Source organism: Marinomonas piezotolerans, assembly GCF_003362755.1.
Taxonomy (GTDB): domain Bacteria; phylum Pseudomonadota; class Gammaproteobacteria; order Pseudomonadales; family Marinomonadaceae; genus Marinomonas; species Marinomonas piezotolerans.
The window spans coordinates 1-57,671 of the sequence record NZ_QKRA01000009.1; the positions used below are offsets into that span (position 1 = coordinate 1).

The following is a 57,671-nucleotide window of genomic DNA, read 5'->3' on the forward strand; positions in this document are numbered from 1 at the left end:
ATTTAGTTCCCCCGTGAACAGCTCGATGCTATTCAGTAGAAACTCATATCTGAATATAGAGCGTTTTAGTTTGTCACCATTGAAGCATGTATGGTGTGGGATTAAAAGAAGGTATGTAACGTTTGCCACAGGATGGATCACAAATGGTGTCCCATGGCTGTGGGTCCATAATCTCGATCATGGCGTCGATAATATGACGCGGGGTACGGAATTGACCGTTAATGCCTGCGGTGGTGAGCTTGCTGAGCAGGTATTCGTAGATGTCGCCCTTTACATCGCTTTGGTTAAGCGGCAGCGAGTCCACCATTTCCAGCGCGGCGACCAGCACCGACTCGTTTTTGATCTCTAGATCGGCGTCTTGCATATATTCACTGATATGACCTAGGGCTTGTTGTGCTGTGCCTTCAGGCGCCAGCCCCCCCTGCTCATCCGAGATCTGACCTAGCTTAGCAAAGTACGGGTACACCTCTTCTTTTAGATGCGTATGCAAGGCTTTGCCCGACATGTTTTTAAAGTTTTTCCAGCGCAGTAGCTGGCCTTCCTTAGTGTCCGGAAACAGGCGCGTAAAAGGGCGACCGGTACGGTTGGCTTTGCGTTCTGCTGCTTCTTCCTGTTCATCCAGCATCCGTGCAAACAATAGGTAACTGATCTGTTCGATCACGGTCAGCGGGTTGGTGATGCCCCCTGTCCAGAATTTTTCCCACAGTTTGTCGATGTCGTTACGGATTGGTCCGGTTAGCATAAGGTCTCTCTTATTAGCTCTTTAAGTCTTTAAAGGATGCTGTGCACATCACAGCATCTAAGTTATTCATTTTTTAACCGCTTCGCTTAACTTAGCGAAGCGTTCGGTGCGTCTTGTTTTAAAAAGGGTTTAAGTACGGATACTAGATCGTCCACATCGCTTTCTTTAAACACGCCATCGATGCCATTAGGATTCACACTGGTAAACGGAGCCTCGTACAATTTAGCAAGATCAATAAAACCATAATTGGCAATATAGGTTTTAAGTAAGTCCATAAAGCGCACTTGTTGTGAAGTCAGGTTTGGATGGCGGTGGACAAAATCGGTAAAGTGCTCACTGACTTTTTCCGGCTCTAACCCTACCAGCTCTTGCAGCGTGATATGCAGTTGATCGGCGGTGCGTCCATAGAATTCATTTAGTGTGTCTAGGCTAACCGTGGGGTGCGAGGTTAGGATCGTCGACGTTAGATTCTTTAAATCGTCTTCTGACACAGCTTCGTGCGCTTTGATTTTTTGTAAAACCGTGTTGCTTGTGATCATGCTATCTAAAAGCTCTTTGGCACGACGGCGATAGATACTGAATTCGTCTTTGGTATACAGCTTATGCTCGCGTACTTCGGTTTTTAGCTCACCATCTTGGGTGCGGGTTTTGAGTGGGTCGCGCCCAGCACTGGTGTCCGTTTGGCGGTATTTCATAATGCCGCGTAGCTGTGTACGTGCCTGTTCTAGCTTTTCTACACTGGGTGCGTTCCAAAACTCAGCGCTATTCAGCTCATCTAAGATGGCTTGCTTTTGACGTACCGCTTGGATATTGACTGCCAATGTAGCGACTTGCTCTATCAAGGTAGCGCGCCCATCTTCGAAATTGGAAGATTGCTCGATGAACCCCGTTTTAATCGCTGCCATTAAACGGTCTAGCTGAGTGGCATGTTTGTCTTCTAGAGGGCGTGCCGCCATTAATGGTGCAATCGTATCCAGTAATTCATGCTGAGTGGTGGCATCAAAGGTCTGGAGGCGATCCGTCTCTTGAAGGGTTTTCACTTTGCGTAGTACTTTGCGCACCGCAACACTGTCTTCGGGCAGAGCATTGATATCGGCTTTAATAAGCTCGATGGCGGTGTCAAAACCTTCACGATGGTGGTGCTTAAGAGCTTGCGCTGCCATATTGACGCGAGTTTCAAAACAGGTCTGCAACAGTGGTTTACCACCCACATCTTTGGCTTCCTTGTATTCTTGTTCAAAGAACTCAAAGTTGCCGTAGTGATCAAAGATCAAGAACTCTTTTTTATCCTGACCGGGGCCAAATAGATCAGGGCACAGCCGCGTACCACGGCCGATCATCTGCCAGAATTTGACGTAAGATTTGACGGTTTTAGCAAACACGAGGTTGACCACTTCGGGCACGTCGATTCCGGTGTCCATCATGTCTACCGAAATGGCAATACGAAAATCGTTGTCGCCTTTTTTGAACTCTTTGATCAGGCTTTCTACATGAGACACTTTGTTGTGAATCACTTTACAGACTTTGTTGCCGTACTGTGGGTACAACTTACAAAACAGCTTTTCTAGATGGTCAGCGTGCTTTTGGTTATTGGCAAAGACGATGGTTTTACCCACCAAAGAGTTGGTTTCGTCCTTGATGCCATGATTCATTAAGTTCTCAAGAACTTCTTGATCGGTCTTTTCACTGAAGATTTTACGACCAATATCTTTGCCTTCGTAGCTGGCATTTTGTGCCATATCGACACCGAGATCGTCTTCCAGCTGGCGTTTCTGCTCATCGCTTAAATCCGTGTAGTGAATACCTTGGCGTAAGAAGTCTGTGGTGACGTCTTTCACCTTAAAGTCGACTAAGTATGGCGGTTCATGCTCGATCGCTTCTTTTAGGCCAAACTCAAAGGTCGGATCGGTGGTTTCACAGCCAAACATATCAAAGGTATTGCGGCTGATAAACTTCACGGGGGTGGCGGTTAAGCCTACTTGCAATGCATCAAAGTAGTCGAAAATATCGCGGTAACGGTTGTAAATACTACGGTGACTTTCATCGGCGATAATTAGATCAAAGAAACCTACATCCAGCTGACTAAAACGATTCATCATGCCGGGATAGGTTGAAACATAAATACGCGCGCTTGCATCGATCTGGTTACTTTCGCCAATCTCACAGCGAGGCTCACTCGGTAAGTTGGTTTTAAAGGCATCATTGGCTTGCGTGCGTAACTCTTTGCGGTCACATAAAAACAGGACTCGCTTCGCCCACCCTGCGTTAAGCATTAAGTCAGCTAGTGCAATCGCAACACGGGTTTTACCTGTTCCTGTGGCTTGAATAATTAGCGCTTTACGGCGTTGCTCTTGAAATGTCTTCGCCACAGCTTTGATGGCGTTAATCTGATACAGGCGATCCGCAATTTTTAAGTTAGGGTTGTTTTGCTCAAGCTGCTGATCACGATACCTACGCTGATACAGCAGATAATTCAGGCTGTCTTGACTGTAAAAGCCATACACCACACGCGGTGAGTTATATTGAGCATCGTCCCAAATAAAGGTTTCGTAGCCATTGCTATAGAAAATCACTGGGCGTTGGCCAAAGGCTTGCTCTAAGCTGTCGGCGTACAAGCGCGCTTGCTCTCGGCCGGCTTGGTCGGATTCGGTGCTGGTGCGTTTGGCTTCTACCACAGCAAGCGGTTTGCCATCGCTGCCCCATAGCACATAGTCAGCACGGCCTTTGCCTGTTTTATTATCCTCAAAATCAAGATTCACTTCGATGCCAACGCTCTCTTTGTCGGTGACATCCCAACCGGCTTGCGCCAACATTGCATCAATTAAACGCGCACGAGTTGTCTCTTCGTTCCATTGCAGGCTGTCTGCAACCGCATCACTTTCTTGCTTACGCTTTTGTTGATCAGGAAAAGCAGGTGCATCAAGATATTTGAGGTTTTTGGTGCGTTCTTTTTCTAACGCAGCGAAATGCTCGTCAGCCAATTGTTTCTGCTTTTCTAGCTCTGCTTTAAGGGCTTTAAGCTCGCTTTGCGTTACTTGCTGTTGTTGCGTTGTATCCTGAATATCCACAAACTCAGGCAAATTGGCTGGTATCAGTTTGGCGTATTTCACTGCCATATAGCGGGCGAGTTCATAAGCATACCCTAGACATACCATAGCATCACGCTTGCTGCCCTTACCTCCGTGGGCAGCATCATTACCCTTAATACGCAAAAAGTGTAGGTTATCGAGTAAGCGTTTTGATAAACAGTGAACAAAGACTGAAGACTTGAGTAATTCACTAAATGACGGCTCACCAAGCCTTGGTAAACGCTCCTCGGCATAGATGGTTTTCGTTAACTCTTCACCAAAAGCGCGGAGACGGATTAAGGCACTACCAGGATCAACGTATAATAACGTCTCGGCAAGACCACCAAGACTGGCTAGATCGTCGTATTGCGGGCGAAGAAACTCAAAGTTTTGTGATTTCATAAATAATATTTTATCCATACCAATGTATTAGCGAACGTCATGCCAAGTTTGTTAGACGTCGTTTTTTACATTGTGTTTATCAATCCAATTGTTCAGTGTTTGGTAGTTTTTAAGGCCTAAAAGTTCAGCGGCACGGGACTTATTGCCCTTGGCTGCTGATAGTGCTTTAGGCACATAATGAGCGACCAACTCTGAAATAATATTTTGAATATCAATACCTTGAGAGATTTCCCTATCTAGCAAGCCATTTTGTTTTTGTGGGCGATGGAAAAACGCTTGCTGCATTTCTTCACCACTGATGAGTTCATCACTACTCCATAGTGATGCTCGTAATATCGTAGAGCGTAATTCACGAATATTGCCAGGCCAGCGATGCAATAGGATAAGATTTTTCGCATCCACAGAAAGTTTTTTATCTTCGAGCGCTTTATCTTGTTTTGCTAGGCCTGCGAGCAGTTTTTCAGCAAGGTGTAATAGATCACCTTCGCGGCTTCGTAGCGGCGGCAAAGTTAGCACGCCAACCGCAATGCGATAGAACAAGTCTTCCCGAAAGTCCCCATTGGCGATGTCTTCGATAAGATTTCGATGGGTAGCGGTAATGATCCGGACATCAACCGATTCTTCTTTTTGAGAACCAACTGGCGTGACCAAACCCTCTTGAATTGCGCGAAGCAAACGCACTTGAGCGGCGGGCGTTAATTCACCAAACTCATCCAAGAATAGTGTACCGCCATCGGCTTGCTGAAAAACACCAGCTCTATCTGAGGCTGCCCCCGTAAACGCGCCTTTTTTATGACCAAAAAGCGTTGTATCGATTAGTTCCGACGGTATCGCGCCACAGTTCAACGCGATAAAGGGCTTATTATCGCGTTTACTTGCGTTATGTATGGCTCTGGCAAATAGCTCTTTACCTGTCCCTGTTTCACCTTGGATTAAGACAGGTACTTCACGCTCAGCCAAGATCTGCGCCTGTTTCTTAAGGCGCAACATATTCGGGTCTTGGGTGATAATGTCGTCAAACGCCGCATGAACAGGTGCTTGATCATTGATCAGACTCGCTAAATGCTGATCATCTACTGATACCGCACTCGGAATGTACTCGGCAGCAATATTGAACGGAATCTCGACCTGTTCAACCCCTTGCTCTCGGCTGGATTGATAAAAGGTTACTGGGTACTTGGTTTTACCCAGTAAGATCCAGACCGCTTGCATGGCTGGGGTACCTGGTGATAGTAGAACTGATAGGTTGGCTTTATCAGAATAAAGCCGCTGAAGTTGGCGATCAGCCACTTGGTAAATACTAGAAAAGTCGATCGGAGAATGAAGCGATTCCTGATAGGCTTCAATGGATAGCGAGTAGGCCCCCAAACACTCAATTAACCAAGCCTTGAACTCACGTAATTCAGACTCGGTGTAAGCCCCAATTAGAACCACTTTATCAAAAGTGAATGCTTGTAATGTCGTAAGGATAGGCCCCTGATTGGAAGTCCCAATGGTCTCAAGGTCACGCCTGCCTATCCATGTTACTAAAACTGCTTCCATACAAACCACTCACCATCTCACTCTTACAATTTATATAAATTGTTTAAATACAGAATCTACCATAGGCAGGGATAGTAAGGAATCCGTAAAGCTATTACCGTTAAGGCGCTTGCTCATTTAGGCCTTCAACACCTCCCGCTTTCTTTGCAACGATAGAAGAAATAAAGCGTGACTTAGCTGAGGCAACGAAAGTTCGCCCATTTTAATCGTCGCACTTTTCACCTCACGACAAAGCCACTGAATTGTCTTGTGCTTTCTTGTGCTGATCTCATCAGAATATTCGATACGTATTCCTAGAATCCCAAGGTTCTCAGCCCAAGCTTCAGCATTTGAAATGTTAATCCTAAAAGAGTGTGTGCTTGCATCCCAGTCTGCCCCCCAAATATCCAGAAGCACTTCTAAATCTTGAGGGCGAGAATTCTTAAGAGCCAACAAAGACTCCAAGAGCCTAATGAAACTCTCAAACTTGAAATAACCCCTAGTTTCTTTTGACCGATAATCTATTGGCAGTGTTGAAGCATTTGATAGCGACAAAATATTGTAAGCTCGGTATATCGAAAAATCTTCAGCCATCAACTTCTGATAAGCTAACGAAATATCTTTAACATCCAACTCATCAAGATCAAAGCGATCCAGCTCTGGCAGTAGGTTGAGATCCAGTTCTGAACTGCCTAACAGCTTCTGCCTATTACTTAAGAACTCCAAGTACCGAAGCCCCTTCTCTAAAGCGACAATATCTTCGATTTGTCTGGCGACATTAGTATTTTTCCACTCTGAAAGACGGTGTATTGGTCTAGACATGGCATTATATTTTTCAAGTAATGGAAACTTGTCGTTAAGCAGTTTCGAAACGGCAATTTGTACCGCTGAGCAGGCCCCACGAGTCTTCATTACTCTTAGATTAAGCAAAGAAATACCCGTAACATGGGCAATTGCCTTATCAAAACCGGAAGATGTTTTTGCGGACCGCTCCAATAAGCACCAATGCCAGTAATGAGTTAGATGCAAGTAATGGGCTATGGTGGTAGATGCTTTACTATGTCCTACCATTTGAGCGATAGCTGGAAGCAAGGAACTATCCGGAGAAGCTGGCGCAAGTAAAGCTCTTTTGATTCTCTGCTTAAATTCATCCACGTTGCCGTTTGGCAAATATAATTTAACGGCCATGGCTATAGGGTCATTCTGATCGTTATATATGACAATAGCAGTAACAATGAAATTGATCGCTGAATGGCGACAGTCATGCAGCCTAATCTTTGGGTCGCCAGTTGTTACTCTTAACGCCTCAACCACGCGGTTGAAGAGCTTATCCGTAGAGCGAATGCGATCACTTCTATATTGAGAGAAAAATAACGGTGTATTCTTCCCGTGCTTAGAAGCCTTCGATACGACTTTTTTTAACAAACCGAACTCTTCGGAACTTAACAACAGGTCAATCGGAATTCGTCTGTTACCGGATATCGACTTTACCGTTCCAAGAGAACTGGTCCTAACGAGGCACAACTGATCGTCAAAAGAGAAATCACTTACTCTTAACCTCCGAACTTCTCCTCTTCTAAGCGCCATCTTGTAGCAAAGAGTTAAAATAGATAGACACGCCATCCTATCCTCTTCAGCCATATTCGGATCGTTCGCAATGAGCTCTTTAGCCAGAGTATATTCATGCGGTGTCACAAGGTTAGGGCTATGCTCTGCTGAAGACTGCTCGACATTCAAATCACGCCAATCAATATCTTCCATATAGAAATAGGAGCTACAAACTTGATGAAAACTTTGAAGTGCAGATAACCGTAGAGCCTTAGAGTCGGTATTACCACTGTCAATGACTTGCTGATAAAGATCCAACAACTCTTCAGAATCTAGTGCTTGTAGCGATTTAGATCCTAAAATATTAATAAGAGGCCTTCCCACTCTTGAGAAGTAAGTCTGAATACTACTTAGCCTGAGTCCCGTACTTCCACTAGATCGTCCTTTCCTCTTTGACCAGTGATAAAGCCAAGTCAGTATCAGTACCACTAGCTCTGGAAGTCGACTAGACATCTCAACAAGTTCATGAAAATTTTTACTTTGATTGCATTCGAGTAGCTTTAGCCAAAATGACTCGACAGTTTTAAAAGAATTTATCTTTGATTGGTTGCAAAATCTGATGAAATCATTTCCAAATTCCGCTAATGGAAAATTATCATAAGCCTCTATCGAAAGGTGAGTTTTAGCAATCGCCTCCATTGACAATTGGTCGAACTCATCAGCCGTTACCGGAAAGTAACTATTCGGGTACATCATTCTCGCCAGCTTAATCGCGCTCAATTGCTTTGATTCGATCTTTCCGCTTCTCAGTGCATATTGAACACCCAACTCTCCTTCTCTCGGCGCATTTTTCACCAACTTCACGAGATTTACCATTATATTCTTTGAAGCATCGGCTATCGCTTCAAGTACTACAGATAGCTTCGTCACTTCCTTTAGGCAGGCTGACAAATGAACATAAGCTTTTTGCTTTGAGACTTTTAACCAATGGGCTATACGTCTTTCAACGTCGCGAAAATTCAGAGTTACATCTGTCTTACTAAATCGCGTTAAAAGAAGAGCCAAAAATAAAGAGCTCCTCCCACCGATAATGACTGTTTTTTTCGCAACATTAGCTGTAATTATGCCCTCAGCACAGGCAATACCTTTGAAGGTGATCGTTTGTGTGGGATCACCAAGTGCTCGAATAATTTCAGCTTCATCATCCAATATGAGGGAGCACGCGAGAATTAATTCAATATCTTCTACATAAATTTCATTTATACAGTATAGCGCCCTTTCTGCTGCCATATTTAGGGCACGCTCAACTAGATTAAAACGTCGAATAGACAGTGATGTATCAAACGGATAAATCGTATCGATCGCTTGAGGACTCAGAATCTTATAATCAAGGAGCTGCTGAATTTGCTCCTTTGACAATGGGTTACTAATGTCCAAATTCTCAATATGATCAGCCAAGAATTTAAGTGCATAGTTGAACTGCTTAGGGTCATGCGCAAAGCGTTCTTGCAATACATCGTAAACACTTCGTGACTCACCATCCAAGCAGTTTCGACACGCTTCTTGAACATGTTCCTTGATAGCATTTTTTTCTTTTTCCCCGGCCACCTTCTTAGATAATAGCGTGTTCTCTGGCCACTTAAGTTTGGACTTTTTGGGAAACTCATTTACAGGAATAATTGAAGACTTTCTTGCTTTACGCAAAACTTTAAAGCCCAGCTCCACTAATAATTCATCAAAAACTGTTCGATGCTCTTTTTCCTCATTTCCCTCAAATGGCATTAAAGAGGAGATATTAAACGGATGCGTTTCTGTTGCACTGTGCCCCATTTGCCTCAGCAGATACTTCACACCTTTATGATGTGCCAACAACATTTGAAAAGAAAACTGGCGCATAGAATTCTGAGGCAAGGTCCAATCATCGCCAAGAAAATACGCTATTTGAGCTGTTGATGAAGGCGTAAGGTCACCGCTATCTTCCCAAAAACCAAGAAAAGGCTCGTCCCCATTGAGACTGATTGAGTTCAAGAGCTTCTTTTTAATTGGGGCTTTCAAATTTAAGTTTTGAGAAATACTAGCAATCCAGGTGATTGCACTCTCTAATTGAAAACGTAACAGGCTTGGAATAGGCAACAATCGAGACGCTGATTCTCCGGCATGGAGCTTATCCGCGACCAATACATGTGAAAAGTTGTCGGTAAGCATAGACAGCTCAACAAATGAGCTAGAAAGCCGACGATGAGACGTACAAAAAAAGAACATCGTCAATGTATATCCACAAAGACTATTGTAAGCACGCCTAACAGCTTCGACATCCTTACAAGATTTCACTCCCTTTAAGGAGTCTTCGAGCATCCCGACCTTTTCTTTAAGCCTTTGTGCGAATAGACCTGAATCAATAGCTAATTGACTTCCAATAAAATTTTCGGCTTGGGGAGTTTCATATTCGCGTAACCTAAAACCAACTTTGGATATAACAGCATTATAAATTTCGACTATAGATCTGACATCTCGCGCCATGTAGTAATGACAGATTGGTCCAATGAACTCTGTATTTGCAAACATTAGTGATGCAAGATGTTGGCCGTGATCATCAGCCACCTCTCCGTATAGAAAGTACCTCAAAGCTCTCAATGTAATTTTGCGGCGTAACCCACCTCCGTCTCTTATTTGTCGCCTTGGGATACGCGTTAATTCATTAAACTGATCTGTGTTTTTGACGTCGATAAGATCAAAAAGCCTACCACTCTCAGAATCTTTAAAGGCATTACGAAGCGCAAAAAGGAGCTCATCAGGGATAGCCAAAGACAGCCAAATTGAGTGCGGATGTAACCAAGATTCATCATTCGTTGTGGATGTATAGGCACCATCAACCACAGGAGCCTTTCTCCAAAAAAAACCATTGTGAAGATCTAATACACCATATGCATCATCAATATTCTTAAACGAATCAGTCTCTGTACTACTTGAAGACACATGAATCCCAAGAATTTCATAAGGGCGCCAGGTAGTGAAAATAGTCAGTATTATTAAGGACTTTGGAACATCGTTTGCCGCTGTTCTTAGCCAATCACACAAAGCAAGCTTCTCTGATCTCGAAAGCCTTGATGGGCAAAGCTTAACGCCACTTTGCTCTTTCGATTCGATAGATGAACGGCTATTTATCTCTCTTCGCCCAGCAAATAGTGGTTCGGTATCCAAAGGGTTGAGCGACTGCTGCTCTACCAGTAATGATTCAGAGTCATCTTCACATTCAACAGTCAGAGGAATTGTTATTAAAGCATTGTCACCTGCAGGTGGCGTTATAGGTGACTTTCTAGGACTGTAATGACGAGGAGCTGGGGGTGGCTGACTAAATTCAATCCCCAATAGATAACTCAAGCCTTTACTGACCCTTTTTTTCAGATAGGAATCAGGGATTCCGATTCCCACATCAGCTTGATGCTTAAACTTTAGGAAACTGTCAATAAATGTTTTGAAGCGACAATTAGGTATATTGGAAACAACATCACGCCTATGGCGAAGAACTACACCAATCTCATAGCAGGCATTGAACATCTCCGTTTTTAATTTAGCTCTTTCATTAATAGGCTTTCCGTTAAATTCCTCGGGTTCTATTGATAACAGACCAAATATCATAGATAACTGAAGATATTTAGCGCTGAGACAATTACTGTCGTATCTGTCACTAGTTTGGTCAAATAAAGACAACGCTAGACATGGGCTCTTACTCAGCTCGCGATTTAATTGCATCAAGCAATCTTCAAGGGTAACCGTACATTGGATGGAATTTACAGTTTCTTGCAAGTATTTCAAAAGGGAGCTATTTGGACCAGCAAAGGCGGTTTCATTATTGAGCAAAGACACAAGATTGACCAGTAAATGTCTTATTCCAAATAGTTGATACTGCTGGTGAACAGAATCACCCCAAATAAGCATCAATCGATCAATGAGTTCCTTATGGCTCAGCATCAGAGAATAGCCCTAAGAAAGTGTCATTTTTCGCAGCCTCTTCAATTTTAACCAAGCTATTTTTTCCATTATTTCTTCTTAAAAATTCAACGTTAAAAGAGCAATGATCTCTCTTTGGAGCATCAGGGTACCTATCAAAAAAATCATTAAATTCACTGACTTCATTGAATTGGACTGCAACCGGTGCCCCACCACTATTTCTTCGAAAGGTTATGCTTAAGGTTTCAATATCTATTCTTATGATCCTTGCGTTACTGATCTCACCTTCGACGGAATTAATTTCTGGAGTGTGAGCAGGAACAGCTTTAACGATCTCAAAAGTAAAAACATTCACTTTTTTTTGTTCATTCCCACTTTCTTCAGGCTGTCGTTTTGGCTCATTTTCTATATTCGATGACTTCTCATCTGGATTACCTTCAGGTTCAATTTCAACTCCGTTGTCAACTGACTCTGCAATGGTTTTTGGTGGGTCATTAATGAGTGTATCTATACTAAAAAAGGGGCTACTCAGATTACCAAATGTTTCGATAACCAACTTCTCATTTTCAATGGCCATGCCTTTTATGGCTTTCAAAGAGGTTCGAACAGTTTGAATTTGCTTAGACTCCAAATGATCGTAAAAGCCAGCTGAGCTCGAATGAATTATGGAACTAGACGTATCTAGGGCTTTTATAAAGTAAGTAAACCAGTCCAAAACATCCTCAGAGATGTCAGAACCAAGTAAGGTTTCTTCCATGACGTAGAGGATATCAACGGAACCGCCAGACATTTCGCTTTGATCATACTCAAATTTGAAGTTATTTATATTTAAACTTACGCCCTTCGAGCGCTTTAATGAACCTTCTTTCAAGGCTCGTTTTGTAAACCGTTCAAAGCCCTCTACTAATATTCTGACTTGTTGTTGAATGATTGAATCAGAGGATCCACTGTATCTTTCCACAACACGATGCCCTACGATCACAGGCATAACCCTAGGCTCTAAATTCGATAGCACAGCAAGCTTTACATCCGTCACATCCAATAGTCTGTCCCCTCAACACAAATAGCATGGATAAATAAACAGTACTCTCAATTCCACACAGTGTATTCAATGTAATTAGTTGTCAATAAATCACCTGATCACATAGTGATGCTTGAAGATAATTTTTGACAGCGCACCGAGGAGAACACGAATAGTAAAAAAGTCAGCTTTATGGGGGTTATGGTCACAATTAAAATAGAAGCAATCAGCTTTAAACAGAAGTGAATTAGAAACAATTAGTCTATATTTTTCAGTGGGTTATGAGTAGAAAATCAGCCCATCAGTCACATCAATTAATGTATATTTGTATCCAAAATGGTCACACAAAACATGTGACAACATCCGACATTAAAAACTTAAGATACAAAAATGCCCTATGACTAAATTTCCTTAATTCATACCAGAATGTGCAAGCTAAAGAGGGAAAAACAGAGGGCTAAAAAAAACGCTAATGCAAGGCTTTTGGTCACAATTAGGTCACGGATTCGCCACATGAACTTTTAATGATAAAGCCAGGATAAATTTAGAGGTAATTAAGAAGTGATTAAATGATTGAAGAATTACTGACAAAAAACGCTAAGCATTACAAATCATGCAAAGGTTTCTAAGTCTTCTAACTAAGAAAAATTGTAATGTGGCAAGATCTATCTAGGATATTATAAAAGTACATATAAATCAGTATTTTATAAATGGTTGCGGGAGCCGGATTCGAACCAACGACCTTCGGGTTATGAGCCCGACGAGCTACCAGACTGCTCCATCCCGCGACATGTAACCTTTTGAAATACAAAGGTTAAATTTGAAATGTATTGAAGAAAACTGTGACCAATTCTCACGACTTTACGAATTGGTTGCGGGAGCCGGATTCGAACCAACGACCTTCGGGTTATGAGCCCGACGAGCTACCAGACTGCTCCATCCCGCGACAAATAAACTATTGATATAGTTAACAATTTTCTTAGTGAACTAACAACTTGAATGTGACCAAGTTGGTTGCGGGAGCCGGATTCGAACCAACGACCTTCGGGTTATGAGCCCGACGAGCTACCAGACTGCTCCATCCCGCGCCAGATTATGATCTATTATTTAGATCACTAACACTTTTGTTCACTTCATTGGTTGCGGGAGCCGGATTCGAACCAACGACCTTCGGGTTATGAGCCCGACGAGCTACCAGACTGCTCCATCCCGCGCCAACGAGGTGCGTATACTACGGACAGAAGTTAGGTTCGTCAACCCCTAAGTTGAAAATCTTGTTGTTCTAATTTTTCTGGGTAACCAAGTGCCTTGCAATAGTGACGCAAGCCCGAGAGAGATGATTGATGACGGCGACAATAGTACGAGACCATATTTCTCGCATCTTGACTCATTGAGAACCAGTTGCGAAGACAATTAAGATATTGGAGCTGTTGCATACTCTTAACAACCCACCCATTGAGCCCTTCTTTAATACCAAAATAATGCCCATCTGGAGAAATGAGCAGCACAGGCAAGCCAAAACCATTAGCCAACTCAATAATGCGACCTTCTTGGACATACTCAGCAGATACCACCAGCAGCCCGTAAAAATTTAATTGCTCTTGTGTCAGTTCGCTAAACTTGTCGACAGAAATTGCCAGCCCCCTACCATTTTCTGCAACAAGCTGACTTGATATCACACTAACAAACTGATCCTCTTCAAAATGCAGTACACCATTCGCACCAGCACTCGTAGAAGGCGCATAAAAATACTTTCCTTGATCAGGAGAACCCGCCCATACTCCATGCAAACCTAACCAATGAGTAAGCCGACCAATCGTAGTAGCACCTTTCGGATCTTCCAACCATACTGGTAGTTGATTAGTGTGCAGTTCGCATTTCAACGCAGGGATGAGTAACGTCCCTAAGGCGTTGGCCTTCGCTCCGAAAGTAATTAAGTGGTAAGGAGACTCTTCATGTAACAGTTCCAACACACCTCGCATGGAAGGCTTAATTCGATTTTCTTTTGGGGAGTGGTTAGCAGACAAGGCAACAATACGAAAACTTAACGAAAAACAATCAAGCTCATCCCTCAGCTCTTCAATGAACTGATTAAGCTTTTGATTATGATATCTAGAGTCCCAAAGAACCAGAACGTCAGCCATGTCGTATTTCACTCTGTGAACAGTGTTATTAGTTTATGCTACGCTCACGTCATGTCCATTTTTACAACGTAGCGTTTTGATCCACTTCGTAACTTTACGTTATTCAATGTAAACATTACATCACTCAAGAAGTTTTCCCACTTACCCTAAGGATGAATAAAATGTTTAGTAAATATCTGAATATAAACGATAAAACCAAAAAAGTAAGCCCCGAAGAGGCACTTCAAGGAAGAAATGAACCTTTATTCATTGATGAAAAACACATAATTACAAAAGATAACATGAAACGCTCAGCGGCCACAGCTGAAAAAGAGATATATGTCGCTATGGGATGCTTTTGGGGGACTGAGCGTAAATTCTGGAATACGCCCGGTGTTAAAGTAACAGCCGTGGGCTATGCGGGTGGCTATACCCCTAACCCAACCTATGAGGAAGTCTGTACAGGACAAACCGGACACACTGAAGTGGTAAAAGTGATCTTCAACACTGAAGAAATCACGTTAGACGGGATATTGAAGATATTCTGGGAAAACCACGATCCCACTCAAGGCATGCGCCAAGGCAATGATGTCGGGACACAATACCGTTCTGCTGTTTATACAGTGAGTGATGAGGACCGAGCAATAGTTGAAGCAAGTAAAGCCGCTTACCAACAGCAGTTATCCGCTTCCGGTTTTGGAGACATTACGACCGAAATAGCTCCCCTAGAGACCTTTTATTTCGCAGAAACCTATCACCAACAATATCTGCACAAAAATCCAAATGGTTATTGCGGTATTGGTGGAACAGGTGTGTCATGTCCTATTGGTCTTGATGCATAGTTCGGCTAAGCCCACCTCGTACTGGGCTTAGCCGTTTACACGGATAAACTTACTGAATATAGAGACTTAATCCACTGATGCGCTCAACCTTACGCTGCATGGCTTGTTCGAGCACATCTTGGTCTCCTGAAATAAGGGTAAAGTACTGCTTAGAACGGGTAATCCCCGTGTAAATCAGTTCTTTTGTTAGCACAGGTGAGCTTTGTCCGGGAATTAGCATGGCGGTATGCGTAAACTCTGAACCTTGAGATTTATGCACCGTCATTGCAAACACCGTTTCAACGCTTTGTAAACGACTTGGCAACACCCAGCGCACGCCGCCTTTACCATCACTAAAAATGACTCGTTGCTTAAGTTGACCATTAACCGGATAAAGCAGACTAACGCCGACGTCACCGTTCATCAAATCAACGCTGTAGTCATTTTGAGTCACCATTACTGGGCGGCCCAAATACCATAAGCCGGCAACAGATTTTAACTTCCCGCTGACTAGAAGAAGTTGTTCAATTTTACTGTTCATCGCTTCAAGCCCCCAATCACCTCGACGCATAGCGACAAGTAATTGAAAACTCATGTGCTTTTCAAGCACTTGTTTACCCCAATGATCAAATGCTTCTTTACCTTGGTTTATAGAAGGCATGGCCGCAACTAGGTCGAGAAAGTCACCGTAACCTTGCACCAGCAACTGACGTACAGCAGGGTCTATTACTGAGTGCGGCGATTGCTCTTGAGTCAGATACCTCAATGCTGGTGCATTGGGAGACTCACGCACGCTTTCTTGAAAGATCTCGCGCAACTCAGGCAGCTTAGGCCTGCCGTCCATACGCTCTTCGTTTACTAAGCTGGCTAACTGATGAATGACGCCACCTTCAATGAAGCGAAAACTACGACGAAGCATACAAACCGCTTGGTTAAGCTTGGAACCTCTGTCATCGATGTAGTGAGACGGGATACTCTGATGACAAATGTCAGCCACCCAATTAGCGGTAAACGACGTGTAGCGCCCTTGGGTTGCGCCACGACACAAATCTCCAAGTACATAGCCTGCTTCGACCGACGCTAATTGATCTTTATCTCCGAGAAGGATAACTCGGGTCTCAGGCTCAATCCCATTAAAAAGACTGGCCATCATCTCAATATCTATCATTGAGGCTTCGTCTACCACCACTACATCGGCAACCAACGGATTCGCCCTATTATGGGTGAATTGACGGGAATTAGGTTTGGGTCGCAGTAATCGATGCAGCGTTGTTACCTGAGTAGGGATAACTTGTTTAAGTGTATCGGGCTGGATGTGGCCTATTTCGGGCAACTCGATGCGCGCTAAGTTCGCGGCGATAGATTCATTAAGTCGTGCGGCAGCCTTACCCGTAGGAGCCGCCAGCCTAATCGCTAAAGGTGGCAAATCATTCTTTAGGCGCTGACCTTGCAAAAGAGCCAATAGCCGCAACACAGTGGTCGTTTTGCCTGTTCCAGGTCCACCTGTAATGATTGAAAAATGATTACTTGCCGCGATACCGCAAGCAACTTTTTGCCAATCGATCTCCTCGTCTAAATGCGATTCACCAAACAAAACCGCCAGCAACCCTCTAATATCATCTTCTGACACACTGGTTGCTCGGTTTAAGCGTTGAGTAATTCCCTGAATAATAGTCTGCTCAGCTTGCCAATAGCGACGTAGATATAACAACACTGCTTCGCCATACCTAACTAAGACAAACGGCGTTTGCTGATGCTCCAGTTCTTCTACATCGCCCGTTGCCACCACCGCACTCGCCTGAAGTGTGAGTACTAAACTCTCTAATGTACTAAGGTCATTCATACGCTCTAGATCACGTATTAAGGCATGCTTTATTTCATCATCTTCTACATCACTAAAGCTGGAGGCAGGGACCGCTAACCAATGCGAAAGATTGACACATACCTGACCTTGGGACGCAGCGTAACTGACCGCCATCAGCAATGGCCATAAATCTACACTCAGCTCAGCATCCTCTTCATACAGCCACTTTACCAACGCATAATCGACGTAGCGCACTAACCCAGTATCGGCCCATTGCTTGGCCAATTCCTTACTAAACATAAACCAGCTCCTGCTGATAAGCCTCAGACAACTCTCTGCCGGAGAACATCGCATCCAGTGTTTCAATCAGATGTTTAGGCGGCTTATCCATGATCAAACCTTGGGTCTGTGGATTCTCAAAACCCCTTAAGAAGTAATACACAGCGCCACCGATGTGGGTGTCATAATCATATTTAGGGATACGGTCTTTTAAGTGGCGATGAAGCGCAACCAAATACAGCACATACTGAAGGTCGTAACGCTTCTTGAGCAAAGCCTCCCTTAAATTATCAAAGCAGTAGTCGGCATCTTGGGTACCCAAACCGTTACTTTTCCAGTCGATGACATAGTACCTCCCGTCCACCTTTGCAATGAGGTCAATGAAACCTTTAAACATCCCCTGCAATTGCTGAAAATTCACTGCTGGACGCTCTAACCCACCCCACGTGTACTGCCGCACCAGACTATCAAGCCTTTGCGTATTCACTTTATTTGCCTCAAACATAAACTCCATCTCGACCGACATGTCGTTGACAGAGAGATCGCGAAAACGAAAATTCACCGAGGGCTGTTCAAGAAACCCACTCAAATGCCACCTTGTGTTTAGAAATGTTTGCAACCAATCAGACAGTTCCGGTGCAAAACCAGCCAGACCACGTTTTCGACAGCGCGCTTCCAGCATTTGCATTCTTAGCGCGTCATCCGCTTGCGCTGCCGCGAAGCCAACCAGTCGCTCACCGTCCGAGGTCAACGTCCTCTGCTCCGCGGCCCATTCAATGACACCATGTAAAAAAGTACCGATATGACTGCCACGTGGAAGTCGATGCATCAGCTTTTGGCTTTCAGCCCGTCGCGAATCACTTGCTTGATCAGCATCGTCGTCATAAATCTGCTCGTCGATAGGTAATTCCGACGGTGCATCCTGAGATACTGCCTCACCTTCTTTACCACCAAAACTAAGTGATGAATAACTACTTATCCACCAAGGATCGATGCCGAGATTATCCACGACTCGCGCTGCTCTATAATGACTATTTAGCTCTACTTGATAAGGCAACACGGACAGCTTAGGGGAAACCACAGCAAACATTTCAGAGATAGGTTGACCTTTTTCTGCCCTAGGATCTCCCGCCCCAAACACAAGCCGATGCGCTGCAGATGTCGACGTCTCACCATGATCATCATCGCTCTCCGTTACCCCGCCAATCGCTACCCACTGGGCGCAGATCGCTCTCGTCATCGCGACGTATATCTTACGAACATCTTCCGCCAGCCGTTCGAAATCTGCCGCTTCTAACTGCTCTGTGGTCGCGTTAAATGTCAGCGCTAAGTTTCCAGCCTCATCATGGTAATCAATTGGAAAATCAGTCGCTTTAACGGGACGCGCATAGTCTAGAAAAGGCAGCATGACGAGTGGATATTGTAAGCCCTTAGATTTATGGACAGTCACAACCTGAACTAGGTCTGCATCGCTTTCTAAACGCTGTTGCGTGCTCTCTTCACCGGATTTTTCAGCACTAATTCTCTGCTCTAAGTGATGTATCAGAGCCTGTTGCCCTTGTATCGTTTCAGAAGCTTGTTGCAGCAATTCGGAGATATGAAATAAATCGGTAACGGCACGTTCGCCGTTAGGCGCTTGTAGATAACGCTCGGGGACTTTTTGATCAGTAAAGAAACGGTGCAAAGTCGGCATGACACCGAATTCGTGCCAGTGGGTATGATAGTCTCGAAAGCATTCGATGAAGCTTTCCCAGTACACTTCGTCATGATTCAAGCGGTCTAGTTGCGCCAACGACAACCCCATCAAGCGGGACCCAAGCGCAACCCGTAGATGAAAACTATTAAAGGGTTCAGCCATCGCTCGCAACACGCGTAAAACATCCTCCGCGTCGTCGGTATCAAACACGTCGCTCGCGTCAGACAAATACACACTCGAGACATTCAGCTCAAACAAAGCGCGCCGAAGTTTACGGGCTTCGTTTCCCGAATTAACCAGTACTGCAAAGTCCTTAGGCTGAATCGCTCGCGCCCCATTACCCAAATTGATGGTCGCTTCGCCTGCTTGAGATAAATTCAAAAGGTGAGCAATTTCCGCCGCCGCGATTTTCGCTCGATCAGGTGTTTTAGGCGATGCTTCACCTTCTTGGTCATCTGAGACAGCTAAATCCCATAGAGCTTGTGATGCATGTCTTTGACCATTGATCAGCAGCTCAATCGTGTCTTTCTTACCAGCTTGAACAGACTGAAATGGTATTGGGTTCTGTGCAGCGGATCTAAATTGAAACGCGCCCTTGGGTTGTGCGCTTTCTGCATGCTCAAAAAAGCGGTTTACTCGCGTGACCAATTCCGGAGAAGAACGAAAGTTGTGAGTTAGTGTATATTGACGATCACCCGTGTCTTGTTTAGCAGACAGGTAAGTAAAAATATCCGCTCCACGAAATCGATAAATCGCTTGTTTCGGATCACCTATCATGAAAAATCCCGTATTCGGATACGGCTCAGCCACGTTATAGATGGTATTAAAAATACGATATTGAACGGGGTCGGTGTCTTGAAACTCGTCCACTAAGGCAACGGGGAATTGCTTACGAATGACGTCTGCTAGGCGCTCGCCACCTTCACTTTGCAAAGCCTGATCGAGTTTATTGAGCAAGTCATTTTGACTTAACACTCCGCGCTGATTCTTCTCATCTTCAACACGTTTGGCCACCCAATGAGCACTGTGGCTTATTAAAAATTCATCGGGAGTCGGCAAGGCATCAACGGCCCCTTGTAACTGCGCCAACACCTTGGCCGCCGCTCGGTCAATAGTGATATTTTGTTGATCAAACCAGTGACTCGTATCCAACAGAGCAATTTTCGCCAAACTCTTGGCCTTGAACAGTGGCGTCAGCAGAGACAAGCTTTCTGATTCAGCGCTTGTCCAATGCTCAAGTGTCTCAAATACTGTGGTTCGGTGTTTGCTATTCAAAGACGTCGCTTTATAAAGCTTATTTTTACTGGCGTCTTCATGCCCTTGAATTAACGTTGATAAAACACTCCTCACCTCTTCCTTCAGGTTTTTCAGCATTACCTGCCTATCACGCTCGATCTCCCGAAGCGCGTCGGTAAGATTAGTATCAACTGGCGCTATCGCGTGTGTTTGGTAAATCAGGTTATTCACGATCTTGAATAAATCATTTGGCGCACTGAATACCTTTAATACCTGCCTCAGTTCAGGTTCATCTAGTGTAAAAACCATTTCACGCCAATAATCTTCACATGCCTGAATAATGAGTGGCTTCTCATTTTCAAGTAACGTCTGCTGAAAGCTCAGTCCACTGTAAAAAGCATGCTCTGATAACACGCGGCTACACCATGAATGTATGGTGGACACGGCCGCTTCGTCCATCCACTCCGCTGCGACATCCAATCGCCTTGCAGCCGCTTTAAGATCATGCTCGGTATCAAAAGCTTCCTTGAGAGCCTGTAAATGCACATCGGCAGCAGACGAGTCAGTGCTATCTCGAAAACACTCTGCTGCTTCTACAAGCCGAGCACGGATACGGTCGCGCAATTCGCGTGTCGCGGCTTTAGTGAAGGTCACTACCAAGATATTTGGCGGAAGCAAATGATCTGTGAAACTATGCTCTGCGCCATGCTTTAGTACCAGCCGCAAATACAATAGGGCCAAGGTATAGGTTTTACCTGTGCCCGCACTCGCTTCGATCAAGGCTGATCCTGTTAGAGGAAACGTAAGCGGGTCTAATTGATGTGTTGTAAGACTCATGCTGAACGCTCCTTTGTTAAGCTCTGCACAATGGGTTCACATAGAAGTTTCACATTGGCTTCTAGCGCTTGGATTTGTTCCTCATTGAGAGGCTCCTGAATATGTAGCCGCGCATAATGGTTAGAGAAACCACCAAGATCTTTTTCAATATAGGCTTCAACTGCCCGTTCCAAATCCGGCTTTTTCACTCGTGAACTTTTGACAAAATACGCCTTGCCCGCGTTAATGCCGAAACACATCGGCTCATGCATCGCGTTCAGCCAAGCTTGAACTAGGGTCTGCAATGCTTTTAGCGCAATATCAGACGTGAACCCATAAAATCGCACATCACCATTCGGCGTCATCAATTGCGTATCAACCAAATCATGATGTACAACATTGGCAACTAAGTGACGCACCCACGCATTGACAAGATTACGCCATGTCATGGTAACGCTAACTTTGTTTTCAGTTAAAGCACGCTCGACGCCCTCATCTTCCGAGATAATGCTGTCTTTGTATGCGTTGGACGTTTGCAATACAAACTGGACAATCTGGCCATCCTTTTCTTTGTAGAGTCGATCTAAGTCGTCTTCGTAAGAAATGGCTTGCCCATCACTAATGTGAATAGACAGCTCGGCTTGCCGGACGATATCAGGTATTGGCTCCCGCTCGGCGATCGCTCGTTTCCAGCCGAAATACAACTGTTTGACATTGGTTGGGAAAAGCCGCTCTTTACGAATTTCAGAAAAAGCGCCGTCGTGAAGTTCACCTGCGGCAATGTGCTGTTGAAGTGCTTCTTCAACGTGCTCATCCCACTGCGATTGGGAAACACGTTGCCGCTTCGCGTATTGCAACACCTGATCATGCACTTGCCACTCTTCAAGACGATCGGAGCCAAAATTCTCTACCACTTTGGTTTCTTCAATCTCACTGGGCTTTCGGATATCAAGACGTTCACTGTACATGGCATCGATTGGTGAGCGATAAAAGGCCGATAATTTACGGGCATTGAGCGGAGCATCGGGTAGCCAAGCAGGCAGCCGCTGCGCTTGTTCCTCCTGAGCATCTATCTCAAGATAGGCGTTCTGCCACTCCGCTTGATAAGTGAAAACATTAGCCTGTTCTTCGAAGTAACGCTGACTGAACGGCTGCATCGGATAGTCTTGCGTCAAGGCGTCACTCAGCGCGTCATGATGCCAACATTTATCAAGGTAATCGCGTAACTGCCCGACCAATACCGACGGCGGTTGTTCGCTATTATCTTTGGCGCTACGACCTTGCCAACTGATCACGAGTTTGTCTCGCGCCGATAGTACAGCTTCTAAAAACAAATAACGCGCATCCTCACGACGAGACCTATCTCCTGGTCGGTAGTCTCCCACCATCAAATCGAAATCCATCGGTGTGCTGACTTGTGGGTAATCGCCATCATTCATGCCAATTAAGTAAACCTGTTTAAATGGGATCACTCGCATTGGCATTAACGTAGCAAAGTTGACGGACCCAGAGAGAAAACGTTGGCTCAATGCTGGTTCATCAAGTTGCCCCATAAACGTTTCTTGAACCACATCAATAGCGACACGCTCTTCATCGACTCCCGAAGCCACCACTTGCGCTTCAAGAAGCTCGATTTGCTCTTCAATACGGCTAATCACTCGTCGCTCACTGTCTTTTTCAGCGGTGAAAAAGGTATCCAATACCGACTGCAACGCGCTGCCCCACTCAACCAGTGTCTTTGGCTGAAGAAAAGACTGCCAGATAGAATGAACATCATCCACAAGACGATGCATCTGCCCTAAGATGCGCGCGTCTAAACCGCCGATCTCACCATACGGCAAGACGCCTTGCCAAATATCACCTTCACCAACGCTGTACCCTAACAGCATCCTTTTTAACCCAAAGAACCATGTATTTTGATCGGACGCGCTCTCTAAACCTAAGGATTGGCGTTGCTCTTTAGACAAACCCCAACGTATATTAGCGTGCTCAATCCAGCTTTTTAGCGTCGCGACATCGACCTCTTCAATGTCATAACTCGCTCGCAACGCAGGGATATCTAGCAATGACAAGAGATCCGTTGCCTCAAATCGAGACCGTGTAATGGCAAGTAATGATTCAAACGCTGCGACAATCGGGTGTTGTTGTCGCGCGCTTTGATCTGCGATATGAAAGGGTATGTAGCGTTTATCGGCGTGATCACCATAACGAGAGAATCGACCAAACACGGCCTCTATGTGGGGCACATAGACATTGATATCCGGAGCCATTATCAATATTTCCTTAGGCTCTAAGGTATCTCCTTTTTGTTTCGCAGATTCAAACTCGTTTAACAGCAAGTCATGCAATACTTCTATTTCGCGCTGTCTGCTGTGTGTTTCTACAAAGCGAATACTGTCGTCTTGATTAACGTCTATCCGCCGCCCTAACTCACGGCAGTCTTGTACGCTTCGTAACTGGAAAATGTCGTCTTGTAGTTGCTCTAAGAGGGTAGAAACACCAGGAGATTCAAATAAGTCCACCTTGCTGTCTACAAAAAACGCCTCATATTGATCAGGCTGATCTTTCTCATCCAGTGAATGAAGATAATCACGCCCGAGCTTCCCCCAAGATGCCAACAAAGGATTACCATATAAATGCGCTTCTTCGAGTGAAATATCTTTGACTGGGCGACCATCTCGTGCAGGACGGCGAGAGGTTGCTTGACGCAGAAGTTGTCGCCCTTCGATGAGGTCACCCCAGAAATATTCACTTGGGTTCATGGTAAACAGCAACACTTGAGTAAACGGTGAAATCGCTTGCAGCACTTCCAGCGTTTGATTAGGTAATGAAGAAATACCGAAGACAATCACGCGCCTAGGCAGCCCTTCCAACACACCGTTGGCACGACAGGTTTTCACAAACTCTTTATGAATTTCCGAGCGATTCACGATTTTTCGAGCATCGCCTGAAAACTGCGGATCTTGCTGAACATCTTGTACTAAATGCCGCCACAGCATGGGTTGCCATTTTTGCTCTTCAGGTACAGGTTTGGAGTGAGAGCTAGCGGCTTCATCACGCTTAGGCAGTATATCCATTCCCGCTTCCCATGCTTGCAGCCAGTCTGCGCGATAAACCTGATACTGATCATAGAGCTTAGCGATACGCTCAGCCAATATAAAACGTCGATGGGCTTGGCTCTTACCCGTTGCCATGAAATTGACCAACGAATCGTATTCGCCTTGGTTCAGTGACTCGATACTATTTAGCAACCGAAATAATCGCCACGTCATCGGCTTCATATCAAACGGAGATTGAGTATCTAGCTCCCAAAATGCTGCACGATAGGCTTCCCAAATAAATCGACCGGGCAATGCCACATCAATTGCCGCAGCGATACCACAGCCCCCTTCGAGTTCGTCTTGTGCGATGGCCTGCTGTAACCATTGCGCAATACCGTTACTTTGCACTAAGAATTTATCGGTCTCTAATGGCTCTAGTGGGTATCGTTTTAACCACGTTACTAACACATCTTTCAGCGATTCAAGGCGGTTTCCTTGAATGACCATCAATCCCGTCGGCCAATTGCTCACACCCTACTCCAATCAATCTTTTACTTTGCCCAATACTATATCAATGATGCGACATTTTCTGTCATGGAAGGACGCAATCCCAGAAAAAGAAAAGCCAGCAAAGGGGATAACCCTTTGCTGGCTTTGATCACCTTATACAGTGGCCTAGGTTAGCCATCCATATTGATGTTGTACTCTTGGTTATTGAAGATCACACTGATGGTGTCGTCCGCTGCCACCGCGCTGTCAGCTCCAAAGGTCGCGACTTCCTGTTCACTACCTTCTTCACCAATAGATAGGTGCTTAACGCCTTCTTCATCTTCAGTAAGCGATACATTGGCTTCCAAGAACGCTTTCACTGCATCTTGATCTTCCGAATTCGTATCAGACGGCAAGTCCAATAGATCCGAGATATCGAGTGCATCTTCAGAGGCATCGAAGTCCATGATGATGTCTTGAGTAAAGCCATCACTTAGATCGTTATCATTATCGAGGATAAAGATATCTTTCCCAGCTCCACCAACCAGTACATCAACCGATTCATCGTCGCCACCAAATAGGACATCATCTCCGACGTTCCCTAAGAGATTGTCTTCTCCGGACGTCCCAGATAGGAAGTCATCATTCGAAGAACCAACAATCGCTTCTTCATCCGACGTGCCCATCAACTCATCATTGACGCCATCGGTACTGATCGAAGCGGTTAAGTTAAATTCGCCAACTTCACCACCAGATGTACTGACGACGGTCAGATCACTGATTGATGTAGCGCCTTCAGATACTGTTACCGTATAAGATCCGTCTTCATTCTGGGTCAGATCTGCTCCAGCTTGCTGTAGTTTAGCACCAGCCGGCACACCATCGATAACCACACTGGAAACAGACTCATCCGTAGCAAGATTCGCAATACTCACAGCCACCGCATAGCCAGCTACCGCACCCGTAGTATTAAAGGCACTTGCATCACCGATAACATGGCCATCAGAGAACTTGATGTTCTCAAAACCACCAATATTCCATTTGATGCCATCCTCGTTATCAAGGTAATCCTGATAAGTGTAGCTTTCAAATACGATCGAATCCGTACCTTCACCACCTTGGAACCAGCTGTCGTCATCTATTTTTCCACTGATAACGACATAGTCGTTTCCACTTCCTGCATCGATCGACGCATCATCGACATTACCAGAAACAAATAGGCTGTCATTTCCGCTACCTAGGTTGATATGACCTCCATCTTTAAGCTTGCCAATGGTCGCCGTATCGTTTCCAGACCCCAGATCCAAGGTTGCTTGAACTTCATCTTTGATAAAGACTTTATCATTACCACTGCCTGTGGAAATGTAGCCCTCACTCTTCAGGTCATCATCGACGTGAACAGAATCATCACCATCTCCGGTTTGGAGACTTGCTTTAACATCATTGTCAATATAAACGCTGTCGTTGCCGCTTCCTGTACTAATATCGCCATTTTTGTGTAGATCATGACCAACGTATACGCTGTCATCACCGCTACCAGTTTGCAGGCTAGCTTTAACATCATTACTAATGTCAATCAGATCATCACTGCCATCAAATTGATGCCATTGATCATAGTTTTCAACATCATAGGTCGCATTGTCGACAACTTCTGCTTTTGATCCAAACCCATCCCAATTTCCAATGATGCCAGTCACTGAAACCGTCACACTTGCAGTGTCATTCGAGCCGCTTACGTTGAGAGTAGCTGTTGCAGTGTCTATGCCACCTTGGCCATCGCTAACGATATAATCAAACGATGCTTCACCGGTGTAGCCCGCATTTGGTACGAACACAACGTTACCATCCACATTGAGATACGCGTAGCCATTCTCAACGTTGTCAACTGACGTGATTGATAACGTATCACTGTCTGCATCCGTATCATTTGCTAACAAGACCTCCGCATCAATGACAACTGCCTGACCCGCTTCAGCGACAACGCCGTCGATCAAGTTGCTTGTCAATATAGAACTATCTAGTTTGAAGTACGTTTCGCCACCATCAGCACTCAACTCTGGCTGGAACACATAATCACCGCCCTGATCCCACCACAACATTTCAATGCTGTGATAGCCAGATTCTGTCACAACAAAGGAGTCATGTTCTGTAGATCTTGGGGATTGGTTATTAGCAACCGTCGCTACAGCATTACCATCTACACTGATTTGGTAACCGTCATCCGCATACACTTTGAAATTATATGTTCCCGCTTCTAAGTAAACGTATCCGGACAAACGAATACCGCCATCACTGGTCGTAACTGGATCATTACTTAATGTGCTCGCATCATCTCCTAAGAAGTCTTGGAGATGCGTCCCCTCACCAACATCACCACTACCTCTTTGATAATCAATGTCCGCCCCGATAAAGGTCGCATCCGCTTCTTTATCCGCAATCAATGATTTGAAGGTCTCCAAGTTACTGATTTGTTGGTTCAGGCCAAAGTATTCACCACTCAATCCGGCAAACGTTGGAATGTTATCGTCGGTCGCAACCGGCGCACTGTTCTCAGCATTTACAGTAATCGTTAGTTGGTTGTTCACCACATCGCCGTCGGCATCTCGCACTTGATAAGTGAAGATAGCTTCGTCTGATTGACCCGGTTCAATGCTCGTAGCGAATGCACTGCTAGGTGTAAATTCGTAGGTTCCATCAGAATTGATTACCAACGATCCATCATCAGTAGTAATCGTTTCAGCGACGATAACGCCACCGTCTGCACCCACATCAGAAGCCAATGTTACGTTGCCCATAACTGCTCCATAAGCGACGGATGACACTTCAACCTTAGCAGCAAGTGAAACGACGCTAGTCTCACCTTCTTCCGTAGACAAATTAGTTGCTATATTGCCAGCCTCATCGACAAAACCAGCCAAAGAAACGGTGTAAGTCGAGCCTTTCACAGTCACTTCTTCTGACGACAAGTTAGTTAAACGAACAATATCCGCACTCGGCTCACTGGAGTTAGACGTTGCGTCGTGCTCTAAATCCGCCGTTAGCGTTACTGCCACATCTTGCCCGGCAATGTTTACCGTCAATTCATAGGTCACCTTAGAGGTTTCAAGTGACTTATAGCTGCTGCTAATAGCAGTATTCACATGAGTGAACGTGCCTACGGTGAACGTATCGGACATTGACAAGGTAGATTGTGGGTCTGAATCAGCCAAGGTCAAAGAGGTCTTATTAGAAGATCCATCTTCATCAGTCCAAGTTACTTGGTCAATAAGGCTATCTTCATCCAGCTCGTTCTCGTGCGTCTGATTTGTTCCATCAGAATACACGTTGTTAGCAAAGCCACCTGCTATTCCTACTACAGAGAAACTTGACGCCGCAGTAGACGTAATGTCTACAGTGTCTGAAGTCGCTGCAGACTGAGGTGCATCGTCGACAACTGTCACTGAAACATTTTGAGTATCAGTAAGCGAGCCATCAGAGACTGTTACACCAAAGTCGAAGGATAGCGATGCGTCGTTAGACCCTGCGTGATCCACTGGCCCAAGCAAGGTAACTGTGTATTCACCCTGTCCTGCGTCAACGGATGTTAGCTCTACACGCACCACGGTCTCACCATCTGCTGTTCCAACTAGCGCACCATCGACAGTCGTCCACGTAATAGGCTCGCCACCTGATGTCATCGACGCTTGAGGAGCGACTAATGTCACATTCAAATCGGTGACAGACGTATCTACATCAGAGAACGTAAATGCACCCGTTACGACCGTGTCAGTGCCGCCGTTCACAAGCCCGTCTTCGTTTACCGATACATCACTATCACTCAATACCAACTCTGGTTTGTCGTTAACCGCTGCCACAGAAACAGTGGCCGTTGCGGACCCAACGTTACCAAATTCGTCCTGAATCTGATAAGTAATCTCAGCCTGACCGACAAAGTTAAGCGCTGGCGTAAATGTGATGGTTCCATCTTCATTAACCGTCACACTTCCTTTCGTTTCATCAACCGAGACGCTGCCAGATACCAATGTCGCACCCGCTTCGTCATTTGCTAATACGTCAATAACTAGCGGTTGCGCATCTTCGTCCATCGCAACTTGCTCACCTTCAGCGCTAGCAGTGGTGTCAAACGTGACATTATCACTGCTAGACTGCGTACCCGTTGAAAGCTTAGCGGACACCTCTAATTCGCTACCATTAGATGTATCAACATCAATCACGGCTGTAAGCGAACCATCGGCAATATGCTGCTCAGTGACAAGAACATTTAGCGAGCCGTCACCATCATCAGTCGAGATGGTTACCATATCTCCCGCTTGAGCGCCGAGAGGGAGATCCACTCGGATATTCAAGTTACCTTCCAATTCAGAACCGCTGACAATGCCATCGTTATTAGCATCTTCGGTAATTACGACAGTCGGCGTAAACAGCTGATCTAATGTATAAGTAACACCGTCAATTTTGACGTTCTCAACATCAATCAACAGCACCACATCACCCGTATCACCACGTGTGATTTGGAGGTTACCGTTTTCTTGAAGCACGAACGTTGCTTGAGAAGCATCGAAGTTCTGGAAGACAACCGTATCCGTACCGGCGCCGCCATCGATAGTTAGAGCATCATTGGTGTCATCGACACTCACGCGAATCTGATCATTACCAGATCCGGTAAGAACATAGTCATCGCCTTGTTCCGTAGCAATATTTGCCCATTCTCCATGCCAATAGTGAGCTGTGTTAGAGAACTCGCTTGTATTACCTGCCGTGTCTGTCTGAGTCACCTTGAAGAACTCGTTGTCATTCACTGGAACGTCCCCAAGGTTTGATACATCCAGTGACCACGTACCAGAAGATGAAACGGTTGTAGTCACTTCCGTTAACTCTTGGTACACATCTGTTGTTTGCGTGTCGTTTCCAGCGGTCGTAGAGTCAGGAAGAACCCAAAGCGTTATCAAAGCACCCGCCTCACCCGTACCATGCAGTGTCACGGTTGAGTAATCCGACGCACTGGAATCATCAGTGATATTAGTGATTACAGGTGGCGCGACTTGAGTGTCTTTCTCTACCGTCATTTGCTCTGACTGACCAGGGTTGCCACTCTCATCGACCACATCGACAACAACGGTCAAAGTGCCATCTCCTAGCTCAGAGACGTCAACCGACGCTTCAAAGTAATAATATCCACTACCATCGTCTTCAATATTGACGTTTTCAGTGATCGTAATTTCATCACCATTTTCATCTTGAATTGTGATACTGGTTACATCACCTCCTTGCTCAATCCAGCCGCCAACAATGACGTTACCTTGTTCATCAAAGTTAACTATCCCGTCGTAATTAGCTTCTTCAACGAATGCGTCCACATCAGCGAATAGGTCAACTTTATAAATCTCAGTATTACTACTAGAGAAGCTATTTCCAACCTCATCTGTACCAGTCACGGTGCCTGTTAAGAAAGGATTTGCTAGATTAGTCGCAGCTAATACTGAGCCTTCAACCGGTACACTGAACAAGTATCGACCAGAACTATCTTGATCAGTCGATACGGCAGCTTCTCCAATAGCTTGGCCTTCTAAATAAATCGTTACCGTGTCACCTGGCTGTGCTTCACCAGACACCCAGCCTGTAACGTTAACTATTACACCTTCAGCGGATTCAGAAGAGTTGATAATACTATCAGATGTGATTCTATCGACATCGATATTTGCGTATGCGGTGACATCTACTGAGTGCGTAGATGTCACTTTACTTTCGACTGTGTTGCCCGCGGCATCTTCCGAGCTCACGACCGCATCGAACGCCGTATCCGCTGCCAAGTCAGAACCCGCTACGTCAACAGACCATTCGCCGTTTGCATCAACCGTTGTTGTGTAGGTCTCGCCGTTGATTTCAAGAGTCACGGTATCGCCTTCTGCGATATCGCCACCTGTCGCCGTACCGGACACCGCAACTGTGCCTGCCGCTTCACTCGCGTTGATCACGTCATCAGATGTGATCGCATTCACTGTCACCGTACCAGCCGTCGCTTCTGTATCAACGGTATGAGTTGAAGAACCTGTACTTTCGACTGTGTTGCCCGCGGCATCTTCCGAGCTCACGACCGCATCGAACGCCGTATCCGCTGCCAAGTCAGAACCCGCTACGTCAACAGACCATTCGCCGTTTGCATCAACCGTTGTTGTGTAGGTCTCGCCGTTGATTTCAAGAGTCACGGTATCGCCTTCTGCGATATCGCCACCTGTCGCCGTACCGGACACCGCAACTGTGCCTGCCGCTTCACTCGCGTTGATCACGTCATCAGATGTGATCGCATTCACTGTCACCGTACCAGCCGTCGCTTCTGTATCAAGCACTGCGCTATCATAGCCTTTATCAGATTTATTACCGGCTATATCAGTAATACTTGCCTCGACAGTTAAAGTCTCACCTTCTTGTGGTACATCAACAGTAACCAGCACTTCACCCGCAGTGATATGTGCTGCAGTAAGTTCAATTTCTGCCCCATTTACAGTTAACGTATCACCTTCTACCGCATTAGTGTCAGTTAAAGAGATAGTTACATTAATTAGAGCATCAAGTTCGGACGCACTAATTAAACCGTCATTATTATAATCTTCACTAATCGTTACTCCTGGGGCATTAGGAGCAGTGATATCGAAAATTTGAGCAGTTGCATTAGCAGACTCAAAATCTACATTCTCGTAGTTACCGCCAAATACATCTGTAACTGTAGCAGTAATACTTCCTGCAAGAATTTCATCCGAACCAAAATCAACCACCAAGGTGCCAGTCGTTTCGCCTGCCGCGATCACGATGTCGCCCTGATCCGTGGTGATGGTCACTTCGGTTTCGGCCGCATTCGACAAGGTCGCTGTGAAGGTCACGCTCGCCGCGTCTTCGTTCACATCGCTGGTTGTCAACGTCACCGTCGTTGTGTCGATCGTATCTGTGATTTGTGCCGTCGCGGTCGCTGAGCTGAAGTCCACGGCTTCGAAGTTGCCGCCGTCCACTGCACTCACGGTCGCTGTGATGCTTGAAGCATCCACGTACACGTCGCTGTCTTGCGTATCAACCACCAAGGTGCCAGTCGTTTCGCCTGCCGCGATCACGATGTCGCCCTGATCCGTGGTGATGGTCACTTCGGTTTCGGCCGCATTCGACAAGGTCGCTGTGAAGGTCACGCTCGCCGCGTCTTCGTTCACATCGCTGGTTGTCAACGTCACCGTCGTTGTGTCGATCGTAAGGTCCACAGAGTGTGTTGAAGAACCGACACTTTTGACAGTGTTACCCACTGAATCTTTCGAACTAACAACCGCATCAAACGCCGTATCCGCTGCGAGATCAGACCCCGCCACATCAACAGACCACTCATCGTTTGCGTCGACGGTTGTTGTGTAGATCTTGCCATTGATTTCAAGGGCAACTTGATCGCCAGACTTGATGTCACCACCTGTGGCTGTACCAGTCACGGTCACTGTACCTGCAGCTTCCGCAGCACTTATCTCATCATCAGGCGTAATCGCATCAATCGTGACGGTACCTGCTGTCGCTACAAGATCAACAGTATGAGTTGAATTAGCAGATGCAAAATAAGGATTTCCTGCATTATCAGTACCCGAAACTGAAGCGACAAAAGATGTATCAGCCGCTAAATCAGCCCCCAATACATCTACAGACCAAGTTTTGTTAGCTTGGACGGTTGCTTGGTATGAAGAACCATTAACTTCAAAACTGACAACGTCACCTGCCTGTGCATCAAAGCCTACACGACCAGAAACAGTAATCGTTGTTTGAGCCTCAGCAGCGCTAACAACATCATCCGATGTAATAGAATCTACACGAATTGTTGCTCGCGCAGCAGTATCTACGAAATATGATTCAGTTGAAACACTCTGGCCAGTTTGACCAATAGCATTCTCAACAGTCACGGCACCTTCTACAAGGCTATCTATGTCAGCAGCCAAGTCAGAACCATCCACCTCTATAGAAAAGTTCCGACCATCTAGTTGCCCTGGATATGTTTTACCATTAACGGTAAGGATAATAGATCCAGAATCAAACTGGTCTCCAGAAACAGAACCCGTGACTGTGACCGTACCGCTCGCCTCAGCGGCATTTAAAATAGAGTCATCAGTAATTGGGTCTATATCTAAGTTGATCACTAACGGAGAGGAATCCACACCATGAACTGAACTTCCGATACTTCGGACTGTGTTGCCAACATCATCCACCGAATTTACAACCGCATCGAACGCCGTATCCGCTGCAAGGTCAGATCCTGCCACATCGACCGACCAGTTTCCTGAAGCATCGACCGTTGTATCATAAACGTTGCCATTGATGGTCATCGTAACGGCATCGCCTTCTGCGATATCGCCACCTATTGCACTACCCGTCACAACTACAGCACCTGATGCTTCTGCTGCATTGATCACATCGTCTGTAGTGATCGCATCAACCGTCACCACACCAGCTGTAGCCGTCGTATCTAACACGGCGCTATCAGAACCGTTCGCAGAAGAATTACCGGCCGCATCTGTAATGCTCGCCTCGACAGTTACTGTCGAACCTTCAACAGGAGCATCTACAGTGGTCAACACCTCACCGGCACTGATATGGGAAGCCGTCAACTCAATTTCTGACCCATTCACTGTCAAAGTATCACCTTCAACCGCTCCAGTGTCTGTCAGTGAAATGGTTACATTTACCTGACCATCAAGTTCTGCTGCATTGATGAAACCGTCCTTATTAACATCTTCAGTAATAATCACACTTGGAGCACTTGGTGCGGTAACATCCTGATCCGTACTATCTGTACCAGGGTTCGATACATTACCTGATGAATCAGTAATGGTTGCCTCGACTACTAACGTCTCACCTTCCGCTGGCGCATCAACGGTGGTATCTACCTGACCTGCTGCAATGTCGTCCGCCGTCAATACAATCTCTTTACCATTGACGGTCAAGGTATCACCCTCAACAGCACCTGTATCCTCTAAAGAAATGGTGACATTTACTTGGCCATCCGCCGTTGAATCTTTAATAGTGACGCCTGGAGCGCTTGGAGCAGTAACATCCAGATCCGTACTATCTGTGCCAGGGTTCGATACATTACCTGATGAATCGGTAATGGTTGCCTCAACGGTTAACGTTTCACCTTCAGCAGGGGCATCGACAGTTGTGTCGATCTGACCTGCTGCAATGTCGTCCGCCGTCAATACAATCTCTCTACCATTGACGGTCAAGGTATCACCCTCAACAGCACCTGTATCCTCTAAAGAAATGGTGACATTTACTTGACCATCAGTTGTAGCGTCTTTAATGGTTACATTTGGAGCTGAAGGAGCGCTGCTACTGGCACTACCAGTCTCAGACGGTGTAGAACTTGAATCAGTGTTTGTTACAGAACGCTGTTCGACAAACGCAAATGGATCAGGCGCCACTTCCCGGCCATAGAAAGAACTACCACCAGTGGACACTTCACGACTGTTATCTGTGTCATAGCCGTATTCGGGAAGAGCTTGTTTGTTAGAGCGATCGATATTGACATCGACAGTATCGTCGCCGTCATTGATAGTAGAGTCACCTGCAGCTGGAGCATCTTGTATTTGGGTCGGATCTTGGCCATCCAAAATGGCTTGTTGCAGTTCATCAAATTCTGCAGAGGAATCAGCAACGAGCTCTTGCCCATCGCCAAAGCTGAAAACTTCCTCGGTTATTTCTACAACGGCCTCATTCGCAACAACAACCTGGTTGCCATCGGTAAATTCAATTGTGGCACTGCCATTACCTACCGCAATGACTGTCTCACCGTAAAATATTGGGTCACCGGCTTTGATTACACGCTCTTGCCCGTCAATAGACTGGACTCGAACCGTACCCGTGATTTGCACTACAAAACCTACGGCGTTACCTAACGTTGCAAATGAAACTTGATTGTCGCTCATGATGATTCCCTAATATAAATTTTTCAGCTGTACACAACCATAGCCCCGCTTGGCAACATAATCTATTGTACTAAGGTACAGTCTTTACTCGCCCCGCTTAAATTGCCTTCATAATCCTGACTCTTTATAATGCCAACCTTCATTTCGCAGCATTAAGGCATGCAACGTGCCTGGCTTCGTCTGCTGCCAAATCAATTAATTAAAAGGGTGTCCATGACTGATACATTAAAAAGAGAATGGTTCTCGAACATACGTGGTGACGTATTGTCGGGGACGGTAGTCGCGTTGGCGTTAATTCCAGAGGCCATAGCGTTTTCCATTATTGCTGGCGTAGATCCCAAAGTAGGTCTTTATGCATCATTTTGTATTGCAGTGATCATTTCTTTTCTAGGCGGACGCCCTGGTATGATCTCTGCGGCAACGGGAGCCATGGCATTATTAATGGTGACCTTGGTTAAAGAACATGGTCTTGAATACCTTCTGGCTGCAAGTTTTCTTTGTGGCGTATTCCAAGTCGCTGCGGGGTATTTAAAGCTTGGCGGCCTAATGCGATTTGTATCGCGATCAGTGGTTACAGGATTTGTTAACGCACTGGCGATACTGATTTTTATGGCTCAACTACCAGAGTTAACAAACGTCACATGGCATGTGTACGCGATGACTGCAGCAGGGCTCGGAATCATCTATCTATTCCCTTACATACCGGTCATAGGTAAGACACTTCCAAGCCCACTAGTATGCATTGTTGTTTTAACCGCTTTTGCTATGGCCATAGGCTTAGACATTCGAACCGTAGGTGATATGGGTGAACTACCGGATTCGCTACCGATATTCCTATTGCCAGACGTGCCATTAAATTTAGACACTCTTCTTATCATCCTCCCCTACTCATTGGGACTAGCAGTCGTTGGGCTTTTAGAGTCTATGATGACCGCAACAATCGTTGATGATCTGACAGACACCACCAGCGATCGAAACCGCGAGTGTAAAGGACAAGGTATTGCCAACATGGGCTCCAGCTTACTCGGAGGCATGGCGGGCTGCGCAATGATCGGACAATCTGTTATTAACATTAAATCTGGCGGTCGCTGCCGCTTATCGACTTTTTTTGCGGGCGTATTACTACTGATAATGGTGGTATTCCTAGATGAACTCATCAGCCAAATTCCAATGGCCGCATTGGTCGCTGTGATGATCATGGTTTCCATCGGCACTTTCTCTTGGCAGTCTATTATCGACCTCAAGAAACATCCTATGTCGACCAATATCGTTATGCTTGCAACGGTCGCCATTGTTGTGGCCACTCACAATTTGGCACTTGGTGTCTTTGTTGGGGTGTTGTTAGCTTCTTTATTCTTTGCTAATAAGATCGGCCGCTTTATGGTCGTCAAAACAAAAGAAGAAAGCACAGAGACAACACGTACTTATAAAGTAGTGGGCCAAGTCTTTTTTGCCTCCTCGGAAAAGTTTGTGGATTACTTTGATTTCAAGGAAGCCGTACAAAATGTTGTAATAGATTTATCGCAAGCGCATTTTTGGGACATCACTTCCGTGTCAGCATTAGACAAGGTCGTCATCAAGTTCCGCCGTGAAGGAGCTAAAGTAGAAGTCATTGGTATGAATGAAGCAACAGCAACAGTTGTAGATAAGTTCGGTGTACATGATAAACCAGACGCCGACAGCATCATGAGCGGACACTAAGGGGAACGACCTATGGAAAACATTCTTGCATGCGTAGACGGCTCAAGCCAAACACAAAATATATTAGAAGCATCAGCATGGGTTGCCAACAAGCTAGATGCACCTCTCGTTCTTCTCCACGCACTGGAGAAAACCGCTGATACAGAACGTGATTTATCAGGCACCATTGGCTTTAGTAGCCGTGAACATTTGCTGTCCGCGCTCACAGAGTTGGACGAGAAGCGCGCCAGCCTCGCGCTAGAAAATGGTCAACTTATGCTCAATGCCGCTCAGAGTTACGCTTCTGATAAAGTCGCTACGATAACGACGCTACAACGCCATGGTGATTTTGTAGACACACTCGAATCCATACAAAGTACTACCCGTTTATTTGTTATGGGCAAACAAGGCACTCACCACCCACGTAATGACGTACTAGGCTCCAACGTCGAAAGTGCCGCGCGTGCACTTTCTCAACCTATCCTAGTGATCTCAAATGAGTTCAAAAAGCCGGAAAGCTTTATGGTTGCATACGATGGTCGCGAGACAGCAGTAGCCGCGTTAGAGCGCATTGCACAAAGCCCCCTATTGAAAGACATCCCCTGTCATTTGGTTATGGTGAAACGCAATAAATCCGATGAGAAAATGACCCTTGATACTGCAAAGGCTAAATTGGATGGATTAGGGTTCGATGTCGAAGCGCACCTTATTAAGGGTGATAGCATTCATTCAGCTCTGCTCAACTACCAGCAAACCAACAATATAGGGCTAATAGCGATGGGAGCCTACGCACACTCCAAAGTGCGGCAGTTCTTTGTCGGAAGCAATACAACTAAGATGCTCACGGACTGTGAAGTACCTGTTATCATCCTTCGTTAATACCGAACACCACGGCCGCTCTTAGTTTGGAGCGGCCAAACTTACTCATTTTTTCAAACTCCCTTTTCAAAACTGGCACAAACTGACATTCAACTAAAGATGCGTCTTGCTCACAATCTGGGTCATGGACATAGATATGCTGTTCGTCATAACCTGTGACTACAACCCAATGAGGCGCTTTCTTGTTATCTAAACGATAGGTACTAATCAACACCAATACCCAATTGCCTTCATCGACTGCACTGGTTAACTGACTCATCGACAAAGGCTCATAACTCACAGGAATCTTTTGCGCTTCGCATAACGCTAAAAATTGATGATGAGTAACACTCAACACCTCTTTCTTAAGGTCATCTCGCACCCCATCCGCAAACAATACTTGATCATCACTTAACCAAACCTGACTTTCGAGACCTCGTTTAGCACCCGCTAAAGCCAACCCTAACGGATGACATCCTCCGTGGCCACTTGTCATATATATAGTGGTGGCCTCGCGCCAGATATCCAGCTCGAGCCCAAATTCGATATTGGGTGAACACTTTGAGGCACTCAAAACCATAAGCAGCGACGCGGGACCACAAGTAAACGGCGTCCTTTGACTTACATATGGAACATCCATCAATGTACTTGAATCATCCAACAATCGAACTCTTTTATGCATGCGTATAGCGGAACTTGCGTCCTGATAATATTCGCTGTAACGGCCAAAACGACGAAAACCTGCTTTTTCATACAGTTCTATTGCCACTAAATTGGATTCACTGACTTCCAAGCGTAGCGATATACAGCCATGTTTTGCAGCCGCTTTTTCTGAATGCTCAAGCAACTGCGCTCCAATCCCTTTGCCACGAGAACTCGGTGACACGGCAAGAGAATATAAACGCGCATGAGCTCTTCCTTTAAATAGATGTACCAATGCGTACCCAAGTAGCTGCTCGCCAATGGAGTCATGAGCAATCAGCATGACCGAAGCTTCAGACTTTATGCCATGACGAAGACTCCTGCGGCTCATACGGTCAGCATGAAAAGACGCTTTTTCCAACGCATCCAGCGCGTCAAGGTCTCCCATTTGCGCCACTCTAATCACGACACTCGAACTCATTTTAAGGCCTCTTGGATCCATATCCACACCAGTCAACAGGAGCGAATTCTATGCTTTAAAAGCAAAAATAAACAGCTCAAAAAAAGCATAAAACAAGCATCAAAAAAGCTGTTCTCCAGCCATAAAAAAGCGCATTATCCGGCTATCTCAACAACCCATTTTAAGGGGCATGTGGTATGGCTCAAACCTATATAATCGTTGATCATTTAAAAGACTGGACTGCTTTTTCTCCGAGCGACCGAGTGATTACGTTCCCCCAGTATTTAACCCTCACCACAAAGCCAAATGACCGGACACGCATCATCAATTTATGCAAGAGCAGCCGATATTTGTCGGACGGTTATTATTGCTCTCTGTTAGCAGAGAGTCGCGGCCACAACGTGATGCCATCCGTACGCGTATTGAACGACCTCAATAAAAAAGCACTCTACGATATTGAGCTATCGCAGTGGCTACCATTGCTCGCCGAAAAGCTAGGTAAACCTGATGAACCAAAAGTAATCAAAGGCCACTCCGTATTCGGCAACACTCTTGTTCCTGAGCTAAAAGAGTTTTCACGCAAGCTGTTTGAAAAATTCCCATGTCCCGTGATTGAGTTTACGCTGTCCTATAAAAAACAATGGCAAGTAAAAGCACTCAAAGCAACGTCCCATAGCAACCTTAATGACGAGGAAGAAACACTCTTTGCCGACGCTTTAGATCAATTCAGCAATAAAGTCTGGCAGCGAGCCCGAAAAAGTCGCAGCATTAAATTTGATCTTGCGATGTTAGTCAATCCAGACGAAGCCATGCCTCCAAGCGACACTCAAGCGCTTAAAAAATTTGTGCAAGCTGGCAAGCAACTTGGCATTCAAGTTGACCAGATAGGACCTAAAGATATCGTTCGTCTTGCTGAATATGATGGCCTGTTCATTCGAGAAACCACAAACATAGATCATCACACTTATCAATTTGCCAAAAAGGCAGAAGCTAGCGGACTGGTTGTCATGGATGATCCTCAATCAATCATGCGCTGCACTAACAAAGTATATCTTGCCGATCTGTTTAACACTCACAAAGTACCGTGCCCAAAGACACGCATCATCCATAAAGGCGAACTAGATATGATTGCCAACTTGGAACACGCCATCAGCTATCCAATGGTCGTCAAAATTCCTGACGGTGCCTTCTCAAAAGGCGTGGAAAAAGCTAAAAACCGAGTCGAATTGGAAGCATGTTTAGCGACTCTCTTTAAAAAGTCCAGCTTGCTGCTTGTACAAGAGTATCTCTACACGGAGTTTGATTGGCGAATTGGCATTCTGAACAATAAACCAATCTATGCCTGTCGCTATTACATGGTGAAGGATCACTGGCAAATTTATCAACACGCCGAGAGCACGAGTGAGAGTGGAGGCTTTGACACCCTACCGACTTTTGAAGTACCTCGCAGTGTCTTACAGGCAGCGATTGCTGCGACAAAGCCTATTGGTAATGGATTGTATGGCGTCGATGTGAAAGAACATAAGGGACGAGGTTATGTAATCGAAGTGAACGACAACCCAAGCATTGATCGCGGTGTTGAGGACAAATATCTAGGTGACGAACTTTACATGCAAATAATGGGAGAGTTTTTACGGCGCATGCAACAAAAACGCATTCATTAAGACATCCAATGCGATAGTTGCAATACATAACAATAAAAACCCATTACGGTACATCCATAATGGGTTTTAAAGGAAACCTAGTCTAATAATGTGATCTTCAGTCGCTAGGCAACGCTTCGAGTACGTCGTTGAGAAGTACTTTGTAAATATGATTCCATTTCAGCCATACCGTTTGGCTGATCAACTCGGATCCCTAGGTCTCTCATGGTACTGCCAAAAGCATGAAGCGTTCGGAACAAATTGTGCTCTCGACACTGTTCACCCATTTGCCCAATGCGGACAATAGGCTGACCAAACGATCCAGCGATTTCAACACGATAGACATCAGAAATGTGATCGCAGATTTGCTTTGCAGTCAACGTCTCAGGGATATTGATCCCAACCACCGAGTTCAAACGCGCCTCTTTCTCTTTAATAAACAACTCTAGGCCCATACCTTCAATACCCGCTTGCAGTGCTTTCGAGCAGCGCTCGTGGCGAGAAAATCTGAGTTCGAGTGTTTCTTCACACACAAGCGCTAGCGCTTCATGGAGCGCCATAATGCCAGACACTGGAGCGGTATAATGGTAACCATCACGGTGCCAAAAGTTTTCAGCCAAACGAGCATCAAAACACCAGTGTGTTAGCGGTGAAGAACGGTCTTCGATGACCTTCCAAGCTGCATCTGAAAAAGCGACTAACGATACACCCGGGATAGATGACAAGCCCTTTTGGCCGCCGGTGATTACACAATCAACGTTCCATTCATCCATTTTCAAAGGCATAGTACTCAACGTACAAACCGCATCAACCACGACTAAGCAGCCGTAGGATTTAGCAATCGCTGCAATATCTTTTAAGGTGTAATTGCAAACAGTGTTCGATGTCTCACCTTGAACCATACTGATCACTTTCGGACGCACTTTCTCAATTGCTTTGCGCACACGTTCAGGGTCAGCTGCTTCATGCACAGGAATATGCAGCTCATGCACTTCCGCTCCAGCTCGAGTTGCCATTTCCGCCATACGATGGCTGAAGAAGCCGTTATTCAAACACAGTATCTTTTCGCCAGGCTGCAACAAATTTACCGCTGACATTTCCATCGCAGCAGATGCCGGCCCCGCTACTCCAAGCACCCATTTGGATTCCGTCTGGAATACATATCGGGCCATCTGCTTAACCTGATCGATCACTTTGGCCATTGTGGGGCCTAAATGATTAATCACAACAGAGTTTGCTTTGGCCACACGTTCAGGGATCGGAACAGGACCGGCCCCCATCATGAGCAGCGGCTCTTGCGGAAGAATGTCATTTAGCGATTGAATTTGAGGACGGGGGATACCCGTTTTAGAGTCCATATTTAGCCTGCCTATAGCTGAGCGATTAAGAAAAATGAGGATCTTTCAGGAAAAATCAAATCTCGAATTTTAAAATAATTCAGAACAAAATTCGGGTTTTTCTTCTTTTCTAAAATAATCTACTGAAATAGTACTGCAAACGATCAATTTTTAAGACCCCTTTTTGTGAAAAGAGTCGAAATAACCATAACAAATACAATCCCCCATACAAGTCACCAATAGGTCAATTCATCCGCAGCATTAATTGCTTCAAGCACTAACAGGGCAAGCGCATTTTAAAACGTTCAAAAATTGCACACAGCTATGCATCAATGTCGTGCAAGACAAATTAGCGCACCAAAAAGAAGCATTTGAGATACTTTTCCCAAGCCATTGTGGCATCTTAAAAGTTCAATAACGTCCGAATGCCGCTAGCCAAGCACTCCGGATATACAGTTAGTTCCTATGTGTAACTCTAATCAATAAGATCTACTGAATCTCAACTCTGGTAACGCTTCGGCTGTCATCAAATTGTTTTGCAGTGACGCTAAACTCAATCCCTTTCTGACTTTTAGTAACTCTCTGGCAAGCAAATTGCTTTAGTTATCACATTAGTCATTTCAACTTTGACTAGGTCCTTGCAAGCTAAGGTTGCATTGACCCTTCATATATTACTTAGGAGGAAAGGATGAGGCTGCCAAAAACGGCATCTTCGTCTGATCGCATGACATCGAAACTGATCGTTTTTACAGATTTAGATGGAACCTTGCTGGACCATTTTGATTACAGCTTTACAGCCGCCAGCACAACCTTGACCTCTCTCAAAACACTGGGTATTCCGTGCATTATCAATACCAGCAAAACGTATTCTGAATTACTTTCTTTACGACAAGAGTTGCGACACAGAGACCCCTTTATTATCGAAAACGGTGCCGCTATCTACATTCCCAAATCTGCTGACTTAATCTTGTCTTCTGATATGGAAAGTAAGGGAGATTATTGGGTTAAGGCATTTGGCCCAAAACGTAAGACCCTAGTTGATTTAGCGCTTGCATTTGCTGAACGCTTTGACTTCATCAGCTATAGCGACCTTTCTCCCGAACAACTTGCCGAGTTCACAGGGCTAGATTGCGCAAGCGCCTCCCTTTCTTTACGTCGTGAATTCACCGAACCACTTATTTGGAAAGACTCCAATTTGGCATTGGAAACGTTCAAAACAGATATGGCCAAACATGGGGTCAAAGTTCAAAAAGGCGGTCGCTTTGTTCATCTCATGGGACAAGACTGTGACAAGGCCGTAGCAATGGCTTGGCTAAACGAGAAATACCAAGAAAAATACGATGCGCCGACCAAAATCATCGCGTTAGGCGATGGTGAAAACGACGTCGAAATGATTCGGCACGCAGATATCCCTGTGGTCGTTCGCTCACCTGTGCATATTCCTCCAGAAATTCCAAAACGAACAGATGTCTGGATCACAGAATCCTACGGACCAGCTGGTTGGAGCGAAGCGATCGACAAGGTATTGAGCATCGAAGGATACGTATAACAATCACACTGCCACCAATGAAAGTGAGCAGCTTATAAAGACAGGCTTTAGGAGATAATTATGGGTGATTTCTACCAGAACGGTATCATTACAACACTGCATAATCTTGCAAACCGTCCGCTCGAAGACATGGAAAAGGAACTGTGTGAATTCGCAAAAAAAAGACGCATGGCACTCATCCTTCCGTGCCTTTATTCAGAACTTGAAACGGATGCGATGCCGAATATTATTAAGCATCTCAAAGAAGTCCCTTATCTCGATGAAATCATCATTGGACTGGATCGCGCGACAGAAGAGCAATACCGACATGCTCTAGAATTTTTCTCTCAGCTTCCTCAAAAACACAAAGTACTCTGGAATGATGGTCCACGTTTACGAGACATAGACTCAGTGTTAAAAGGAGAAGCGCTATCTCCAAATGCTCCTGGTAAAGGCCGAAATGTCTGGTTTTGTATGGGCTACACCCTATCCGCTTCTGACGCTGAATCAGTCGCCATGCACGATTGTGATATCGTGACCTATGATCGCAGCCTTTTGGCACGCTTGATTTACCCAGTTGCCAACCCAAACTTTAGTTACGAGTTTTGTAAGGGATTCTACGCACGAACCGCAAACGGAAAAATGAATGGGCGGGTGAACCGATTACTTGTCACCCCATTACTCTACTCACTAAAAAAAGTACTAGGACATCTAGATTATTTAGATTATCTAGATAGCTACCGCTATTCCTTAGCCGGTGAATTCTCATTCCGCCGAGATGTCATGACCGACTTACGCATTCCGAGTGACTGGGGGCTTGAGATCGGGGTACTCAGTGAAATGTATCGCAATTACTCACCTAACCGCCTATGCCAAGTAGATATTGCAGATATTTATGATCATAAGCACCAAGATTTATCTGCAGATAATGATGAAGGTGGCTTATCCAAAATGTCCATTGATATCACCAAAGCCATATTCCGTAAACTGGCCACCAATGGCATCGTTTTCAACCAAGAAACATTCAGAACGATCAAAGCTACTTACTATCGAGTAGCCTTAGATTTCATTGAAACCTACCGCAATGATGCAGAGATTAATGGTTTAAAACTGGATGTTCATTCAGAAGAGCGAGCGGTAGAGCTGTTCGCAAGCAACATTATGAAAGCGGGTAACAACTACTTAGAAAACCCAATGGAAGCGCCCTTTATCCCAAGCTGGAATCGCGTTGTTAGCGCATTCCCAGGCGTTATGAAACAACTTGAACAAGCGGTTGAGCTAGATATGAAGGAGTTTGGGCCTAGTAAATAGGCCCTGTTTATCCTGTATCGTCTCAAGCGACGGCAATAGGTATTAAGTATCCAACCAAAAAGGTAGGTAATTATGGACTCAGCGCCTCTCTCACAATTAGAGCAACGACTCATTGGTCATATTCAAATACTTTACCCGCACTTGGATGCAGGTGAATTTACTCGAACTTGCTTATCGACCTTTGGTCTCGACCCAAAAACGGAGTCCCCACAGCCTCATCGTAATATTTGGGACCAGTCGGATACAATGCTAATCACCTACGCGGATACCCTACGCACAGACGATGAAGCGCCATTGACGACGTTGCACAAATTCGTGAAGACAGAGTTAGCGCAATGTATTTCCACAGTACATTTGCTCCCATTCTTCCCATACAGCTCTGATGACGGCTTCAGTGTGATGGATTACACTTCTGTTAAGCCATCAGTAGGGAGATGGAGCGATGTATCTACCCTATCAACAGATTTCAAAGTCATGGGGGATCTTGTTATCAACCATTGCTCCAGCCGCAGCATGTGGTTTGAAAATTTCAAAGCAGGCGTAGAGCCCGGCGCAAGTTATTTCTATGAAGCGTCGCCTAACACCGACATTAGTAATGTTGTGAGACCTAGAACATCGCCATTGCTGCGAGAAGTTCAAACCAAGGCGGGCGTTAAACACGTATGGTGTACATTCAGTCATGACCAAGTTGATCTAAACTTCGAAAATCCGACGGTGCTGCTCGAGTTCTTAAGTATTATTAAGTTATATCTGGAAAAAGGCATCCGCTGGTTCCGCTTAGACGCTGTTGCCTTTCTATGGAAAACACCGGGTACACCGTGTATTAATCTACCTAACACACATGAAATGATTCGCTTACTACGCCTGATGATAGAGCATTATGCGCCGGATGCGGTCATCATTACTGAGACTAATATTCCGAATCGGGAAAACTTAACCTATTTCGGTAACGCGAATGAAGCCCACTTGATCTACAATTTTTCGCTCCCCCCATTGTTGATTAATACTTTGGTCACGGGTAGCTGCGATCACTTAAAGAACTGGCTGATGCGCATGCCACCTGCGCAACAAGGCACAACCTACCTCAACTTTGTTGCCTCTCATGATGGTGTAGGACTTCGCCCTACCGAAGGGCTACTGAGTGAGTGGGAGCTAGACAACCTGATTAATACAATGAAACGATTCGGCGGCAAGGTTAGCTCCCGCACAACGCCATCAGGAGAGGCCAAACCATACGAGATTAATATTAGCCTTTGGGACGCGTTGAGTGGTTCGGTTAGTAAGGGGCCAGACCAATGGCAATTTGCCCGCTTTATGTGTGCAGCGGGCATTCAGCTCGCGTTAGAAGGATTGCCAGCTTTTTATATTCACTCCCTATTTGGTACAGAAAACGATCATGAACGCGTTGACAATACAGGTCAGTTCCGATCAATCAATCGCCATATCTGGAACATGGACGACCTTGAACATCGTTTAAATACGCCGACTCATCACCAGAAAGTCTTTAATGCCATTAGAGAGCTAATTCAAATTCGTCGTGGTCAAACCGCCTTTCACCCTAATGCAACCCAATATGTATTGCACACCGGAGACAAGCTGTTCGCGTTTTGGAGACAAAGCTTGGACAGACGTCAAAGCTTGTTTGCGATATACAATATCAGTGATGAACCACAAACCTTTAACTTAGCTGAGTTAAACCTAATAGCAACCGACGATTGGTGGGACTTAATTACAGACAATCGCTATGAAGATCGTATGGCGCACATCACCCTGATGCCCTATCAATTTTTATGGCTGGCCAATAAAAAGGGGAAAAAGAAATAGCCATCCTTGACCAACCATGGCGACACGAACAAAGTCGCCATGGTTGCATAGAAAAACCTACGACGCTCGCTCTTCTTCTATATCTTCAGCCAAAAAACCTCCGCTTTGATGTGACCAAAGCATTTGGTAGATACCGTTCTGATGGATCAGTTGTTCGTGCGTTCCTTGTTCGACCACTTCCCCTTTATCCAATACAATCAGACGGTCCATTGCAGAAATAGTAGACAAGCGGTGAGCAATTGCGATGACAGTCTTGCCTTCCATCAGTCGGTACAAACTAGCTTGAATCACAGCCTCCACCTCTGAATCCAATGCAGAAGTTGCCTCATCAAGAACAAGAATTGGCGCGTCTTTTAGCAACACACGAGCAATCGCGATACGCTGACGCTGACCACCGGATAACTTAATTCCTCGCTCGCCAACCATCGCGTCATAACCAGTATTACCGTTAGGATCCGTTAAACCCAAAATAAATTCATGAGCCTCGGCTTTCTTTGCGGCCGATATCATTTCTTCTTCCGTCGCATCTGGCCTTCCGTACAATAAATTCTCGCGCACGGTGCGATGTAACAAAGAGGTATCTTGAGTGACCATTCCAATATTGGCGCGCAGCGTTTCTTGCTGCACAGATCTAATATCTTGACCATCGACCCGAATCGCACCACGCTCAATATCGTGAAATCGCAGCAGCAGGTTTACGATAGTCGACTTCCCTGCACCAGAACGTCCTACTAATCCGACTTTTTCACCAGGTTTAATCATGAGCTTGAGTTTATCAATGACTTTGACATCGTTTTTACCGTAATGGAATTCAACATCATCAAATTCAATATCGCCTCGCGTCACTTTAATCGGCTTCGCGCCTTCTTCATCTTGAATGGTTAATGGTTTGGATAGCGTTCCCATACCATCAGCGACCATCCCGATATTTTCAAATAGAGAGCTCACTTCCCACATAATCCATTGAGACATACCATTGAGACGCAACGCCAAACTCACGGCAATAGCTATCGCTCCCACACTGATAATACTGTTGAGCCACAACCCAATCGCAACCGCCGAAACAATAAAAGCCAACAAATAGTTTAAACTTTGAACACAGACATTAAGGCCTGTGACGTAGCGCATTTGCTTATGGACTGTTTGAAGAAAACCATCCATAGATTCTTGAGCGTAGTTAAGTTCACGCTGGTTATGAGCGAATAGCTTCACGGTCGAGATGTTGGTATAACTGTCGACGATTCTTCCAGTCATACTCGAACGCGCGTCAGCCTGAGCTTCAGAGGTCTTCTTTAATCTAGGAACAAAATAAAGCTGGATCGCAATATAACCTGCAAGCCAAAACAGCATTGGTAGCATGAGACGATAGTCAGCTTGAGCAATAAGCACTAGCATCGAAACAAAATAAACGACGATATACACCAAAACGTCCAGCAACTTCATCACAGTCTCGCGTACCGCGAGGGATGTTTGCATCACCTTCGTCGCAACACGCCCCGCAAAGTCGTCCTGAAAAAAGCTGACACTTTGGCGTAAGACGAATCGATGCGACAACCAGCGGATTCGCATAGGGTAATTCCCTAAAAGGGTTTGATGTACGATTGCAGAGTGCATAAAAGTCACGAGAGGCATCGCGACCAATAACATCAAAGACATTCCAATCAATCGCCCACTTTCATCTGCGAGAAAGGTGTCAGGATCTTTAGCAACCAGCCAATCAACAAGCTGCCCCATAAAACTGAATAATACGACCTCTAGAATCGCCAAAGTAGCAGTAAGCAGTGACATCAATATAAGAGGTATTTCAACTCCCTTGGAGTAATGGCGGCAAAAAGCAAACAGCGTTTTAGGGGACTCTTGAGGTTCGTGTGACGGGTAGGCAGACAGCCAACGCTCAAACAGCTTTAGCATAGAAAAACTCGTTTTTTAGTCGTTATTAATTGGGGAATAAGTGAACCATAGTTCTCGCACGATAACTATTAAATCGTGATTTTTAAAAACTTTTTTAGCCTTATTTCCTCAATTACACATAGGCATAAAATCCTTAGAACTCTATAATCTTTTCTCGAAATTCTTATCTTTTAAATCAACATTTAGGCATCTATGCAACTCACCCTTCCCGTTATATTAGTACTGGGCCTACTATCAGGACTTACCCCTTTAGCGATCGATGCATATCTACCGAGTTTTCCATCCGTCGCTGAGGACTTAGGCCAAGACATCGCTCATATCCAACTAACATTGAGTATGTACCTACTTTTTTTTGCGGTTTTTCAAATACTCTATGGTCCCATTTCAGATGCTGTCGGACGACGTAAGGTGATCTTTGTAGGGCTAATCATTTTCATGATGGGCAGTCTTGTCTGCGTCCTCGCTCCTACTTATGAACTTTTGTTAACAGGTCGAATCATTCAAGCAATTGGGGGAGCTGGCGTGGCCGTCACGGTTCCAGCCATGGTAAAGGACAATTTGACGACTAATCAATTTGCCAAAGCGATGTCTATGATTATGTTAGTCATGGCACTAGCGCCTCTCGTTGCCCCCATTTTAGGTGGAGCAATATTGGTGGCGTTTGACTGGCATGCCATATTCGTGTTCCTCATGATTCTTACCATGATCGCAATGTTCCTCTTCCATAAGTTGATACCTGAGACACTACCAACAGACAAACTGTCGCCGCTCTCCTTTAGGCACTCGTTAACTAATTACTACAAGCTAATCCGTAATCCTTTTGTGCTTGGTTACATATTGGCAGGTGCTTTTCACTTTGCCGGATTGATGTGCTTCGTAACGGGAGCATCCTTCGTTTACATCAAACTTTATGGGATTGATGAAGGAGTCTTTGGCTTTTTGTTTGGCTTAAATGTCATCACGATGATGGCCGCTACAACAATAAATGGCAGGTATGTCGAAAAAGTAGGGATCGACCGATTAATGCGCTACGCAATGTATATTCTGGTGGCTGATGCGCTGTATTTGGGCGCATTATGCTTCATGACAGAACCACCTTTACCCGCCTTAATCATTGGCTGCATGTTGTTTACTGGCCCCATAGGGATCCTCGGAAGTGGCACTATGGGCGGAGCCATGCGTAGAGCTGGCTCTTTGAATGGCAGCGTTGCGGCCTTAGCTGGCACTATTCGTTTCTCGGCAGGTGCGCTTAGTGGCGTCGTTCTGAGCACTCTTCACAATGGTACCTTTGTTCCAATGTTAAGTATCATGGTAGCCTGCGGCCTTTGCACTTATATAATTTACCAGATTGTTCAACGCTTTGAGGTGCTATCACCTTTCTCAGAGCCTAACCAAACCTAAAGAGTTTTAGCATGTTTACAACACACACTTTAATCGACCAACTCTCAACTAACCCTCAGTCCGTATCTTTTCAAGACGTTATGGCGTTAATTGATGATGAATACAGCTTTACACCAACCGCGTTTAAGAATGGCTCTCAGCAAAACCAAGCAGGTGAAAACAATGGCTCATGCAAAATTCTGTCATTCGCCCAATTAAACAATTTGCCTCAAGAATTGACCCTTCACCTATTTGGCGACTTTTATCGCCTAGATGTTCTCAACAATCCAGAAGGTAACGATCACCAAAATATCCGACAGTTCATCCTCAACGGATGGGAAGGCGTTTCATTTGCGTCATCGGCACTCGTCAAAAAGTAACATCTCACCAAGAGCTAAAGTGTTCAATCAGCCACTTTAGCTCTCGCAACTCGTTTGAAGAATATTAAGCACTTTATCATTATTAATACCCGCCAAAAGGTGACGTCCGATCAACAAATCTGGTATTCCTATTAGTTGAATCCAAAAACATCAAGAGGCTCACGATGGATTTAGTCGTCTTTGACCTTGACGGTACACTTCTCAATAAAGAACAAACGCTATCTCCTATGACAGTTGATGTTCTAAATCGCATGAAGCGTGCCAATATCGCTTATACCATTGCAACAGGAAGAACCCATCTTGCCGCGAGCCGTTGTATAAGTGGCCATCAATTCCCCCTATGGCAAATCTTTAAGAACGGCGTTGAGTGGTGGCATCCTGACACCAAAACATACCGCCACCACGGCATACTTGAACTAGAGTCAATCCGTGGAGCCTTAGAACATTTTGAAGAGCAAGATATAACACCATTCATTTTTTGTATTGAGCCCGACGGTCAGCAAACAGTGTTTTATAAGGCATTGACCGACGATCATGCGCAAGCGGTTTTCAATGAACTTTCCAGTCATGACAATGTCTCTTTAAAAGAGATTGGAGAGATGCCCGAGAATGCAAAGGTCATCAACATCAGCGCTTTAGGGCAACACGCACCTCTGGCAGAGATTGTGAAGGGCTGCAAGGAGCATGACCACCTCATCGCTTATAGTGGCGGCGGAATATATCATCCCAATACACATTGGATCGACATCCACCACAGTAGCGCTTGTAAGGGGTCTGCGATCGAGGCCTTGAAAAAAGAGTTAGGAGCCACCAACATAATAGTATTCGGTGATGGCGATAATGATCTCACAATGTTTTCTATCGCAAACGAAGCGTATGCCACTGCGAATGCTTCAGACAGTATTCAAAGCAAAGCAAACTCGACGATTGGACACCACGACGAAGATGGCGTAGCGAAATTTTTAATTGAGCGTTTTAGCCTTTAGTTGGCGCTATATATACGTTCGTTACGTAAATGCAACAAAACAGGCTTTACCTGAGTGAAAGATTCACTCATAGTTAAGTCGTAAACTGATAAGTGGAGAAAGATTATGTTTGAATTTACCCTATTCATCGTTGCCGTAGCGGGTGCGTTTGTAATGGTACATTCACTAGCTCAACACGCTTCGCAACGACGCATGAAAGCACAACCGATCAAAATTGAAAAAGAGCAGCTGCCTAACAAGCGCCGTTTATAATCCAAGCCTCCACAGTTCGAAGCGTCGCTTCGAACTATTTTTCATACAATATTGTATTCCTTTAGTTTATTTGCGATAGAGCTATGACTAACCTTCAAAAACTGCGCTAGTTTCCGTGTGCTTGGATATTGAGGGTACAACTTCCGCAACAACTCCGCCTCGTAGCTCTTAAGCGTCTTATCTAATGACTGATCGATTAATTCCACCGATACTGTATTGTTAACCTCTATAGGAAGATCTTCCGCTTCTATCCGGTTTTCGTTAGCCACATTAACAGCTTGCAAAATACAAGATTCAAGCTCTTTGAAATTACCTGGCCAATGATGAATCTTTATTAACGCCAGTGCTTCTCTCGAAATCGCACACACATGCTTTTCATGACGTTCCGAGATGCGGATAAGCATTCGCTCGACCACCGCTGATAGATCTTCTTTACGAGCTCTTAGAGGAGGAATATCGAGCTGAAATACGCTCAATGCATGATGTAGTTCAGGAAGAAACGAAGAAGTCTGAGCTAACTCAGCTGATTTTTTTCGTGATAACGCTATCAGCCTAGTTGGTGCAGTCTCTTGATATAGCCTAGATGGTTGATCAGATAACCACTGCATCAAACAAAGCTGACATTCTCCACTCAACTCTTCAATATGCTCAATCACCAGCCAAGTACTACTCTCCAGCGCTTCGATAAGGGTTAGTGCCGTAAGATCTTTTCCTAAGACAAATAGCAGCTTTGCCTGGTCTTCCAAATTTCTAGTGCGCCACTCATCAAATAGTGCTCCAACCAAATGCTTTTTACCAACCGCCATCTCTCCTGAAACCAACATCGGAGTTTCACTATTCAAATAGGCCATTGAAACTTTTTTTGCACGAATCATTCCAGCGCTTTTGGTCTCATTAGCCGAGAAAACGCTATTCAGGCCTGCCGCCTCACTATTAGGCGCTTTACGAAGACTCGATGTCTGACGCCCCAACCGCTGTGCAGACCTAATATGGACAACACTCCCCGCACATACCTGTTGATCTGTCTCATTTTCAATGTAGAACGGTTGAATTTCCAAAAGCACCAGTTGACCATTTAGTCGGACACGCTTAGTCACACCTTTAGGTAGGCTTTGCCAATCCAACTTATCAAACGCAATACTCCGTATAAAAGTGTTGAGTGATGAGCCGATCAATTGCTTAGCGGGTACGCCAATATCGCTCGCAGCTCGTGCAGTTGCCAACGTCACTTTCCCCTCTAAATCAATCGCTACGACACCATCAGGCAATGCCTCCATTAATGTAAACAAGGCAAACTGCTCGCGCTCCGAGGGGGTGTAGTTCACAGTTTTTACATCCATGACTCCTGCTAATCGCCGTATTCCAGAAAGCAAACTCTGTAAACGCTTAAAGTCAATGTCGTCAAATCCGACATACAAACTATCCGATAATGCACCCACTTCTATTTTCCGCAAATCAATACCATGAGGTATTAGTAGATCCAGTATCTCTTGAGCCATACCAATACGATCTTGGCAGCGGATTTCTAAACGCATAGGCAATTATCCCATTGAGTTACATCATTTATATTTAAAGTAGCCATCTTCCGCATTCCACCTCACTTGATTCTAATCACATGCAAAATAAAGTAATATAGGACCATACAACAAGAGTGACAGCCCCCCTATGCAGTTAGATAAAATTGACCTAAATCTTCTACGTTATTTAGATTCGTTACTACGTGAGCAAAATGTTACTCACGCTGCAAATCAACTGGGCATTACCCAACCTGCAATGAGTAATGGTCTACGTCGGTTGCGCGACCTCTTCCACGATCCTTTATTGGTGCGCACCAGTGATGGCATGATGCCAACCGCTCTCGCAATACAACTGCAGCCTCGCGTTCGCACCATTCTACAGTCGGTTGATGAAGTATTACATTTAGGGCATAACTTTGAAGCATCCTCTAGCTCACGCGTCTTCCGTATTATGGCAAGTGATTACGCGGAAGCGACTTTGATCCCGCCATTGATGGAAAAGCTACAAGTAGAAGCTCCCAATGTAATCATGGATGTCATGAACCCCAGCGATGTCAGCTTTCACGATGTTGAAAAAGGAAAAGTAGATTTAGTCATTAATAGATTTGAGACGCTTCCCCAATCTTTTCATCAAAAGTCGGTATGGGTGGACCATTTCTCTTGTTTAGTTCCAAACAATAACGAGTTTGAGGGTGAACTCTCCCTCGAAAAATATCTGGCGTCCCAGCACGTATGGGTCAGTAAAACGGGATTTGGCGTCGGCGTTGGAATCCAGCCGGAGGAAGTTCAAAAGCTAGGTTGGGTTGATTCAACGCTTGCAGAGCAAGGACATAAACGCAACATAAGACTGTTTACTCGTAACTATAATGTCGCCATGCGTGCAACCTCACAATTAGGACTCATCGCGACGCTACCTTCTCTAGCAACACATTTGCTTAAAGGGGATCCTAACGTACGAGTGGTCACTCCTCCATTTGAAATTGAGCCCGTCGAGCTGAAGATGCTTTGGAGCCCGCTACTTCAACATGACCCTGGGCACATATGGCTAAGGTCCACCATTGCCGGTTGCGCTAAGACCATTGCAGACAATGCTCACCTATAAAATAACAAAGCAGCCAATTGGCTGCTTTGTTATGACTAAATAGATTCGACTCAATGTTAAGGCACGCTATGTAGCCTGATTTCAGCTTCCACTGGATCGGCTACCGTGACCTCTAGGTCCGTAATATGACCATTTTGTATACTGTAACACCAGCCATGTACTGTTAGGTCTTGCCCTCGTTTCCATGCGTTTTGCACGATACTCGTCTGACACACATTAGCGACCTGCTCTATCACATTGAGCTCACACATTCGATCGAACCTCTGATCAAAGCTTTCTAATCCATCCACCTCTTGTTTGTGCATGCGATAAACATCTTTAATATGGCGCAGCCAATTGTCTATTAGACCAAACTCGTTAGTCTCCATAGCAGCTTTAATACCACCACAGCCGTAGTGACCAACAACCATAATATGGCGCACTTTAAGCACATCAACCGCGTACTGTATCACTGACAAGCAATTCAAATCCGTATGAACCACAACATTAGCGATATTGCGGTGTACAAATACTTCCCCTGGAAGCAAGTCCACTATTTGATTAGCTGGGACACGACTGTCAGCACAACCAATCCATAAATAGTCAGGTTCTTGCTGTTTGGATAATTTTTCGAAAAAATTAGGGTCCTCTGCGTTTACCTTCGCAGCCCATTCTCGGTTTTTATCAAACAGCATTCCCAAATTTTTCAGCATTCAAGCTTTCCTTGTTTTCTATACCAACGCAATCTAACATCACCGGTTAACTGAATTGACTCAAGTGCCAACACTGCTTCTCTTCCTTCATAGGGTGCTTTATGGATATGCGGTGTCATACTCAATAAATTGGCAATGCTTTGCTGCGTTTTAAGCGTAAAAGAAAATTCGACTGAAGATTCAAATTGCAATTGAAATCCTCCCATACCATCCGCAAACGTAGACTGATAAGGCCTGATTTCTGGATATAAGACCTTTCGCAACTCAATCAAATGACGTTCACCTGATTCCACTAACAATAGCCAGCCATCATCCGACAATACCCGATGGAATTCACTTACAACTGGAAAGCCAAACGCACACATAACGCAATCAAAGCGACCGTCTGGCATTGGTAAGTGTGCGTTGCTGCCAACCACCCAATCTATTTGTTTAGATTTCTTACTGGCTGCAGTGATAGCCCACTTGGAAATATCTACGCCCACCGCATCTATTTGATGCTCTGACTGCCGTTTTAGCCAGTTCAGATAATAGCCTTCGCCACACCCAGCATCCAACATAGAAAACAGAATTCGCTGCTTCAAAACAGTGGGCATGGATTCCAATATACCAGTCAAGATTGGATCATATAAACCAGACATCAAAAAGTCCTGGCGCGCGCTGACCATTGCCTTGCTATCCCCAGGGTCTTTGGAATGTTTATTTTGTACAGGAAGCAAATTCACATAACCACTCTTTGCAATATCGAAGGAATGGTTATTAAGACAAACTAATGAACGACCGCTCCTCGTTAGGGGCTGCTGATCAATCGGACAAAGAAGGTGGTCTAGATTAGACACTCGCACTCCATATGCTATTCAAATGGTGAGTTGTGCGCGGGATACTACCAAAAAGTGGTTAAAAAAAACGAACTCATTTTTCTATTTTTACACTGAAGAAGTGAAACAGACTACATTATAACCTGTAAAGCGGGTTGATGAGGTGCATTACTTTGTTGCATATAAGCCGAGAACTCATCACTGGCCATTGGCTTAGCAAACAGGAATCCTTGCACTTCTTGACATTCATAGCCGACTAACGCGTCAATTTGCTGGCGATTCTCGACACCTTCCGCAATCACTTTTAGGTTTAAGCTATTTGCCATCGCAATCGTTGCTTTAACAATAGCATCAACACCTAGATCTTGGACAAACGAACGATCTATTTTTAACGTTTGTATCGGGAACTTCTTCAAATACGCTAACGAAGAGTACCCCGTCCCAAAATCATCAATGGAGAGATTCAGCCCCATTTTTCTAAAAGCATGCAGCTTTTCAACCGTTTCATTTGCATCGGCCATCAACATACTTTCGGTTAATTCTAACTCCAAATATTTAGGATCAACACCAGTCTCATCCAAGGCCGAACGCACCATCTCAACTAAATCAGGGTGCATAAACTGTCTACTCGAAAGGTTAACCGAGACACTGACCTGCTCGAGCCCCTGCATCTGCCATGCTTTAAGCTGGCGACATGCTTCTCGAATGACCCACTCACCCAGCGGTAAAATAAGCCCACTTTCTTCTGCGATAGGAATAAATCGATCCGGTGAAATCATACCCAGTTCTGGATGACGCCAACGCAATAGAGCTTCAGCACCGACAGTAAACTCATCGGATAGGCGGATCTTAGGCTGGTAATACAGTTCGAACTGACACTCTTCGATTGCCGTCCGTAATCCTCCACCTAACGTCAAATAAGCCCTAAAGCTTTCGCTCATTACTTCATTGTATACGCGGTAACCATTATGAGCAGCTTCTTTAGATTGATACATGGCTGCGTCGGCATTTTTTAACAGTGAATCAGTATCAACGCCATGCATTGGATAGCATGCAATCCCGATACTCGTAGTAATTAACATCTCCATATCAGAAACTGGATAAGGCTCAAGACCTGTCGTGCCGATTGCTTTAGCAATCGATTCCAACTCATCAAGCTCTTGAATATGCTCCATTACTACAACAAATTCGTCTCCTCCTAACCGATACAAACAAGAACGCGAAGGAATCGTCGCTTTAATCCGGTCAGATACACTCTGTAGCAGCTGATCTCCAATACGATGACCAAACGTGTCATTGACGATTTTGAAACCGTCTAAATCCAAATAAAGAATTCCGAACATGCGGTCACGCTTCTTAGCCGTAACCTGCGCTTTCTCCAATTGTTGATACAACAAATACCGATTAGGAAGGTGAGTGAGACTATCGTAATTCTGTAATCGGTACAGATCTACCTCATAGTCACGCAACGATTGGATGTCCTGAGCAAACAATTGAATGCGATCATTAATGCGATCTATGTGTGCTTCTATCCGATACCAGCGCACACCAGACAACGTTGACAAGCGAATTTCCTGCTCTAAATGCCCTGACTCTTCCAAGCGTTGCTTGAAAGACTTTGCTGCGCTCGAAACAGCAAACAGCTCGCTCAGATGTCGCACATTGGGAAACAGCTCTGCTGCTTTATGACTAAAAGAGAGCGTCCGCCCTGTAGCCGTGAACGTCATAAACGCCAGCGATTGGAATGTCTCAAAATTGGGACCAATCATTTTACTATTTTGAGGTAGAACTCTTTCTTGCTGACAAGGAAAGGCTCTAACCGACACACCAACCTGCTGCGCTCCCAGCGAGATTAGTTTTGCGTCACAGCGATGAAGCGTACCTTCGACATCAGACATATGCCAATGAAAGGCCAAAGATGAGTCTGAGCCAGCACAACGTGCAAAACTAATGATCTGACTTTGCAGTTCGGGATCATTAAGAGTCGAGCCATTTTGCCCATCGCCGAGTACGTATCCGAATTTTTGACGAGCCACAAGATTCGACCATGACACTGAGCCATGCAATAGATCTATCACCCAAACTGGCGAGCTAGACGATAAACTTTTTTGAGGCACTTCTTCAGACATTAGAGGTTACTGCAATTAAACGATCCCCATATATGCCTGAACTAGGTTCACTTTTCAAGTATTACCACGAGTCAGGACAGACAAAAAGCCAGAATGAGGCAGATTTTTCGTCTTTATCTAGCGATCTGCATGAGTATAACTGGGGCCTATTATCTGATTGAAACTGTATCGTTAATAGATCGATTACCTCTTCTAAGGTCAACCTTGTTCCTGAGAAATGCTTGTTTTCCGTAACCCATAAAGGCTTTTGAGCCAATTGATACAGCAAACGCTCTCCAGACAGTTTGCAAAGCTCATTAAAATATAGCCACCCGGCATTACCTGAAAAACTCTCTAGACCGCTTTCATCCACTGGAGAAAAGCGTCGAAATAATCGACCGAAGATGAGTAAATTTTTATCACATTTATCTTGCCCAGTATTTTCCTTAAGCCAAGCACTTCCCTCTGCGTCGTCTAATATCGTTAGCTGATGCGCCCTAGCATGGCTAACCTTTTTATGTAAGCTGTCATTCTTATTAGGTCCAATCCATTGATTAGGCACGAGATCTGGTCGCTCAAGATAGAACTTTAGCGCTACTTCAAACAAGATGATATTTCCAGCTAGATCTTTCGCTACAAGATCCAACTCACCTTTCGTTGTCTTACCTTTGAAAATTTGCTGATGTTCAGCCACCACCTGTAAAGACGTAAAGTGCAGCACCGCAAACGAAAACAAACGCTCA

General features: G+C 45.0%; 30 protein-coding genes and 4 tRNA genes (1 of these 34 running past the window's edge). 12 read left to right on the top strand and 22 right to left on the bottom strand.

Annotated elements, in window-relative coordinates; genetic code table 11:
* Nucleotides 1–73 precede the first annotated feature (73 nt).
* The 10 genes from DN730_RS15510 to DN730_RS15555 all read right to left on the bottom strand — a co-directional run bounded on the left by DN730_RS15510 (nucleotide 74) and on the right by DN730_RS15555 (nucleotide 14,397).
* Nucleotides 74–742 (bottom strand): type I restriction-modification system subunit M N-terminal domain-containing protein, encoded by a 669-nt coding sequence (locus DN730_RS15510; RefSeq protein ID WP_245957990.1) that lies wholly within the window; start codon nucleotides 740–742, stop codon nucleotides 74–76.
* Nucleotides 743–828: 86 nt separating this feature from the next.
* Nucleotides 829–4,212, bottom strand: a complete 3,384-nt coding sequence (locus DN730_RS15515; protein WP_170139031.1) for a DEAD/DEAH box helicase family protein — start codon at nucleotides 4,210–4,212, stop codon at nucleotides 829–831.
* Nucleotides 4,213–4,263: 51 nt separating this feature from the next.
* Nucleotides 4,264–5,754: a sigma-54 interaction domain-containing protein gene (locus DN730_RS15520; RefSeq protein ID WP_211313896.1), complete on the bottom strand. Its 1,491-nt coding sequence runs from the start codon at nucleotides 5,752–5,754 to the stop codon at nucleotides 4,264–4,266.
* 117 nt (nucleotides 5,755–5,871) lie between these two features.
* Nucleotides 5,872–11,253 carry a tyrosine-type recombinase/integrase gene (locus DN730_RS15525; RefSeq protein WP_115469071.1) on the bottom strand — a complete coding sequence of 1,794 codons (5,382 nt, stop codon included), beginning with the start codon at nucleotides 11,251–11,253 and terminating at the stop codon, nucleotides 5,872–5,874.
* Entirely contained in the window at nucleotides 11,240–12,274 is a 1,035-nt protein-coding gene (locus DN730_RS15530) for a hypothetical protein (protein WP_147290589.1), read from the bottom strand. The genes DN730_RS15525 and DN730_RS15530 overlap by 14 nt, the downstream gene beginning before the upstream one ends.
* Before the next feature lie 690 nt (nucleotides 12,275–12,964).
* Nucleotides 12,965–13,041, bottom strand: a tRNA-Met gene (locus tag DN730_RS15535).
* An 81-nt stretch (nucleotides 13,042–13,122) separates the two neighbouring features.
* Nucleotides 13,123–13,199: transfer RNA gene (locus tag DN730_RS15540), tRNA-Met, on the bottom strand.
* A gap of 65 nt (nucleotides 13,200–13,264) precedes the next feature.
* A tRNA-Met gene (locus DN730_RS15545) sits at nucleotides 13,265–13,341 on the bottom strand.
* A 49-nt stretch (nucleotides 13,342–13,390) separates the two neighbouring features.
* Nucleotides 13,391–13,467, bottom strand: a tRNA-Met gene (locus tag DN730_RS15550).
* Nucleotides 13,468–13,506: 39 nt separating this feature from the next.
* On the bottom strand, nucleotides 13,507–14,397 hold the full coding sequence (locus DN730_RS15555) for a hypothetical protein (RefSeq protein ID WP_115469073.1): 891 nt from the start codon (nucleotides 14,395–14,397) through the stop codon (nucleotides 13,507–13,509).
* A 161-nt stretch (nucleotides 14,398–14,558) separates the two neighbouring features.
* Here DN730_RS15555 and msrA point away from each other — a divergent pair, with 161 nt between their 5' ends.
* Nucleotides 14,559–15,218, top strand: a complete 660-nt coding sequence (msrA, locus tag DN730_RS15560; protein WP_115469074.1) for a peptide-methionine (S)-S-oxide reductase MsrA — start codon at nucleotides 14,559–14,561, stop codon at nucleotides 15,216–15,218.
* A 49-nt stretch (nucleotides 15,219–15,267) separates the two neighbouring features.
* Here the strand turns inward: msrA and recD are convergent, their stop codons facing one another.
* From recD to DN730_RS15580, 4 genes are all read right to left on the bottom strand, one after another.
* Nucleotides 15,268–17,301, bottom strand: coding sequence for an exodeoxyribonuclease V subunit alpha (gene recD / locus DN730_RS15565; RefSeq protein ID WP_158541227.1), 2,034 nt, complete (start codon nucleotides 17,299–17,301; stop codon nucleotides 15,268–15,270).
* Entirely contained in the window at nucleotides 17,294–21,049 is a 3,756-nt protein-coding gene (recB, locus tag DN730_RS15570) for an exodeoxyribonuclease V subunit beta (RefSeq protein ID WP_115469076.1), read from the bottom strand. Before recB ends, recD begins: the two co-directional genes overlap by 8 nt.
* Nucleotides 21,046–24,600 (bottom strand): exodeoxyribonuclease V subunit gamma, encoded by a 3,555-nt coding sequence (gene recC, locus DN730_RS15575; RefSeq protein ID WP_115469077.1) that lies wholly within the window; start codon nucleotides 24,598–24,600, stop codon nucleotides 21,046–21,048. The genes recB and recC overlap by 4 nt, the downstream gene beginning before the upstream one ends.
* A 149-nt stretch (nucleotides 24,601–24,749) precedes the next feature.
* Nucleotides 24,750–34,499, bottom strand: a complete 9,750-nt coding sequence (locus DN730_RS15580) for an Ig-like domain-containing protein (RefSeq protein ID WP_115469078.1) — start codon at nucleotides 34,497–34,499, stop codon at nucleotides 24,750–24,752.
* A 213-nt stretch (nucleotides 34,500–34,712) separates the two neighbouring features.
* Between DN730_RS15580 and DN730_RS15585 the strand changes: the two genes are divergently transcribed.
* Nucleotides 34,713–36,200, top strand: a complete 1,488-nt coding sequence (locus DN730_RS15585) for a SulP family inorganic anion transporter (protein WP_115469079.1) — start codon at nucleotides 34,713–34,715, stop codon at nucleotides 36,198–36,200.
* 12 nt (nucleotides 36,201–36,212) lie between these two features.
* Complete coding sequence (locus DN730_RS15590) at nucleotides 36,213–37,058, top strand: universal stress protein (protein ID WP_115469080.1); 846 nt, start codon at nucleotides 36,213–36,215, stop codon at nucleotides 37,056–37,058.
* Here the strand turns inward: DN730_RS15590 and DN730_RS15595 are convergent.
* Nucleotides 37,045–38,160, bottom strand: a complete 1,116-nt coding sequence (locus tag DN730_RS15595; protein ID WP_115469081.1) for a GNAT family N-acetyltransferase/peptidase C39 family protein — start codon at nucleotides 38,158–38,160, stop codon at nucleotides 37,045–37,047. The genes DN730_RS15590 and DN730_RS15595 overlap by 14 nt on opposite strands.
* Before the next feature lie 176 nt (nucleotides 38,161–38,336).
* On the opposite strand from DN730_RS15595, the gene DN730_RS15600 reads away from it, so the two are divergent.
* Nucleotides 38,337–39,803, top strand: coding sequence for a RimK family protein (locus DN730_RS15600; protein ID WP_115469082.1), 1,467 nt, complete (start codon nucleotides 38,337–38,339; stop codon nucleotides 39,801–39,803).
* Between the two features lie 104 nt (nucleotides 39,804–39,907).
* Here DN730_RS15600 and DN730_RS15605 read toward each other — a convergent pair whose 3' ends face one another.
* Nucleotides 39,908–41,140 carry a pyridoxal-phosphate-dependent aminotransferase family protein gene (locus tag DN730_RS15605; RefSeq protein WP_115469083.1) on the bottom strand — a complete coding sequence of 411 codons (1,233 nt, stop codon included), beginning with the start codon at nucleotides 41,138–41,140 and terminating at the stop codon, nucleotides 39,908–39,910.
* A 667-nt stretch (nucleotides 41,141–41,807) separates the two neighbouring features.
* Between DN730_RS15605 and DN730_RS15610 the strand changes: the two genes are divergently transcribed.
* The 3 genes from DN730_RS15610 to DN730_RS15620 all read left to right on the top strand — a co-directional run bounded on the left by DN730_RS15610 (nucleotide 41,808) and on the right by DN730_RS15620 (nucleotide 45,782).
* Nucleotides 41,808–42,668, top strand: a complete 861-nt coding sequence (locus DN730_RS15610; protein ID WP_245957991.1) for an HAD-IIB family hydrolase — start codon at nucleotides 41,808–41,810, stop codon at nucleotides 42,666–42,668.
* Nucleotides 42,669–42,728: 60 nt separating this feature from the next.
* Nucleotides 42,729–43,958, top strand: coding sequence for a glycosyltransferase family protein (locus DN730_RS15615; protein WP_115469084.1), 1,230 nt, complete (start codon nucleotides 42,729–42,731; stop codon nucleotides 43,956–43,958).
* Between the two features lie 72 nt (nucleotides 43,959–44,030).
* Nucleotides 44,031–45,782, top strand: coding sequence for an alpha-amylase family glycosyl hydrolase (locus DN730_RS15620; RefSeq protein WP_115469085.1), 1,752 nt, complete (start codon nucleotides 44,031–44,033; stop codon nucleotides 45,780–45,782).
* 57 nt (nucleotides 45,783–45,839) lie between these two features.
* Here DN730_RS15620 and DN730_RS15625 read toward each other — a convergent pair whose 3' ends face one another.
* Entirely contained in the window at nucleotides 45,840–47,693 is a 1,854-nt protein-coding gene (locus DN730_RS15625; RefSeq protein WP_115469086.1) for an ABC transporter ATP-binding protein, read from the bottom strand.
* A 192-nt stretch (nucleotides 47,694–47,885) separates the two neighbouring features.
* Here DN730_RS15625 and DN730_RS15630 point away from each other — a divergent pair, with 192 nt between their 5' ends.
* From DN730_RS15630 to DN730_RS19100, 4 genes are all read left to right on the top strand, one after another.
* Entirely contained in the window at nucleotides 47,886–49,094 is a 1,209-nt protein-coding gene (locus DN730_RS15630; RefSeq protein ID WP_115469087.1) for a Bcr/CflA family multidrug efflux MFS transporter, read from the top strand.
* 11 nt (nucleotides 49,095–49,105) lie between these two features.
* A complete protein-coding gene (locus DN730_RS15635; protein WP_115469088.1) occupies nucleotides 49,106–49,453 on the top strand; it encodes a HopJ type III effector protein in 348 nt (115 codons plus the stop codon).
* A 164-nt stretch (nucleotides 49,454–49,617) separates the two neighbouring features.
* Nucleotides 49,618–50,439, top strand: coding sequence for an HAD-IIB family hydrolase (locus DN730_RS15640; RefSeq protein ID WP_115469089.1), 822 nt, complete (start codon nucleotides 49,618–49,620; stop codon nucleotides 50,437–50,439).
* Between the two features lie 105 nt (nucleotides 50,440–50,544).
* A complete protein-coding gene (locus tag DN730_RS19100) occupies nucleotides 50,545–50,691 on the top strand; it encodes a hypothetical protein (RefSeq protein WP_158541228.1) in 147 nt (48 codons plus the stop codon).
* A 41-nt stretch (nucleotides 50,692–50,732) separates the two neighbouring features.
* On the opposite strand, the gene DN730_RS15645 is transcribed toward DN730_RS19100, so the two are convergent.
* Nucleotides 50,733–52,226 carry a TyrR/PhhR family helix-turn-helix DNA-binding protein gene (locus DN730_RS15645; RefSeq protein WP_115469090.1) on the bottom strand — a complete coding sequence of 498 codons (1,494 nt, stop codon included), beginning with the start codon at nucleotides 52,224–52,226 and terminating at the stop codon, nucleotides 50,733–50,735.
* Nucleotides 52,227–52,356: 130 nt separating this feature from the next.
* On the opposite strand from DN730_RS15645, the gene DN730_RS15650 reads away from it, so the two are divergent.
* Nucleotides 52,357–53,310, top strand: coding sequence for a LysR family transcriptional regulator (locus DN730_RS15650; RefSeq protein WP_115469091.1), 954 nt, complete (start codon nucleotides 52,357–52,359; stop codon nucleotides 53,308–53,310).
* Nucleotides 53,311–53,366: 56 nt separating this feature from the next.
* On the opposite strand, the gene can is transcribed toward DN730_RS15650, so the two are convergent.
* From can to DN730_RS15670, 4 genes are all read right to left on the bottom strand, one after another.
* The gene (gene can / locus DN730_RS15655) at nucleotides 53,367–54,002 is read right to left on the bottom strand and encodes a carbonate dehydratase (protein ID WP_115469092.1); all 636 of its coding nucleotides are present in this window, start codon (nucleotides 54,000–54,002) and stop codon (nucleotides 53,367–53,369) included.
* Nucleotides 53,996–54,841: a putative RNA methyltransferase gene (locus tag DN730_RS15660; protein WP_115469093.1), complete on the bottom strand. Its 846-nt coding sequence runs from the start codon at nucleotides 54,839–54,841 to the stop codon at nucleotides 53,996–53,998. Before DN730_RS15660 ends, can begins: the two co-directional genes overlap by 7 nt.
* A 110-nt stretch (nucleotides 54,842–54,951) precedes the next feature.
* Nucleotides 54,952–56,949, bottom strand: coding sequence for a putative bifunctional diguanylate cyclase/phosphodiesterase (locus DN730_RS15665; RefSeq protein WP_115469094.1), 1,998 nt, complete (start codon nucleotides 56,947–56,949; stop codon nucleotides 54,952–54,954).
* 61 nt (nucleotides 56,950–57,010) lie between these two features.
* A protein-coding gene (locus DN730_RS15670; RefSeq protein WP_115469095.1) for a DUF1853 family protein crosses the window boundary here: on the bottom strand, nucleotides 57,011–57,671 show its 3' portion. 209 nt of this gene lie beyond the right edge of the window; 661 of the gene's 870 nt are visible here — the last part of the coding sequence; the start codon falls outside the window, past its right edge — the gene reads right to left on this strand; its stop codon occupies nucleotides 57,011–57,013.

What these genes read in the sequence shown, in the direction of transcription:
- DN730_RS15510 (WP_245957990.1), bottom strand. Translation starts at nt 742, where the DNA reads ATGCTAACCGGACCAATCCGTAACGACATCGACAAACTGTGGGAAAAA.
- DN730_RS15515 (WP_170139031.1), bottom strand. Translation starts at nt 4,212, where the DNA reads ATGAAATCACAAAACTTTGAGTTTCTTCGCCCGCAATACGACGATCTA.
- DN730_RS15520 (WP_211313896.1), bottom strand. Translation starts at nt 5,754, where the DNA reads ATGGAAGCAGTTTTAGTAACATGGATAGGCAGGCGTGACCTTGAGACC.
- DN730_RS15525 (WP_115469071.1), bottom strand. Translation starts at nt 11,253, where the DNA reads ATGCTGAGCCATAAGGAACTCATTGATCGATTGATGCTTATTTGGGGT.
- DN730_RS15555 (WP_115469073.1), bottom strand. Translation starts at nt 14,397, where the DNA reads ATGGCTGACGTTCTGGTTCTTTGGGACTCTAGATATCATAATCAAAAG.
- msrA (WP_115469074.1), top strand. Translation starts at nt 14,559, where the DNA reads ATGTTTAGTAAATATCTGAATATAAACGATAAAACCAAAAAAGTAAGC.
- recD (WP_158541227.1), bottom strand. Translation starts at nt 17,301, where the DNA reads ATGTTTAGTAAGGAATTGGCCAAGCAATGGGCCGATACTGGGTTAGTG.
- recB (WP_115469076.1), bottom strand. Translation starts at nt 21,049, where the DNA reads ATGAGTCTTACAACACATCAATTAGACCCGCTTACGTTTCCTCTAACA.
- DN730_RS15580 (WP_115469078.1), bottom strand. Translation starts at nt 34,499, where the DNA reads ATGAGCGACAATCAAGTTTCATTTGCAACGTTAGGTAACGCCGTAGGT.
- DN730_RS15585 (WP_115469079.1), top strand. Translation starts at nt 34,713, where the DNA reads ATGACTGATACATTAAAAAGAGAATGGTTCTCGAACATACGTGGTGAC.
- DN730_RS15590 (WP_115469080.1), top strand. Translation starts at nt 36,213, where the DNA reads ATGGAAAACATTCTTGCATGCGTAGACGGCTCAAGCCAAACACAAAAT.
- DN730_RS15595 (WP_115469081.1), bottom strand. Translation starts at nt 38,160, where the DNA reads ATGAGTTCGAGTGTCGTGATTAGAGTGGCGCAAATGGGAGACCTTGAC.
- DN730_RS15600 (WP_115469082.1), top strand. Translation starts at nt 38,337, where the DNA reads ATGGCTCAAACCTATATAATCGTTGATCATTTAAAAGACTGGACTGCT.
- DN730_RS15605 (WP_115469083.1), bottom strand. Translation starts at nt 41,140, where the DNA reads ATGGACTCTAAAACGGGTATCCCCCGTCCTCAAATTCAATCGCTAAAT.
- DN730_RS15610 (WP_245957991.1), top strand. Translation starts at nt 41,808, where the DNA reads ATGAGGCTGCCAAAAACGGCATCTTCGTCTGATCGCATGACATCGAAA.
- DN730_RS15615 (WP_115469084.1), top strand. Translation starts at nt 42,729, where the DNA reads ATGGGTGATTTCTACCAGAACGGTATCATTACAACACTGCATAATCTT.
- DN730_RS15620 (WP_115469085.1), top strand. Translation starts at nt 44,031, where the DNA reads ATGGACTCAGCGCCTCTCTCACAATTAGAGCAACGACTCATTGGTCAT.
- DN730_RS15625 (WP_115469086.1), bottom strand. Translation starts at nt 47,693, where the DNA reads ATGCTAAAGCTGTTTGAGCGTTGGCTGTCTGCCTACCCGTCACACGAA.
- DN730_RS15630 (WP_115469087.1), top strand. Translation starts at nt 47,886, where the DNA reads ATGCAACTCACCCTTCCCGTTATATTAGTACTGGGCCTACTATCAGGA.
- DN730_RS15635 (WP_115469088.1), top strand. Translation starts at nt 49,106, where the DNA reads ATGTTTACAACACACACTTTAATCGACCAACTCTCAACTAACCCTCAG.
- DN730_RS15640 (WP_115469089.1), top strand. Translation starts at nt 49,618, where the DNA reads ATGGATTTAGTCGTCTTTGACCTTGACGGTACACTTCTCAATAAAGAA.
- DN730_RS19100 (WP_158541228.1), top strand. Translation starts at nt 50,545, where the DNA reads ATGTTTGAATTTACCCTATTCATCGTTGCCGTAGCGGGTGCGTTTGTA.
- DN730_RS15645 (WP_115469090.1), bottom strand. Translation starts at nt 52,226, where the DNA reads ATGCGTTTAGAAATCCGCTGCCAAGATCGTATTGGTATGGCTCAAGAG.
- DN730_RS15650 (WP_115469091.1), top strand. Translation starts at nt 52,357, where the DNA reads ATGCAGTTAGATAAAATTGACCTAAATCTTCTACGTTATTTAGATTCG.
- can (WP_115469092.1), bottom strand. Translation starts at nt 54,002, where the DNA reads ATGCTGAAAAATTTGGGAATGCTGTTTGATAAAAACCGAGAATGGGCT.
- DN730_RS15665 (WP_115469094.1), bottom strand. Translation starts at nt 56,949, where the DNA reads ATGTCTGAAGAAGTGCCTCAAAAAAGTTTATCGTCTAGCTCGCCAGTT.